Annotated in this window: 47 protein-coding genes, 1 tRNA gene and 2 pseudogenes; 6 read left to right on the top strand and 44 right to left on the bottom strand. The window is 39.6% G+C overall.

Annotated features, from left to right (window positions below):
* The 5 genes and pseudogenes from tnpA to pgk all read right to left on the bottom strand — a co-directional run.
* Positions 1 to 214: pseudogene (tnpA, locus tag PCY12_RS09435) on the bottom strand (IS200/IS605 family transposase); the annotation flags it as partial.
* Between the two features lie 265 nt (positions 215 to 479).
* A complete protein-coding gene (gene glnA / locus PCY12_RS09430; RefSeq protein ID WP_001122886.1) occupies positions 480 to 1,826 on the bottom strand; it encodes a type I glutamate--ammonia ligase in 1,347 nt (448 codons plus the stop codon).
* Positions 1,827 to 1,862: 36 nt separating this feature from the next.
* A complete protein-coding gene (glnR, locus tag PCY12_RS09425; RefSeq protein WP_000659547.1) occupies positions 1,863 to 2,219 on the bottom strand; it encodes a transcriptional repressor GlnR in 357 nt (118 codons plus the stop codon).
* A gap of 76 nt (positions 2,220 to 2,295) precedes the next feature.
* A complete protein-coding gene (locus PCY12_RS09420) occupies positions 2,296 to 2,823 on the bottom strand; it encodes an aromatic acid exporter family protein (RefSeq protein ID WP_000119914.1) in 528 nt (175 codons plus the stop codon).
* 135 nt (positions 2,824 to 2,958) lie between these two features.
* Positions 2,959 to 4,155 (bottom strand): phosphoglycerate kinase, encoded by a 1,197-nt coding sequence (gene pgk, locus PCY12_RS09415; protein WP_301352664.1) that lies wholly within the window; start codon positions 4,153 to 4,155, stop codon positions 2,959 to 2,961.
* A 239-nt stretch (positions 4,156 to 4,394) separates the two neighbouring features.
* Here pgk and PCY12_RS09410 point away from each other — a divergent pair, with 239 nt between their 5' ends.
* Complete coding sequence (locus tag PCY12_RS09410; protein WP_301352662.1) at positions 4,395 to 6,026, top strand: Na/Pi cotransporter family protein; 1,632 nt, start codon at positions 4,395 to 4,397, stop codon at positions 6,024 to 6,026.
* Between the two features lie 101 nt (positions 6,027 to 6,127).
* Here PCY12_RS09410 and PCY12_RS09405 read toward each other — a convergent pair whose 3' ends face one another.
* Together PCY12_RS09405 and pepA are read right to left on the bottom strand one after the other, a co-directional pair.
* The gene (locus PCY12_RS09405; protein ID WP_049511393.1) at positions 6,128 to 6,424 is read right to left on the bottom strand and encodes a bacteriocin immunity protein; all 297 of its coding nucleotides are present in this window, start codon (positions 6,422 to 6,424) and stop codon (positions 6,128 to 6,130) included.
* 21 nt (positions 6,425 to 6,445) lie between these two features.
* On the bottom strand, positions 6,446 to 7,510 hold the full coding sequence (gene pepA, locus PCY12_RS09400; RefSeq protein ID WP_000209170.1) for a glutamyl aminopeptidase: 1,065 nt from the start codon (positions 7,508 to 7,510) through the stop codon (positions 6,446 to 6,448).
* A 294-nt stretch (positions 7,511 to 7,804) separates the two neighbouring features.
* On the opposite strand from pepA, the gene galE reads away from it, so the two are divergent.
* Positions 7,805 to 8,803, top strand: coding sequence for a UDP-glucose 4-epimerase GalE (galE, locus tag PCY12_RS09395; RefSeq protein ID WP_301352660.1), 999 nt, complete (start codon positions 7,805 to 7,807; stop codon positions 8,801 to 8,803).
* A 77-nt stretch (positions 8,804 to 8,880) separates the two neighbouring features.
* On the opposite strand, the gene PCY12_RS09390 is transcribed toward galE, so the two are convergent.
* From PCY12_RS09390 to PCY12_RS09320, 15 genes and pseudogenes are all read right to left on the bottom strand, one after another.
* A complete protein-coding gene (locus tag PCY12_RS09390) occupies positions 8,881 to 9,090 on the bottom strand; it encodes a hypothetical protein (protein WP_301352658.1) in 210 nt (69 codons plus the stop codon).
* Between the two features lie 6 nt (positions 9,091 to 9,096).
* Complete coding sequence (yidD, locus tag PCY12_RS09385; RefSeq protein WP_301352656.1) at positions 9,097 to 9,333, bottom strand: membrane protein insertion efficiency factor YidD; 237 nt, start codon at positions 9,331 to 9,333, stop codon at positions 9,097 to 9,099.
* Positions 9,333 to 10,055: a pseudouridine synthase gene (locus tag PCY12_RS09380; protein ID WP_001222228.1), complete on the bottom strand. Its 723-nt coding sequence runs from the start codon at positions 10,053 to 10,055 to the stop codon at positions 9,333 to 9,335. The genes yidD and PCY12_RS09380 overlap by 1 nt, the downstream gene beginning before the upstream one ends.
* Entirely contained in the window at positions 10,042 to 10,611 is a 570-nt protein-coding gene (gene scpB, locus PCY12_RS09375) for an SMC-Scp complex subunit ScpB (RefSeq protein WP_301352654.1), read from the bottom strand. Before scpB ends, PCY12_RS09380 begins: the two co-directional genes overlap by 14 nt.
* 18 nt (positions 10,612 to 10,629) lie before the next feature.
* The gene (locus PCY12_RS09370; protein ID WP_301352652.1) at positions 10,630 to 11,358 is read right to left on the bottom strand and encodes a segregation/condensation protein A; all 729 of its coding nucleotides are present in this window, start codon (positions 11,356 to 11,358) and stop codon (positions 10,630 to 10,632) included.
* Entirely contained in the window at positions 11,358 to 12,092 is a 735-nt protein-coding gene (xerD, locus tag PCY12_RS09365; protein WP_301352666.1) for a site-specific tyrosine recombinase XerD, read from the bottom strand. The genes PCY12_RS09370 and xerD overlap by 1 nt, the downstream gene beginning before the upstream one ends.
* Complete coding sequence (gene cbpB / locus PCY12_RS09360; RefSeq protein ID WP_004260968.1) at positions 12,089 to 12,550, bottom strand: cyclic-di-AMP-binding protein CbpB; 462 nt, start codon at positions 12,548 to 12,550, stop codon at positions 12,089 to 12,091. The genes xerD and cbpB overlap by 4 nt, the downstream gene beginning before the upstream one ends.
* The gene (locus PCY12_RS09355; RefSeq protein WP_301352651.1) at positions 12,547 to 13,068 is read right to left on the bottom strand and encodes a metallophosphoesterase; all 522 of its coding nucleotides are present in this window, start codon (positions 13,066 to 13,068) and stop codon (positions 12,547 to 12,549) included. Before PCY12_RS09355 ends, cbpB begins: the two co-directional genes overlap by 4 nt.
* Positions 13,044 to 14,015, bottom strand: coding sequence for a nucleoside-triphosphate diphosphatase (locus PCY12_RS09350; RefSeq protein WP_000182419.1), 972 nt, complete (start codon positions 14,013 to 14,015; stop codon positions 13,044 to 13,046). The genes PCY12_RS09355 and PCY12_RS09350 overlap by 25 nt, the downstream gene beginning before the upstream one ends.
* On the bottom strand, positions 14,012 to 14,806 hold the full coding sequence (gene racE / locus PCY12_RS09345; RefSeq protein WP_301352650.1) for a glutamate racemase: 795 nt from the start codon (positions 14,804 to 14,806) through the stop codon (positions 14,012 to 14,014). The genes PCY12_RS09350 and racE overlap by 4 nt, the downstream gene beginning before the upstream one ends.
* A 197-nt stretch (positions 14,807 to 15,003) precedes the next feature.
* A complete protein-coding gene (locus PCY12_RS09340) occupies positions 15,004 to 15,252 on the bottom strand; it encodes a YneF family protein (protein WP_000364990.1) in 249 nt (82 codons plus the stop codon).
* Between the two features lie 141 nt (positions 15,253 to 15,393).
* Positions 15,394 to 15,549: pseudogene (locus tag PCY12_RS09335) on the bottom strand (alpha,alpha-phosphotrehalase); the annotation flags it as partial.
* Between the two features lie 14 nt (positions 15,550 to 15,563).
* Positions 15,564 to 16,367, bottom strand: a complete 804-nt coding sequence (locus PCY12_RS09330; RefSeq protein ID WP_173306959.1) for an ATP-binding cassette domain-containing protein — start codon at positions 16,365 to 16,367, stop codon at positions 15,564 to 15,566.
* Positions 16,368 to 16,379: 12 nt separating this feature from the next.
* The gene (locus PCY12_RS09325) at positions 16,380 to 17,273 is read right to left on the bottom strand and encodes an ABC transporter permease (RefSeq protein ID WP_001012085.1); all 894 of its coding nucleotides are present in this window, start codon (positions 17,271 to 17,273) and stop codon (positions 16,380 to 16,382) included.
* 11 nt (positions 17,274 to 17,284) lie between these two features.
* Complete coding sequence (locus tag PCY12_RS09320; RefSeq protein WP_301352649.1) at positions 17,285 to 18,262, bottom strand: ABC transporter substrate-binding protein; 978 nt, start codon at positions 18,260 to 18,262, stop codon at positions 17,285 to 17,287.
* A gap of 33 nt (positions 18,263 to 18,295) precedes the next feature.
* Here PCY12_RS09320 and PCY12_RS09315 point away from each other — a divergent pair, with 33 nt between their 5' ends.
* On the top strand, positions 18,296 to 18,469 hold the full coding sequence (locus PCY12_RS09315) for a hypothetical protein (RefSeq protein ID WP_301352647.1): 174 nt from the start codon (positions 18,296 to 18,298) through the stop codon (positions 18,467 to 18,469).
* A 398-nt stretch (positions 18,470 to 18,867) separates the two neighbouring features.
* On the opposite strand, the gene PCY12_RS09310 is transcribed toward PCY12_RS09315, so the two are convergent.
* The 5 genes from PCY12_RS09310 to PCY12_RS09290 all read right to left on the bottom strand — a co-directional run bounded on the left by PCY12_RS09310 (position 18,868) and on the right by PCY12_RS09290 (position 25,358).
* A complete protein-coding gene (locus PCY12_RS09310; RefSeq protein ID WP_042900321.1) occupies positions 18,868 to 19,794 on the bottom strand; it encodes an ATP-binding cassette domain-containing protein in 927 nt (308 codons plus the stop codon).
* 10 nt (positions 19,795 to 19,804) lie between these two features.
* Complete coding sequence (locus tag PCY12_RS09305) at positions 19,805 to 20,872, bottom strand: ABC transporter ATP-binding protein (RefSeq protein ID WP_301352645.1); 1,068 nt, start codon at positions 20,870 to 20,872, stop codon at positions 19,805 to 19,807.
* A gap of 8 nt (positions 20,873 to 20,880) precedes the next feature.
* Positions 20,881 to 21,807 carry an oligopeptide ABC transporter permease OppC gene (oppC, locus tag PCY12_RS09300; protein WP_000103703.1) on the bottom strand — a complete coding sequence of 309 codons (927 nt, stop codon included), beginning with the start codon at positions 21,805 to 21,807 and terminating at the stop codon, positions 20,881 to 20,883.
* Positions 21,807 to 23,303: an ABC transporter permease gene (locus tag PCY12_RS09295; protein ID WP_000759899.1), complete on the bottom strand. Its 1,497-nt coding sequence runs from the start codon at positions 23,301 to 23,303 to the stop codon at positions 21,807 to 21,809. Before PCY12_RS09295 ends, oppC begins: the two co-directional genes overlap by 1 nt.
* Positions 23,304 to 23,369: 66 nt before the next feature.
* Entirely contained in the window at positions 23,370 to 25,358 is a 1,989-nt protein-coding gene (locus PCY12_RS09290; RefSeq protein ID WP_301352643.1) for a peptide ABC transporter substrate-binding protein, read from the bottom strand.
* A gap of 158 nt (positions 25,359 to 25,516) precedes the next feature.
* Between PCY12_RS09290 and PCY12_RS09285 the strand changes: the two genes are divergently transcribed.
* Positions 25,517 to 25,587, top strand: a tRNA-Cys gene (locus PCY12_RS09285).
* Between the two features lie 186 nt (positions 25,588 to 25,773).
* Here PCY12_RS09285 and PCY12_RS09280 read toward each other — a convergent pair.
* The 11 genes from PCY12_RS09280 to PCY12_RS09230 all read right to left on the bottom strand — a co-directional run bounded on the left by PCY12_RS09280 (position 25,774) and on the right by PCY12_RS09230 (position 34,583).
* Entirely contained in the window at positions 25,774 to 27,105 is a 1,332-nt protein-coding gene (locus tag PCY12_RS09280; RefSeq protein ID WP_301352642.1) for a hemolysin family protein, read from the bottom strand.
* A 154-nt stretch (positions 27,106 to 27,259) separates the two neighbouring features.
* Positions 27,260 to 28,084: a DNA/RNA non-specific endonuclease gene (locus tag PCY12_RS09275; RefSeq protein WP_301352640.1), complete on the bottom strand. Its 825-nt coding sequence runs from the start codon at positions 28,082 to 28,084 to the stop codon at positions 27,260 to 27,262.
* Between the two features lie 38 nt (positions 28,085 to 28,122).
* A complete protein-coding gene (locus PCY12_RS09270; RefSeq protein WP_004241151.1) occupies positions 28,123 to 28,311 on the bottom strand; it encodes a DNA-directed RNA polymerase subunit beta in 189 nt (62 codons plus the stop codon).
* The gene (gene murA / locus PCY12_RS09265) at positions 28,304 to 29,587 is read right to left on the bottom strand and encodes a UDP-N-acetylglucosamine 1-carboxyvinyltransferase (protein ID WP_301352638.1); all 1,284 of its coding nucleotides are present in this window, start codon (positions 29,585 to 29,587) and stop codon (positions 28,304 to 28,306) included. The genes PCY12_RS09270 and murA overlap by 8 nt, the downstream gene beginning before the upstream one ends.
* Positions 29,588 to 29,610: 23 nt before the next feature.
* Positions 29,611 to 29,841, bottom strand: coding sequence for a DUF1146 family protein (locus PCY12_RS09260; RefSeq protein WP_000250395.1), 231 nt, complete (start codon positions 29,839 to 29,841; stop codon positions 29,611 to 29,613).
* A 57-nt stretch (positions 29,842 to 29,898) separates the two neighbouring features.
* Positions 29,899 to 30,936, bottom strand: coding sequence for a SepM family pheromone-processing serine protease (locus PCY12_RS09255; protein WP_301352636.1), 1,038 nt, complete (start codon positions 30,934 to 30,936; stop codon positions 29,899 to 29,901).
* On the bottom strand, positions 30,920 to 31,408 hold the full coding sequence (coaD, locus tag PCY12_RS09250) for a pantetheine-phosphate adenylyltransferase (protein ID WP_301352635.1): 489 nt from the start codon (positions 31,406 to 31,408) through the stop codon (positions 30,920 to 30,922). The genes PCY12_RS09255 and coaD overlap by 17 nt, the downstream gene beginning before the upstream one ends.
* The gene (gene rsmD, locus PCY12_RS09245; RefSeq protein ID WP_000706954.1) at positions 31,398 to 31,937 is read right to left on the bottom strand and encodes a 16S rRNA (guanine(966)-N(2))-methyltransferase RsmD; all 540 of its coding nucleotides are present in this window, start codon (positions 31,935 to 31,937) and stop codon (positions 31,398 to 31,400) included. The genes coaD and rsmD overlap by 11 nt, the downstream gene beginning before the upstream one ends.
* 64 nt (positions 31,938 to 32,001) lie before the next feature.
* Positions 32,002 to 32,994 (bottom strand): aspartate--ammonia ligase, encoded by a 993-nt coding sequence (asnA, locus tag PCY12_RS09240; RefSeq protein WP_000748005.1) that lies wholly within the window; start codon positions 32,992 to 32,994, stop codon positions 32,002 to 32,004.
* A gap of 109 nt (positions 32,995 to 33,103) precedes the next feature.
* Positions 33,104 to 33,787 carry a Bax inhibitor-1/YccA family protein gene (locus tag PCY12_RS09235; RefSeq protein ID WP_301352634.1) on the bottom strand — a complete coding sequence of 228 codons (684 nt, stop codon included), beginning with the start codon at positions 33,785 to 33,787 and terminating at the stop codon, positions 33,104 to 33,106.
* Positions 33,788 to 33,842: 55 nt separating this feature from the next.
* On the bottom strand, positions 33,843 to 34,583 hold the full coding sequence (locus tag PCY12_RS09230) for an RNA methyltransferase (protein ID WP_301352632.1): 741 nt from the start codon (positions 34,581 to 34,583) through the stop codon (positions 33,843 to 33,845).
* Between the two features lie 33 nt (positions 34,584 to 34,616).
* Here PCY12_RS09230 and PCY12_RS09225 point away from each other — a divergent pair, with 33 nt between their 5' ends.
* Both PCY12_RS09225 and yidC read left to right on the top strand, forming a co-directional pair.
* A complete protein-coding gene (locus tag PCY12_RS09225; RefSeq protein WP_001174613.1) occupies positions 34,617 to 34,895 on the top strand; it encodes an acylphosphatase in 279 nt (92 codons plus the stop codon).
* Positions 34,896 to 34,972: 77 nt separating this feature from the next.
* Complete coding sequence (gene yidC, locus PCY12_RS09220; RefSeq protein ID WP_301352631.1) at positions 34,973 to 35,899, top strand: membrane protein insertase YidC; 927 nt, start codon at positions 34,973 to 34,975, stop codon at positions 35,897 to 35,899.
* A 59-nt stretch (positions 35,900 to 35,958) separates the two neighbouring features.
* On the opposite strand, the gene PCY12_RS09215 is transcribed toward yidC, so the two are convergent.
* The 6 genes from PCY12_RS09215 to PCY12_RS09190 are packed head-to-tail and all read right to left on the bottom strand — an operon-like array spanning position 35,959 to position 41,055.
* Positions 35,959 to 37,677 carry an ABC transporter ATP-binding protein gene (locus PCY12_RS09215; protein ID WP_301352628.1) on the bottom strand — a complete coding sequence of 573 codons (1,719 nt, stop codon included), beginning with the start codon at positions 37,675 to 37,677 and terminating at the stop codon, positions 35,959 to 35,961.
* A 1-nt stretch (position 37,678) separates the two neighbouring features.
* Positions 37,679 to 38,434 carry a hypothetical protein gene (locus PCY12_RS09210; protein ID WP_301352626.1) on the bottom strand — a complete coding sequence of 252 codons (756 nt, stop codon included), beginning with the start codon at positions 38,432 to 38,434 and terminating at the stop codon, positions 37,679 to 37,681.
* 4 nt (positions 38,435 to 38,438) lie between these two features.
* Positions 38,439 to 39,311 (bottom strand): ABC transporter ATP-binding protein, encoded by an 873-nt coding sequence (locus PCY12_RS09205; RefSeq protein ID WP_301352624.1) that lies wholly within the window; start codon positions 39,309 to 39,311, stop codon positions 38,439 to 38,441.
* Positions 39,295 to 39,726 (bottom strand): Msa family membrane protein, encoded by a 432-nt coding sequence (locus PCY12_RS09200; RefSeq protein ID WP_261060058.1) that lies wholly within the window; start codon positions 39,724 to 39,726, stop codon positions 39,295 to 39,297. Before PCY12_RS09200 ends, PCY12_RS09205 begins: the two co-directional genes overlap by 17 nt.
* A gap of 9 nt (positions 39,727 to 39,735) precedes the next feature.
* Positions 39,736 to 40,314 carry a CPBP family intramembrane glutamic endopeptidase gene (locus PCY12_RS09195; RefSeq protein ID WP_261060057.1) on the bottom strand — a complete coding sequence of 193 codons (579 nt, stop codon included), beginning with the start codon at positions 40,312 to 40,314 and terminating at the stop codon, positions 39,736 to 39,738.
* 3 nt (positions 40,315 to 40,317) lie between these two features.
* Positions 40,318 to 41,055, bottom strand: a complete 738-nt coding sequence (locus PCY12_RS09190; protein WP_261060056.1) for a hypothetical protein — start codon at positions 41,053 to 41,055, stop codon at positions 40,318 to 40,320.
* Positions 41,056 to 41,994 lie beyond the last annotated feature (939 nt).

Here is a 41,994-nt window from a genome sequence, read left to right as displayed (position 1 = left end):
CTTGGTGGAATACTTACTAACATGTGTACATGGTCTGGCATTAAGTGACCCTCGATAATTTCAACTCCTTTATAACTACACAAGCGATGAAATATTTCGCCTAAACTACTTCGATATTGATTATAGACGACTCTTCGTCTATACTTAGGGTTGAACACAATGTGATAGAACAGTGCAACTTTGTGTGCGATAAACTATGAGCCTTTTGTGCCATATTTTTCTCCTTTCGCTTTACAATTGGCTTGAACACCTTTATTGTATCGCGTTCGGAGTTTTTTTGGTATAACCTTCGACGCGCACCCGCATAGCGGGTGGTTTTTTGTCTCGCACCTAGCGGAGCGAGACGGACTAATAGTCACATAATTAAAAAGCTAGAGTTCCCCAATGGGAAATCTCTAGCTTTTTTGTGGGTGAAAACTTTTTGCCCCAGACTCTTCTTAACTTAATGACATTGGCCCTGAGGCGATCTTTCTTCTCCATTAGTAAAGATCTAAATAGTTATCAATTTCCCATTGTGAAACGAAGGTTGCATAACTTGCCCATTCGATTCGTTTGGCTTCAAGGAAACTAGTATAGATATGTTCTCCAAGAGCTGCTCTGACAACCTCATCTTCTGTCAAAGCTTTCAAAGCGTTGTGAAGAGTTGATGGAAGGTCTGTAATACCAGCTTCCTTACGCTCTTCTGCTGTCATGATGTAGATATTTTCTTCGATAGGAGCTGGTGCTTCGATTTTGTTTTCAATACCATGCAAACCAACTTCCAACAGAACCGCCATAGCGATGTATGGGTTCGCCATTGGATCCACTGAACGCAACTCAAGACGAGTTCCCATACCACGTGAAGCAGGCACGCGCACAAGTGGCGAACGATTACGACCAGCCCAAGCAATGTAAACAGGCGCTTCATAACCTGGAACCAAACGTTTGTATGAGTTAACCGTTGGATTCATGATAGCAGTATAGTTGTAGGCATGCTTGATCAAACCACCAAGGAAATGATAGGCTGTTTCTGACAACTGCATTCCTTTTGGATCATTTGGATCAAAGAAGGCATTATTTCCTTCTGCATCAAACAAGGACATATTACAGTGCATACCTGATCCAGCAATACCAAATTTTGGTTTCGCCATAAAGGTTGCGTAAAGGCCATGTTTGCGAGCAATGGTTTTAACAACAAGTTTAAAGATTTGAATCTTATCACAAGCACGAAGAACTTCATCGTACTTAAAGTCAATCTCGTGTTGACCAACTGCAACCTCGTGGTGGCTGGCTTCTACTTCAAATCCCATTTTGGTCAAGACATTAACGATTTCACGACGTGTATTATCCGCAAGGTCAGTAGGCGCCAAATCAAAGTAGCCGCCCTTGTCATTTACTTCAAGTGTTGGGTCTCCATTTTCATCCAACTTAAATAGGAAGAATTCTGGTTCTGGTCCAAGGTTGAAGGACTTGAATCCCACTTCTTCCATGTGACGAAGAGCTCGTTTCAAATTGCCACGAGGGTCTCCTGCAAATGGTTCACCTTCTGTTGTATAGACATCACAGATCAAACCTGCAACACTTCCATTTTCATCTCCCCAAGGGAAGACTGTCCATGTATCCAAGTCTGGGTACAAGTACATATCTGACTCATTGATACGTACAAAACCTTCAATAGAAGATCCATCAAACATAGCCTTATTTGACAAGACCTTATCTAATTGTTCATCTGTAGCAGGAATTTCGACGTTTTTCATGGTTCCCAAAATATCTGAAAACATGAGACGAATAAAGGTAACATTTTTTTCCTTGACTTCACGACGAATATCTGCAGCTGTGATTGGCATGAGTTTTCTCCTTAATGTATGACTACTTACGGTTGCCTAACCGCGACCAAAAGGTGACTGTACTGAAGCAAAGCGCCCCTGTTGGAGGAGTTCATTGTGAAGTGCACGGCGCACCTCAGTCTGACTCACCGCTTTCTTGGATTTCGCTTCACGTTCAGCATATTTTTTCTTAATGGCAGCGATATTATAACCTTCAGAGATATAATCTTTAATTTCAAGTAGACGATCCATGTCATTCAAGGAATACATGCGACGGTTTCCTTCGTTTCGATCAGGTTTGATCAACTCTTGATCTTCATAATAACGAATCTGACGCGCCGATAGATCGGTCAACTTCATAACACTGCCGATAGGAAAAACAGCCATATTTCGGCGAAATTCTTTTTCCTTCATTTACAATTTCCTTCTTTCTGTCTATTATAGTCTAAAAAAAGACAAACGTCAATTGATAATGTTATAAAATGTAACATTATTTTTCTTTTTTCTCTAAAAAGAGCCGAATACGATCAATATCGTAATTTACAAGAATTGCGACAAAAACTCCCATGAACGTTTCTGATACACGCGCAAACACGTACAAAATTGTTTCGCCGCTCGGAATCGATAGGGTAATGATTAACATAGCTGCTACACCACCAATAACCCCTGCTTTGTTATTCATGGCTACATTTGTCATAATGGTTAACATGGTGCAGATTGGAACAACAACTAAGGTCACCCAAAAGGCTTCGTGGAAAAAACTATTTATTAGGAAGAAAACCAAGGCATAGAGGCCACCGATACTATTTCCTAGAATACGCGAAGTCCCAAAATGGACACTCTTATCAAAACTCTCCCTCAGGCTAAACACAGCTGTTAAAGCACCAATTTGAAGACCTTTCCAGCCAAAAAAGCCAAAAATCAAGAGAACTAGAAAAACAGCAATACCTGTTTTAAAGGTTCGCATACCAAGTTTGAACTGGGATTTATCGAATTTATATTTTTTAAAATAACTCATAATCTCAACTTTCTATTTCCATTTTATCATAAATCGGTGATTTTTATGAGTAATAGTTGAGAGGAAGCGTTTTTATTTTAAGTAAAAGAAAAGAGGAACTTTCATCCCTCTCTTCTTTGATTTGTTTATAAAATCTTATTTTTCTGTCAAGGCTGCAAGTCCTGGAAGAACTTTACCTTCAAGGAGTTCCATTGAAGCTCCACCACCAGTAGAGATCCATGAGAACTTGTCTGCACGGCCAAGGTTAATCGCTGCGGCAGCTGAGTCACCACCACCAATGATTGATTTAACACCTGGTTGTTTCACGATAGCGTCCATCACACCAATTGTACCAGCTTGGAAATCTGGGTTTTCAAATACACCCATAGGTCCGTTCCATACAACTGTTTTGGCACCAGTCAAAGCTTCGTCAAATTTAGCGATAGATTTTGGACCGATGTCAAGACCAAGGAAGCCTTCAGAAACTGCTTCACCTTCAGTGTCACGCACTTCAGTGTAGCCAGCAAATGCATTAGCTTCTTTTGAGTCAACTGGCAAGATCAATTTACCGTTTGCTTTTTCAAGAAGAGCTTTCGCAACATCCAATTTGTCTTCTTCTACAAGTGAGTTACCGATTTCGATACCTTGTGCTTTGTAGAATGTGTAAGTCATACCACCACCGATAAGGACTTTATCAGCTTTTTCAAGCAAGTTTTCGATAACACCGATCTTGTCTGAAACTTTTGAACCACCAAGGATAGCCACGAATGGACGTTCTGGAGTTTCAACTGCTTCTTGGATGTAGGCAATTTCGTTTTCAAGAAGGAAACCAGCAACTGCTTTTTCAACGTTTGCTGAGATACCAACGTTAGATGCGTGTGCACGGTGAGCTGTACCGAATGCATCGTTTACGAAGATACCATCTCCAAGTGATGCCCAATATTTACCAAGTTCAGGATCGTTTTTAGATTCTTTCTTGCCGTCAACATCTTCGTAACGAGTGTTTTCAACCAAAAGAACTTGTCCATCTTCAAGAGCGTTGATAGCTGCTTCCAATTCAGCACCACGAGTAACACCTGGGAACACAACGTCTTGACCAAGTTTTGCTGCCAAGTCTTCTGCTACAGGAGCAAGTGATTTACCAGCTTTATCAGCTTCTTCTTTCACACGTCCAAGGTGAGAGAAAAGAATTGCACGTCCACCTTGTTCGATGATGTACTTAATAGTTGGAAGAGCTGCTGTGATACGGTTGTCGTTAGTGATTACGCCATCTTTCAATGGTACGTTGAAGTCAACACGAACGAGGACTTTTTTACCTTTCAAGTCAACGTCTTTAACAGTAAGTTTTGCCATGTTACAAAAACCCCTTTATTTATTTTATTCGAAACTATTATATCACACTTTGGAAATATAAGGAAAGATTTCACAAGATTTTTCGATATTTAATCTTTGTGACATGCTAGAGTCTATTATTTTTACTTTTTCTGACAATTTTTCTTTCTAAAATCTTAGCTTAACACTTGTTAGATTTACTTTTATCCTTTAAAATAGAATAGGAGATATTCCGTTATTATTTTTCGGAGGAAAAAGAAATGTCCATTAATTGGCAGGAAATTTTATTTCACTTTTTAGGTGGTCTGGGACTATTCTTATATAGTATCAAGACCATGGGGGACGGTTTGCAACAAGCTGCTGGAGATCGCCTTCGTTTTTACATTGACAAATATACTAGCAATCCTTTCTTTGGAGTTCTGGTTGGTATTGGGATGACTGCTCTAATTCAGTCTAGTTCTGGTGTAACAGTTATCACAGTCGGCCTAGTCAGTGCCGGTCTCCTAACCTTACGTCAGGCTATCGGAATTGTCATGGGGGCTAATATTGGGACAACAGTCACATCCTTTCTTATTGGGTTTAAACTAGGTGACTATGCCCTGCCTATGCTCTTTATCGGTGCTGTCTGCCTCTTCTTTACAAAAAATCGGACAGTCAATAATATCGGACGCATCCTCTTTGGTGTCGGTGGTATCTTTTTCGCCCTCAATCTCATGAGCGGTGCAATGGCTCCACTCAAAGATTTACAGGTCTTTAAAGACTATATGATTGAGCTAAGTAAGAATCCTGTTTTGGGTGTCTTTGTCGGTACCGGCTTGACCTTGCTAATTCAAGCTTCCTCGGCTACCATCGGGATTTTACAAAACCTCTACGCCAGCAATCTGATTGACCTACAGGGAGCTTTGCCAGTTCTATTTGGTGATAATATCGGAACGACCATTACAGCTATTATTGCTTCTCTTGGAGCCAATATCGCCGCCAAACGTGTTGCTGGTGCCCATGTCGCCTTTAACGTGATTGGTACGGTTATCTGTATTGTCTTCCTTGTACCTTTCACTGGCTTGATTCATTGGTTTGAATCTACGCTAAATCTAGCACCGGAAATGACCATCGCCTTTGCTCACGGAACCTTTAATATTACCAATACCATTGTCCAATTTCCATTTATCGGAGCTCTGGCTTACTTTGTAACCAAGATTATTCCTGGAGAGGACGAGGTTGTCAAATACGAACCCTTATATCTTGATGAACATTTCATCAAACAAGCCCCATCTATCGCTCTCGGAAATGCTAAGAAAGAGCTCTTGCACTTAGGAAACTACGCTGCTAAAGCCTTTGACCTTTCCTATAAGTATATCATTGACTTGGATGAAAAAGTTGCTGAAAAAGGGCATAAAACCGAAGAAGCCATTAACACCATCGATGAGCAATTAACACGTTATCTCATTGCCCTTTCAAGCGAAGCTCTCAGCCAAAAAGAAAGCGAAGTGCTCACCAATATTCTTGATTCCTCTCGTGATTTGGAACGGATTGGAGACCACGCAGAGGCTCTACTCAATCTGACTGACTATCTTCAACGGAAAAATGTTGAATTTTCTGATGCCGCCTTGAAAGAATTAGAGGAAGTTTACCGTCAAACTAGTGACTTTATCAAAGATGCTCTGTATAGTGTGGAAAACAATGACATTGAAAAAGCACGCAGTCTTGTAGAACGTCATGAAGCAATCAATAAGATAGAACGTGTTCTCAGAAAAACTCACATCAAACGCCTCAATAAAGGCGAATGTTCAACACAAGCTGGGGTCAACTTTATCGACATCATCTCACACTACACCCGTGTATCAGACCACGCTATGAATCTAGCTGAAAAGGTTTTTGCAGAACAAATCTAAGAACCAAGAAGCTATCCATCATAATTGGATGGCTTTTTACTTTTTCCTAAGTAAGAATTTCTTTTCTACTATATAGAAAAATGCTTTGATTCACAATGGAATCAAAGCATTTTAAAGAGCTCTCCGTACATAAGCGCAGAAGCTGCAGTTCCTCTGTACTTGGCCTCTTCTCTTTTGATAAAACGAGCCAAGTTGAGCAACTCAGGTGCCGGATGTCTGGGATTCTTGAGCAATTCACGATTGACGAGTCCTGAGAGACGGACGGCCAGCAATTGCTCATTTGTAGTAGGCAGTTTTTTAGCAGTCTCTAGGAGAGCATCAACTAAATCCTCACTCAAATCATGTCGGGCATGATTGTAAAGATCTTTTACAAGACTTTCTAGGTTTGGTTCTACCATCCCTACCACCTCCCTTATGGTTTAATAATTTTTAATCAAATCAACTGTTGAACGATCCAATTTCTTCACCAAGGCTTGCAAGAAAGCTTGAGCTTCTAGGAAGTCATCCATAGCGTAGAGGGTTTGATGAGAGTGGATATAACGAGCGCAAACACCGATTGTTGTAGATGGGACACCACCATTTTTCAGATGGGCTGCGCCAGCGTCCGTTCCGCCTTTACCACAGTAGTATTGGTACTTGATACCAGCTTCTTCAGCTGTTGTCAAAAGGAAATCCTTCATTCCTGGGAGAAGCAAGTGACCTGGGTCGTAGAAACGAATCAAGGTTCCATCTCCAATCTTGCCTTGACCCCCATAAACATCACCAGCAGGTGAGCAGTCAACTGCTAGGAAAACTTCTGGGTCAAACTTAGTTGTGGAAGTATGAGCACCACGAAGACCAACTTCTTCTTGGACGTTAGAGCCAAGATAGAGTTCATTGCCAAGTTTTTGACCTGACAAGGCTTCAGCTAGCTCGCTCACCATGAGAACTCCATAGCGATTGTCCCAAGCTTTTGAGATGATATTTTTTTCATTGGCTGTTAAGATTGCAGAACTATCTGGTACGATGGTGTCGCCAGGACGGATGCCAAAGCTTTCTGCCTCAGCCTTATCCGCAAAACCACCATCAAAGACGATATCTGCAATAGCAGGCATGGTTGGTCCACCCTTTCCACGAGTCAAATGTGGAGGAACAGAGCCTGAAATCACAGGAATTTCACGACCATCACGAGTCAGAAGTTTGAAACGTTGGCTGCTGACTACCATAGGGTTCCAGCCACCGATTTCTACGACACGGAATGTACCGTCTGGCTTAATCTCGCTGACCATAAAACCAACTTCATCCATGTGAGAAGCGACCAAGACACGCGGTGCATCTGCAGCTTCTGAATGTTTGATACCAAAAATACCACCCAAGCCATCTGTCACCACTTCATCCACGTGCGGTGTTAACTTTTCACGAAGATAAGCACGGACAGGCGCCTCATGACCTGAGATCGCAGCTAGTTCTGTTACTTCTTTGATTTTTGAAAATAATGTTGTCATTTCAGTTCCTTCTTTCTTCCATCCATTTTACCACTTTTTATAGGAGAAGGATAGTGGGAAGGTGGATTTCTAAGTTAGTATCTTAGTCCTGCTCTATCTTAGAAAAAGATTGTATTTTCTTGCATGTGAGGTAAAATCTAAGAACTATTCCAAGATTAACCCAACTATTAATTCCCAAACAAAAAACAATTCAATACTATATTTGTTCAATTTTTTCATGAAATTTGCAGAAAATAGTTGACTTCGCCTTCTTCTTTCTTTAAAATAGTACAAAAATAGGTAAAGGAAAAAATCATGACCAAAACAATTCTTGTTACAGGTGGGGCTGGCTACATTGGCTCCCATACCGTTAAAGCTCTTTTAAATGCTGGCTATCAGGTACATGTCCTCGATAATCTCTCTACAGGAAATCGTTCAGCTGTGGATAGTCGTGCTAGCTTTAAACAACTGGATGTTTATAATGCTAGCGCCTTAAAAACTTATTTGGAAGAAAATAAGATTGATGCTGTTCTCCATTGTGCAGGTGAGATTGTTGTGAGCGAAAGTATTGAAAATCCAAGTAAATACTTCACTGCCAATGTTGCTGGTATGAACCAAGTTCTCAAAGTCTTATCTGAAGTTGGCATTCAAAAAATCATGTTCTCTTCGACTGCTTCTCTTTATGGTAATAACTGTATTGACAAGGCTGCAACTGAAGATACCCTGCTCGACCCTGTCAACCCTTATGCAGAAACAAAACTGATGGGTGAACGAATGATTTACTGGATGGCCAATCGCTACGACTGGAAATATGTTATTTTCCGTTACTTTAATGTAGCTGGGGCTGAAATGGATGCCTCAAACGGTCTGCGTGTGAAAAATCCAACTCATATCATTCCAAATATCAACAAGACCGCATTGGGACAAAATGATAGCCTAAAAATATTTGGAGATGACTACGATACACGTGATGGTTCATGTATTCGGGATTACATTCATGTCTTGGATCTTGCACAGGCTCATGTTAAAGGAATGAACTACCTATTTCAAGAAGACAGTTCTTCTCAAATCTTTAACTTAGGAACTGAAAAAGGTTATACCGTCAAAGAAATCTTTAAAACTGCTGAAGAATTACTGAATCAAAAAATACCACACGAAATTGTTGCTCGCCGTGCTGGTGACCCAGCTAGCGTCCTAGCAGACGCATCAAAAGCTAAAAAATATCTTGATTGGAAGGCTAGCTACTCTCTTGAAGATATTATTTTATCGGATTATCATTGGCGTGTTAAAGAAGGCAAAAACATTTTGGAATAAATAGCAGAAACATCAATCATAAATAAAAACACAGATAGATGGCACTTGATAAATACCAAGTATCATCTATCTGTGTTTTATATATTAGAATCCAATTTATACTCTTCGAAAATCTCTTCAAAGCACGTCAACGTCGCCTTGCCGTAGGTATGGTTACTGACTTCGTCAGTTTCATCTACAACCTCAAAACACTGTTTTGAGCTGACTTCGTCAGTTCTATCCACAACCTCAAAACACTGTTTTGAGCAGCCTGCGGCTAGTTTCCTAGTTTGTTCTTTGATTTTCATTGAATATTATTTTGCATTTCTCTTTAAAGAAAAATGGTCTGGGACTGGGTCCTTACCTGTTTTCGACCAGGGATGGCAACGCAAAATCCGAACCAAGCCCATCAAGACACCCTTAAAGCCATGTTTTTCAATAGCCTCAATCATGTAGTTTGAACAAGTCGGCTCAAAGCGACAAGAGGGGGGAAAGGCTGGCGAGATAAACCGTTGGTAAAAGCACACAGGCGCTATTAAAATTCGTTTCATTATTTCTTGGTTACAGCCATGGTGTGTAGTTGGCTGATTTCTTTTTTATTAAGACGACGCGATTCTCCTGGACGGAGTCCTGTCAAGTCTAGATGTCCAAAACGGGTCCGTGACAACTTGTCCACTTGGAGACCGACAGCTTCAAACATCTTTTTAACCTGGTGGTTACGCCCTTCATGGATGGTCAACTGCACCACAGAGCGGTTTTTGACTGGGTCCACTTTGAGAATCTCATAGACAGCCGGCTTGGTTTTCTTGCCATCAATCTCAAGTCCACGGGTCAAGGGGCGGAGATTATCCTTATTGGCCACACCTTTAACACGCGCGACATAAACCTTGTCAATCTCATTACGAGGGTGAATCATTTCATCCGTAAAATCCCCATCATTGGTCAAAATCAAGACTCCTGATGTATCCCAGTCCAAACGACCTACAGGGTATATGCGCTCCTTCACGTTGGGCAAGAGGTCGACAACCGTCTTGCGGCCCTTGTCATCTGTCACACTGGAAATCACACCACGTGGTTTGTTAAGCAGATAGTAAACCTTTTCTTCGTTGTAGATAGGCTGGCCTTCAACTTCGACCTTGTCGCCTGACTTGATAGTGGTTGCTAGTTCACGTACCACTTGGCCGTTAACCGTCACCAAACCTTGCTTGATCAGCTCTTCTGCTTTTCTCCTACTGGCCACACCTGCGTGGGCAATATACTTATTGATTCTCATCTTCTTCTATCCTTTCACCAAATAATTGGCTTTCTTGGGCTTGAATCTCAAGCTCATCAATCACTGGTAATTCTTCCAAATGATTTATCCCCATGTAATCTAGGAAATAATCCGTAGTCACATAGAGATTGGGGCGACCCAACACTTCTTTTTTCCCGTCTTCTCGTATCAAGTCAAAAGCCTGCAACTTTGCCAAGGCCCCACTCGAGTTGACTCCACGGATGGCATCAATTTCTATCCGTGTGATGGGTTGTTTGTAGGCAACGATGGACAAGGTCTCAAGGGCAGCCCGAGACAAACTCTGGTTGATAGGCGCCTTAGAGTATTCCTTCAAAATCTCTGCAAATTGAGGCTTGGTCACCAATCTATAAGCGCCCCCTGTCTCAATCAGAGCCAAACTGGAATCTGGATCCTTTTCATACTTTTGGGTTAATTTTTCTAAACTCTGTTGGATGCCTGTCGGTGGTAGAGAGAGGAGTTCAGCTAACTGGCGGACTCTAATCCCATCTTCACCCGCTACAAACAAGAGCGCTTCTATTTTTGCTAAAGTACTCATCTTTCCTCTCTATCAAGTCTAGCTTTGGGCCGCTTGACTTTCTTCCTTCTTTTCCATGAGATAAATATCTCCGAAACTTTCCTCTTGCACAAGAATCAGCTCCTGGGTTTTGATTAACTCTAGGGTTGCCAAAAAGAGGGTGATGACCTCTTGGAGATTCTGGGTTTCCTTAAACAAATCCTGCAAGCGCAATTGATCTCGTCCAGCCAAGGACTCTTTCACGATAACCATCATGTCCTCAATCTTATACTCGTCCCGCAAGATAGTCGTGTGATTCTGTGCAAACTCCTCTTTTTTCTTGGCTAGGATATTTGAAAAAGCCAAAAAGAGGTCAATGGTCGTCTTGTCATGCACAAGCTCCGCATCTTCGTAAATCAACTCTGTCGGTGCTTTAGAATAATACTGAGCCCGATCTTGGTGCTTGGCTTCCAAGTGCTCACCCAAGAGCTTAAACTTACGGTATTCTTCAATTTGAGAGAGAAGATCCTGCTCTAGGTCATCCTCCAAGTCTGTCACTTCTGCTACCTTTGGAAGTAGTTTGCGACTCTTGATCAGCATGAGCTGGCTAGCCATGACCATGTACTCGCCCGTCACTTCCAGACGCATGGCCTGCAGGGTTGAGACATAAGCTAGATACTGTTCGATGACTTCCGTAATGGGCACATCGTAGATATCCATCTGGTACTTAGAAACCAGGTGCAAGAGCAAGTCTAGGGGCCCTTCAAAATCTTTTAATTTAATATCCATTATCTATATTTTTCTAAGGTCAGGACTGTTTTTAATCCTAGTTTTTTTGCAATTTCGTACAAATCGACCTGCTTTTCAATTTGTCTTAGAATAAACTGTTCCCGCAAGGCTTGGGCTGATAAGGCCGAAAAACCTTTCTCCTTGACAAAGGATTCTAGCTGACGAAAGGCCCACTGACGAGAATAGGCTTTCCCTCCCCTTTCAAAAAGATAGGTCTGCCCCATCAAGGGTTCCAACTCTGAAAGCAAGGTTGTAGGAATGGTGACAATCCTCTGTTGGGAAGCCTTCTTGATTCGCAACACTTGAAAGTCCAGATTGATATCCTCAACCTTGAGAGCTAAAATCTCACTCGGCAAGAGCCCCATTTCTAAGATAAGAAGAGCTAGTAAACGCCCCTCTGGATAATTACTTTCCTGCCAAAAAGAGTCTAGGTTTAACAGTTCTGGTTTTGAGGTCTTCTTTTCAGCTTGTTTGGCTAATTCCAAACGATAAAAGCTATCCACTTCTCCTTTTTGATAGAGGAAGTAGAGAAATTGATTACAGGCCGAAATCTTTCGCTTCTGGGCGCTAATTTTTAGATTGGCTAGTTGGACTTGGTAAATCTTGAGACTGGTCTCAGAAATCCGCTCGCCCACAATGTCTAAAAATTGCTCCAAATCATACTTATAGGACTGCTTGGAATTGACAGACAAGCCCTGCTTTTCTTCTAAAAAGGCTGAAATCCCATCTCTCATTTGCATCGAATCTCATATTCCTTACTAAAATCATGCAAGAGGGCATTGACTGCCTTGAGGATAGACTTGCGCGTGATAATCCCTTGGAAAATACCAGACGCATCCACAACCGGCAAGAAGGACTCATCCACTAATTTGTGCAAGACCTCTGTAATGGTAAAATCAGGCGAAACAACCGCTACGTCCGTTCTCGTCATATGAACGATATCCGTATCTGCCATGATCTCTTGACTCAAGTCATGCTCCATCTGATAAGCCATAATATCTCTGAGCCCAATCGTCCCAACAAACTGTTTTTCATCTGTTACAACAGGAACACGGGTATAGGTCATCTGACTGAGCAAGAGGGTCGCGTGATCTGCATTATGGGTATCAATCAACACGGCCAGATTTTCAGCAGGGGTCAAAAAAGTTTCCTCCTGCCCCAACAAGAAAGTTTCAAACTCCTTGGCAATCATCGGCTAAACTCCTTGGACAAGCCTGGATACACCTCATGGTCTCGTGTCAAAAAGTCCACTTTGAAATAACTGTCATCAATCTCCACACGAGCATAGAGACATTCTCTGATGGTCCCACGTGGTTGACTGATAGAACCTGGATTTAGAAAAAGAGTCTTTCCTTCCATCCAAGCATTTGGCACATGCAAGTGACCATAAAGGCAGATATCGGCCTCTTCTTCCTGAGCCCAGTAGTCCAACTTTTGAAAGTGGAAATTGATGTCAAACAGGTGACCATGGGTTTGGATAATCTTGGTCGAACCAAGCTCGGTCACCAAACGTTCTGGGTAGCCGGCGTAGAAGTCCATGTTCCCTTTAACTACACGGATGCCCTCCCAAAGTGGAGAATCAGGACGCAGTTCAGAATCGCCGTTATGAAAAACGGCGTCAACTTTGCCCACATAGCGATCACGCATTTCTTCCACAATCAAGCTATCGCCATGTGAATCGCTCATTACAATGATGGTTTGCTTTGCCATGATGGAAATACCTCCAAAAGTTTCTTAACGGCTAAGGCACGGTGAGATTGACTATTTTTTTCTTCAAGGGTTAATTCAGCTGAGGACTTACCTGTCTCTCCTACAAGGAAGAGAGGGTCATAGCCGAAGCCATTTTCACCCTTAGGTTCAAAGTTAATGTAGCCTGGCCAGTCTGCTTCAACAACCAAGCTTTCCTTGTTTGGACTGGCTACGACTAGGGTTGTATGGAATTGAGCCGAGCGGTCCTTGAGTTCAAAGACCATGGCCAATTCGTGCAAGAGTTTGGCATTGTTTTCACGGTCAGTAGCTCCCACTCCTGCGAAACGAGCTGACCAGACACCTGGCAAGCCACCAAGGACATCAACTTTAAGTCCAGAATCATCTGCCAGAACCATCTTGCCCGTTAATTGAGAAATGGTTTCTGCCTTGAGGCGGGCATTTTCTTCAAAGGTCATGCCCGTTTCTGCTACTTCAGGCAGGTCAGGATAGTCATTAAGATTTTCCACATCGTAGCCTAACTTATCAAAGATAGCTCGGAACTCTTTGGTCTTGCCTTCGTTTCGAGTCGCAATCAATAAGGTTTCTCTGACCTTGCTTGTCTCAAAGAAATCATGAACATTGACCCCTTCTTTAGGCAATGCTACATGCAGGAGTTGCCCATTTTCAATCAAGAGAAAAGCTCCCTGACGTTGGATGACTTCCAGATTTCGTCCCATTTCTTGGTTGAGGATATCTACCACAAAAGACAATAAACGGTAGAGAGAACCATAGCGTAAAACAATCACAGAAATAGGAAAACCTTGTTCCTCATCTCGAAATCTTTGGGCAAACTCAAATAGAGGAAAATCCAAGTCTTCATCAGTCAATGTCCGGACACCACCAAAAATACTATATGAGCCGACATACCAGTCCTGGTCATCCTTATATTCATAAATTTTATTTGTCATAATTCTACATGCTCCACATAAATCTCTTTTTCCAACCATTCTTCACCAATTTGTGCAAAACTTTGGCTGCTGGCTGTTGTGTAAAAACGGTGATGAAGTGGTCCAGCATCGCGACCACGATTGATTTCAAAATAATTGAGTAAGACTGAAATGTCCCGTACACACTCTGCCCCACTATCGATAAGTTGAACCTTGGGCCCCATGACATTTTGAATAATAGGTCTGAGGAGTGGATAATGGGTACAACCCAAAATCAGGCTATCCACCTTTCCTACCAAGGGACGCAAGGTTTCATAAACTACTTTCTTGGTGACACTGGTTGACAGGGCACCCGACTCCACCAAGGGGGCAAACTTGGGACAGGCCAAACTCTCCACCTGTAAGTCCGGAGCCAGATCATGAATTTTCTGACGATAGATATCTGATTGTACCGTCATGGGCGTTCCAATGACTCCGATTTTCCCACCTTGGCTGGACTTGATAGCTGCCGAAGCTCCTGGCAAAATCACACCTAGGACGGGAATGTCTAGTTGAGCCTTGATTTCTTCCCAGACGACCGCAGTCGCAGTATTACAAGCAATGACAATCATTTTGACATCCTTGGTCAAGAGAAAGTTGACCAACTGCCAAGTATATTCACGAATTTGCTCAGCAGGACGGGGACCATAGGGTGCCCGCGCCGAATCTCCAATATAGACGATTTCTTCATGGGGAAGCTGGCGCATGAGCTCGCGCACAACGGTCAAGCCCCCGACACCCGAATCCAAAAAACCAATTGGTCGATTATCCATACAGTCTTCTTTCTAGTCTTTTTTCTGATTGATAGTTCATTATGATTATTGATCCTTATGAACTGAAGGACATCCTAATCAACAACTCTCTCCTAATCATAATCAAATATCAATAGAATGCAAGGAAAAAGTCCCATCCCTAAACCATAGGCAACATAGTGAGAAGTCTGGAACTTTCATCCCAGACTTTTCCTTATTTATTTTTTCTTTTTATTGTTAGCAAGGGCTGCCTTTTGTTGGCGGATGATTTGGTGGTAAACTTGTTGTACCTTAGCTTCGCTTGGTTTTTGACCATTTGCACTCAAAAGAGTACGAACTGCTTCAGCATTCAAACGTGGGTTGTCAGCGAATTCTTTTTCAATTTGCTTACGAACCAAGTACATTCCTCCAAGAGCTCCTCCTAGAAAAGCTAGCACAATCAATACAATTGCTAAAAGTAAATCCATCATTTTTCTCCTGTTTCTTTTTGAGTCTCTTTCATTATACCACAAACTAGCCACCCTGACTAGTTTGTTTTACGCTTTCAGGGAGGGAATAGACAGCAAAAAGAACCCTGATTTTATGCAAAAGAGGGCTCCTTACTGAGTTTAGTTTACATAGATAGCCAGTGTTTGATACGGTTTGAGTAGAATTTTTTCAGACACTTCTGCATCTTCATAGTTTGAAAGTAAAATCTGTCCATTTTGGTAGGCTACTCGTAAGTCTGTTTCCACTTCTGTGACATAAAAATTATTGAGCCACATCTCAGCCTTTTTCTTTATCCCAAAACCAATTCATCACTGACTAGACTTTGGCCACTATTTTTCTGGAAGAGATGCATAAGGTCTTCAACCGTCAGATGCTTTTTCTCCTCTCCCTTGACATCCACCACTATCTTGCCTTGATAGAGCATAATGAGACGATTTCCGTATTCAATCGCATGGTTCATATCGTGGGTAATCATCAAAGTAGTCAACCGATGGTGTTCCACAATCTTTTGCGTTAAGTCCATCACCATTTGACTGGTTTTTGGATCAAGTGCCGCAGTATGTTCATCCAAAAGCAAAAGTTTGGGTTTCACCAGAGCTGCCATGACTAGGGTCAAGGCCTGTCTTTGTCCTCCTGAGAGGTATTGAGTATCCACTTTCAAGCGGTTTTCAAGACCAATATTCAACTCCTTCAAGGCCTCTTGGAACTGGATTCTATCCTTCTCCTTCACGCCCCAACCAAGCCCTCTCTTCTGCCCGCGTCTCAAAGCAATAGCCATATTCTCCTCAATCGTCAAACGAGAAGCTGTTCCCATCTTAGGATCTTGAAAAACACGGGCGATATCCTTGGCTCTCTTTCTTACACTCAGATTTTTAATGGATTTGCCTGCCAATAAAAGATCCCCTTCATCCACCGATAGATTGCCTGCCAAGATATTCATCAAAGTGGATTTCCCTGCTCCATTTCCACCAATTACAGAGATAAAATCTCCCTCTTCAACCTCTAAATCTAATCCTTTGAGGACATGGTTCTCGTTGACCGTCCCTGCTTCAAATGTTTTGTGAATATTTTCAAGTGTTAACAAACTTGCCATAACTTTCTCCTCCTATTCATTTCTCAGTTTCAAACCACGAATCTTTAATCTCTTTTGCAATTCTGGTGCAAATAAAACTAAGGCGAGTAAGATTGCATTAAAGAGACGAACCAGGTTTTGATCTAGATTTGGAATTTCATAGATATTTAAAATAATCAAACGATAAACAATAGCACCAATTCCGATGGATAATAAGCGGCCTCCAATGGTCAAGTCATGTATCAAGACTTCCGCAATAATCACTGCACTCAAACCAACAACAATGGTTCCTGTCCCAGAAGTCACATCTGAAAATCCATCATTTTGGGCAAACAAGGAACCACATAAGGCAATCAAACCGTTTGAAATCATGTAACCAACAATCTTCATGGTGTCTACATTGACTCCATTAGCCTCACTCATCGGAATATTGTCTCCAGTCGAACGCAAGACCAAGCCAATCTCTGTTTTCATCAAAAGAGTCAAGACCAAACAAACAAGTAAGAGACAGGCTAAACTGAATGAGAAAACAGCTTCTTCATTTGTCAATCCCAAGCTAGCCAACTGTTTAAAGACAGTCGAAGAATCTCCCAAGGAAAGATTGGGCACGCTTCCCATGATTTTAATATTGATTGAATAAAGCCCTGTCAAGGTCACAATCCCTGTCAAGAGAGCTGGAATTTTCATCTTGGTGTGAAGCATTCCTGATACTAGACCTGCTACCATACCTGCCAGCAAAGCAAGTAAAGTCGCAATCCAAGGATTTGTCCCTGCCTGTATCTGAGATACGACGACAGCCGCCCCCAGTGGAAAGGCTCCTTCAGCAGTCATATCCGCAATATCCAAAATACGGAAAGTCAAGTAGACCCCAATAGCCATAATCGACCATAGCAAACCTTCTGATAAACTAGATAATACAAAATTCATCTCAAACCTCCTTATTCCTTGCCTTCTAACTTACTAATATCAATTCCTAGTGCATCTGCCATTTCTTGATTTGTATGCAATTCCAGCTTTTCAGGCAACTCAACTGCTATATTTTCTGGCTTCTCACCTTTTAAGACACGAACCAGCATGCGAGCTGTCTGCCGTCCCAGTTCTTCATAATTGGTTCCGTAGTTATACAAGCCACCAACCGCAATCATTTCTGTTGAACCACCGAATACTGGAACCTTATGTTTAATAGAAACCTGCTTGACTGTTTCCATGGTTGACGAAACGATATTATCCGTTGGGACAAAAACCATATCCACCTCTGCCATCAAACTCTCTGCTGCAGCCTTGACGTTGTTACTGTCCAAGATTGTTTTTTCAACAACGGTAAAGCCTTTTTCTTCCAGAAGGCGCTTAGCTTCATCCTTTTGGACAACTGAGTTTGGCTCGCTCTGAGTATAGAGGATTCCAATCGTTTTAGCTTTTGGCAACACTTTCTTTATCAAATTGATTTGAGTTGAAATGGCATCTGATGACTGGTCACTTGTCCCAGTCACATTGCCCCCAGGGTGTTCTCTTGACTCAACCAACTTGGCACTGACAGGATCTGTTACAGCTGAAAAGATAACAGGTGTCGTTTGCGTCGTATTGGCCAAGCTCTGGGCAGAAGGTGTTGCGATGGCTAGAACGACATCACTAGATTCTGCTAGTTGCTGGGAAATCGTTTTAAGATTTCGTTGTTCTCCCTGTGCATTTTGCAAATCAATCTCGATATTTTTCCCTTCAATATAGCCTTGCTTGGCCAACTCATCCACAAAACCTTCTCTAGTAGCGTCCAAAGATTGATGAGTAATAAACTGCGAAATACCGATACGAAAAACATCTTTTTTCTTATCTGCCTTCAACTGATGCAAACTAATCAGAGAGGTCAAGAGGATCCCTACAACCAAGAGGGGTGCTAGCAATTTTCGAACAACTTTCATAATGAAACTCCTTCTCAGAAAAGATAATACTCAATGAAAATCAGAGAGCAAACTAGGAAACTAGCCGCAGGTTGCTCAAAACAGTGTTTTGAGGTTGTGGATAGAACTGACGAAGTCAGTAACCATACCTACGGCAAGGCGACGTTGACGTGGTTTGAAGAGATTTTCGAAGAGTATAAAACAAAAAACCGCCTAGATAATACCTAAACGGATGCTTGAAATAATCTAACAAGTTACAACTTAGCTAGTCCATTTAGATATTCATCTATATGGACTACAATCAAAAATCTTAGCCACATAGATACAAACAAATTGCTTGAACTGTTTGCATCCATGGTGACATGTCTACAAACACTATCTAAAGTAGCTAAAGTAAAAGTTTTGATTCATCGTTACAGCTTGTCTTTTATTCATTTCTTTTTCTGCTTTCTTTTTTGATGTTTCCTATCTTACCACCTTTTTTATCAGCTGTCAAGAATATTTCAGAATTTTTTAAAATTTTTCGAAAATTCTTTCAAGCCGCTTTCAAAGTTTTTTCAAATCAGTCCAACAAAAAAAGGTTTATAATTTCCATAAAAGTTGACATGGAAATTATAAAACCATTATTAGTTTAACCCTTGTTGGTAACGTGCCAATTCGGCTTGGTTAGCCCAAACATAGTGACCTGGACGGATTTCTACCATAGACGGCTTATCAGTCTCATAGTCGTGTTGACTTGGGTCGTAAACCTTCAAGACCTTCTTGCGTTCCAAGATTGGATCTGGGATTGGTACCGCTGAAAGCAAGGCTTGAGTATATGGGTGAATTGGATTGTTAAACAATTCTTCTGTTTCTGCAACCTCTACAATAACACCCTTGTAAATAACTGCGATACGATCTGAAATAAAACGAACGACAGACAAGTCATGGGCGATAAAGAGATAGGTCAAACCAAGTTCTTTTTGGAATTTTTTGAGCAAGTTCAAGACTTGGGCACGAACAGAAACGTCCAAGGCTGAAATGGGCTCATCCGCAATAACAAAGTCTGGTTGCATAACCAAGGCACGGGCAATACCGATACGTTGACGTTGACCACCTGAAAATTCATGAGGGTAACGAGTCAAATGCTCAGCAAGAAGCCCCACTTCACGGATAATATTTTTAACTTTCTCTTTACGTTCTTCTTCATCCTTAAACAAATGGTGATTGTAAAGACCTTCAGAAATAATATAATCAACAGTCGCACGTTCATTCAAACTTGCCGCAGGGTCTTGGAAAATCATCTGGATACGACGAATCAATTCCGCAGCTTGTTCACGCGATTTCTTACCATTAATCTTTTGACCCTCAAAAATGATATCTCCATTACTTGTATCATTGAGACCGATGATAGCACGACCAATAGTTGTTTTCCCACTACCTGACTCACCTACAAGCGAGAAGGTTTCTCCCTTGTTGATAAAGAAGTTAGCATTTTTAACCGCAACAAACTTCTTACTTCCTTCACCGAAGGAAATTTCTAAATCTTTGATTTCTACTAATTTTTCAGACATTTCCTTCCTCCTAGTCTTCCAGATGGGCAAATCCCATTTTTTCACGAATCTTATCATGGAGATTTGCAATCACAGCTGGTTTTTCTACTTTTGGAGCATCCTCATGAAGAAGCCAAGTTTTAGCCCAATGTGTCTCTGATACTGAGAATTGAGGAGCTTTTTGTTCGAAGTCAATCTTCATTGCATAGTCAGAACGCAAGGCAAAGGCATCCCCTTTCAGATCAGTATAAAGTGACGGAGGTGTTCCTGGGATTGAGTAAAGATCCCCTTTATCATCAGCAAGCTGAGGTAAGCTAGACAAGAGACTCCATGTATATGGATGGCGAGGGTCATAGAAGACTTCCTCAACCGTTCCATATTCAACGATTTCTCCTGCATACATAACCGCTACCTTATCCGCAATACTTGCTACCACACCAAGGTCGTGGGTGATAAAGATTGTTGTGAAATGATACTCGTTTTGTAAAGATTTCAGCAAATCAATAATCTGTGCTTGGATAGTCACATCCAAGGCAGTCGTTGGCTCATCACAGATCAAGACATCAGGTCGGCAGGCAAGGGCAATGGCAATAACGATACGTTGACGCATTCCTCCAGAATATTGGAATGGGTATTCATCAAAACGTCTATCTGCGTCTGGAATCCCAACCTTATTCATGTAGTCAATGGCCAATTCTTTTGCTTCTTTAGCTGTTTTTCCTTGGTGTTTTACAATAACTTCTGTAATCTGACTACCAATTGTTTTAATTGGGTCCAAACTAGTCATTGGGTCCTGGAAGATCGTCGCAATCTTAGCACCACGAATTTGTTCCCAATCTTTATGAGAAGACAAGGCTGTCAAGTCCTGACCACGGTAGTCAATACTTCCTTGGGCAATGCGACCATTTTCTTCGAGCATACCTGTGAAGGTCTTTGTCAAAACAGATTTCCCTGATCCTGACTCACCTACCAAAGCCAATACTTCTCCTTCAACTAGCTCAAGGGAAACGCCGCGAATGGCTGTCAATACTTTGTCACGAACGTCAAATTCCACGACAATATCGCGAGCAGTCAAAATTACATTTTTTTCTTTTGTCATTTCTACTCCTATCTATGTGTACGTGGATCACTAGCATCCGCTAAGTTTTGACCAACTACGAAAAGGGACAAGGATACCAAGACAAGAGTTGTCAATGGAATCCAGAACAAGTAAGCATTGGTTGTTACGTTTTGTGAATAATCCGAAATCAAACGACCCAAACTTGGCACTGTAATTGGTAATCCAAGACCGAAGAAAGACAAGAAGGCTTCGTATGAGATAAAGCTTGGAAGCATTTGAGTCATGGTTGTCACAATAACAGATACCAATTGTGGCATAATGTTTTTGGCAACAATCTTCAAGGTTGGTGTTCCCAAAGTACGTGACGCCAAGTTGTATTCCAAATCACGATAACGCAAGATTTGCACACGGATCATGAAGGCAATTCCAATCCATGTTGTTACACTCATGGCAAAAATCAAATTCCAGAATCCAGCTCCGATTGAGTAAGTCAAGACAATGACAATCAAAAGAGATGGGATGTTTGAGATGACATTATAAACTTCCATCATCACGCGGTCAACTGATTTTGAAATTCCCCAAATACCACCGACAAAAACACCGATAACCAAGTTAATCACTGTCGCAATCACAGAAATGAGGATAGAGTTACGAGCTCCGAACCAGACACCGTCAAAGAGCGATTTACCGTTACTGTCTGTACCGAACCAATGCTCAGCATTTGGCTTGATATAACGAGCACTAAAGTCGTTTACCTTGCTGACATCATTGAAATCAAACTTAGAAAACATTGGGTAGATGAAACTCATCAAAATGATAGCTACCAAGATTCCCAACATAACTACAGTTGATTTTTTCTTCATAAATTGTCTAAACACTGACTTCCAGTAAGAATATGCTGGCGCATCAATAGTTTCAGAGGCAAAATCGTCACGTTTTACAAACTGAAATTTTTCTTTATCGATTGTAGACATTATTTGCCTCCTTTCTCAGTCAATTTAATACGTGGGTCAATAATCGTCATCCAAATATCTCCCAAAAGAAGTGAGAAGATAGAAATACATGTAAAGATGAAGACAAGACCTACGACCATAGAGTTATTAGATGCTTTTACAGAGTCAATCAACATTTTACCCATACCTGGGAAGGCGAAGACTGTTTCAGTAAGGGTTGCACCACCGATAACCCCGATAACAGCACCAGGAATTCCTGAAACCAGCGGAACCATGGCATTTTTAAAGATGTGTTTGTTTGAAATTTCTTTTTCAGACAAACCTTTTGCACGAGCGAAACGAACAAAGTCTTGAGATTGCAAGTCAATCATGTAACGACGAATCCAAATGGCTGTACCAGGAGCACCCAACAAACCAAGGATGACTGCTGGTAAAACATAAGAACGCCAATCTCCAGCCCCTAAGATAGGGAATGAATCTGGTAAACCAATTGAGGAACCAATCAATCGAACAATATAAACAAGGGCGATTGTTGGAAGTGCCATCAAGAAGGTCAAAGCCCCTGTTGAGAAGCTATCGATCCAAGTGTTCTTGAAACGAGCCATGGCTGAACCAAGTGGCACGGCAATCGCATAAGAAATCACCAAACCAATCAAACCAGCAATAGCAGAGCTGACAATCATAGATGGATATTGGTAATTACTTTCAGTCGCTGTATAAGGATCATCTTTCCCATAGCTAGCTACTTCACGAGAATCAGCCTGGCTAGGTGACTTGTAGGTTCTTGAGTAAATATTTACAGAAGACGTTTTCTTACCTGTTGGGAACTGAACTTGGGCAGTTTTGGTTTGTCCTTGACCTTGAGTAATAACCTGAAGAACTGGTGTATTAGCATAGGTTGGATAAGAGTCACCTAAATTGATATTCACAAAATTTTGATGCACAAATGGGAACTGACTGTTGAAGTACAAGAGATATTTATGTTTAGTACCCGAACCGACCAATGACCATCCGATAGCTGGATCATTTTCGAAACGAAGGTAGCGTTTCAAGTCTGGATTTTCAGGGTCTTGAATTTTATTTGTATGGTCAATGTCAATCAAGTTAGCATAGAAGTGAAAAACACGTTCAAAAATTGGAATTTCACGAGTAGCATAAAATTGACCACTTTCAGTAAATTCTCCCAAAGTCCAACCATGACCTAATTGATTGATGTACTTTTCATAAATAGCTTTATTGGTCGCATTTGCCTCTACTGTTACAGAAGAATCCATGCTACTTGCCTTTTCTTGCAACTCCTTAGTATCGTAATACTCAATGTAGCCCATACGCTCAAACACAGTATTTTCATAGTTATCACGTTTATCAGCCGTTGTCGCAATTTTATTATAGTTAGGGTCCTGCTTGAAAATCAATTTTCGAGGAACCAAGGTATAGATAATCGTGTAGGTCAAAGTCGTTACTAAGAAAATCGAAACCAATGACCGCAAAACACGCATAAAAATATATTTTTTCATATTATTTCCTTTAAAAATCCCAAAAGAACCTTCTCCTCATGGAGAGAAAGTTCTATTAGAAATTATTTACTTCACATGACTTGCCAATTCTTTTTGAGCTTTCTCATTTGATTCAGCTTTTTCTTTCAACCATTTTTCACGAGCTTTTTCATACTCTTCTTTGGTGATTGCTTTTTCACCAACTTCAGTGTACTTCAAGTATCCTGAATTTTCACCTTTAAGACCAGATTCAGAATATGATGAGCTAAATGGTAGAACTTTTGAAACATATGAAACGGCTGTTTCTTTAGGAGAAGCCATTACTGGAATTGTCAAAGCATTGTCAGTCAACCAAGCTTGTGCTACCGCGTATTTTTCATAACGTTTTTGAACATCTTGGTTTTCGCTGTTTGCATCATCAAGTAATTTTCCATAGTCAGCTAAAGCAAGTTTGCTTACTACTGATGCATCAGTGTTTTGGTCAATACCAAGGTAAAGGCGAGTGTTTCCTCCCTTGATGACAAACTGATCCAAGAAAGTAGAAGGATCTTGATAGTCAGGGTTCCATCCTAGCAAGGTGTGGATATCCCAATCTTGCTCTTTAGCTGTTGGAGCACTAAATGAAATTGGTAAAGCTTCTGCTTGAGTCATTTGTTGCAAGTCTACAACAACATTATCTGAACCCAATACTTTTTCAATTGATTGTTTCAATGATTGAACACGGTTTACAACCGCTGTTGATTCTTGGATAACCAAGGCATCCAAGTGGATTGGGAATTCAACACCTTCAGCTTGTAGGCTTGATTTTGCTTTAGCAAAGACGTCTTTAGCTTTTTCTTCATTGTAAAGTCCATTTTGAGAATCTGCTAGAGATACGTTTGACCAAGTAGAAGAATTCGTCTTAGCCAAGCTATCTTGTACCAATTCACCAAATATTTTCTTACCAACTTGAAGGTTATATGGTGCAAATGTATTACGGATGGCTACTGCAGCTCCATCAGTACCATTTGTTTGAGCTGAATAAGAACTGCGATCGACCGCAAAGTTCAAGGCTTGACGGAACTCCTTATTTAACAAAGCTTTTTGAGTAGATGTCTTTTGGGCATCACTTGTCTTAGCAGTGTGGTTATAAGTTGTACGGCCATAGTTCAAGCTGACAGTTGCAACACCAGCACCTGGTTCGTTAAAGTAAATGTTATCTTTGAAGTCAGCTGCATATTTTTCATATGTAGAACTTGTAGGGAAGATACGAGCCTTGCTATATTGACCATCAGAAAAACCTTTGGCAATTACATCTTGATCCTTACCGTCCCAGAAAGTGAACTTAACATTCTCAATTTTTACATTTTCTTTATCCCAGTAAGCGTCATTTTTAGCCATCTCGATAGATGATTTAGGAGTTACAGCCTTCAAGACAAATGGACCGTTATAAAGAATAGAGTTGGCATCTGTTGGAGAACCAAAACCTTCCCCTTTTGAAGCTAAGAATTCTTCATTAACTGGCATCAAAACACCACTAGTGGTCTTGTCATTCCAGAAAGTTTCTGGCTGGTTCAAGGTATACTCTAGTGTTTGGTCATCGAGTGCTTTTACTCCGACGGTTGAAAAATCGCTTGTTTCACCCTTGATATAGGCTTCTAATCCCTTAATAGAAGAGCTAACGATTGAAAGTCCTTTTGATTTCCCATCTACCGCATGTTTCAAACCAGTAACGAAGTCTTTAGCAGTGACAGGAGCATATTCTTCTCCTTCTGCAGTTACCCATTTAGCATCCTTACGGATTTTATAGGTATAAGTCAAACCATCTTTTGAAACTGTCCATGATTCAGCAATAGAAGGAACCAGATTACCATATTTATCATTAGCCAACAAACCATCTACAGCATTTGTTGTGATGAATGATGTTGAATCGATATTGCTGACAATATAATCCAAAGTTTCTGGATCTGTTTGATAAACATATTGGTAATCTTTTGCTAGTTTCGCATTATTTGAACTAGTGTTTGAACACGCAGCTAGAACTCCTGACGCTAATAAGGTAGCTCCTGCTACAGCAAGCACTTGACTTTTTTTCATTTCTTCACTCCTCGTAATAAAGTATAGGTCATCATCAATTATATCATAGATTTCAAGAAAAGTAAACGAATTTTCAGAATATTTAGGCTTATTGACACAAAAAATCTGAAAAAGCTATTGACTGAAAATCATTTTCAAGGTATAATAATAAACGTTAAGGCGGTATAGCCAAGTGGTAAGGCACGGCTCTGCAAAAGCTTGATCGTCGGTTCAAATCCGTCTACCGCCTTCTATAACTTGATTTATCAGGTTTCAAATGAACAGAAAGCCCAATTTGAAGGGCTTTTTTATTTTTCTTCTGATAAATACGGATAATTTTGAAAAACTTTTGGGGCAAAGTTCTTTCCATGACATAATTCCCTCATGAAATCAACTGAAAAAAGCTTCGTCACGCCTGGTGACAAAAGCCTCTAGTTTACTCTGTTTCTTCTTCTATTTCGACTTCTGTAATTTGAACTTTTACCTTGGTAACACGTCCATTTTTCACTTTATCATTGGTTAAGATAAGCTGTTTGTTTTGGCTGACCAATTCATAGCTGAGTTTCTCAGTCGTTGGAATGGTTCCAATTCCTGTCAAATAATAACCAGCGATGGTATCAACGTCATCACTTTCCAGTTCAACATCAAAGTAATTATTGAAATCATTGAGGGTCATAGTTCCTTGAACAATGTAGGTGTCCTCGCCAATCTGATGAACATCTATTGCTGCTTTGTCCGTTTCATCATCAATTTCACCAACAATTTCCTCTAAAAGGTCTTCCAAGGTCACCAAACCAGCCATACCACCGTATTCATCCAGCAAAATTGCCATTTGTCTTTGGGTATTACGCAATTCCTTTAGCAAGTCATCCACAAAAATGGTTTCAGGAACAAAAAGTGGATCTTGTAAAATTCTCTTCCAAACAATATTATCAAAACCGTCCACAAAACCAGCCTTAAGGAGACTCTTGGTGTGAATGATTCCAATTACATTGTCCTTATCCCCATCATAAACTGGTATACGGGAAAAGTTTTGTTTTAAAATACTTTGGATAATGCTTTGACTATCATCCTGAATATCCACCATAAAAGCATCTGTCCGAGGAACCATGACTTCTCTGGCCATTAATTCGTCCAGTGAAAAAATCCCCTGTAACATTTCAATTTCGTCAGCATCTAGTGTTTCTTCACTATTTGTCAACATGTACTCAATTTCATCACGGGTCATTTTTTCGTCAGCATCGTCAAAGGTCATAGGAGTCAAGCGACTCAAGAGATTGGTAGATGCAGACAAGAGCCAAACAAAGGGACTAACTAGTTTCCCCAGCCCAATGATAACTGGCGCTGTACGAATCGCCAAGGCATCCTTTAGATTAAGAGCGATTCTCTTAGGATACAATTCCCCAAAAACGATGGAAATATAGGTCAAAAATGCCAAGGATAGAAAAGTTGCCACGGCTTGTGCTGTTTCGCCATTCCCAAGCCAAGAGGCAATCACACGTCCTAGAGTAACAGCTAAACTCGCCCCTGATAAGATCGTAATCAGGGTAATCCCTACTTGAATGGTTGATAAAAAGTGGTTAGGATTTTCTAGTACCTTCAGCAGACGGATATAACGTCTATCTCCTTCTTCTGCCTTTTGTTCAACCCGCGCACGGTTAAGTGAAACCATGGCCATTTCTGTGGCTGAGAAAAAGGCATTTAATACCGTCAAGATAAACAATAAAACAAATTGTAGCAACAAATTCTGACTACTTGGGTCTTCCATAGTTCTTCTCCTAAAATAGTATCTTGTCACTTATTATATCACAAAAATTAGCTCAGTACATATTATTTTTTCTCAGTGTCTATTCTAGTTCTACTTAAATTGTCCAAAAAAGAACTCCTACATTCACAAGTGACATAGGAGTTTATTTTGTATTTTACTGAGTTACAGTGACTTCTCCAGTTCGGTAATCCAGTTGAAGCCCTTTTTGAACATTGGGAACTAGGACATTAAATTCCAATTCTCCATCCGAAGACTTGGCTTCAATCTGTGAAGCTGAGGGAACTAAATCCTCGTTTGAAGCGTAGTAAAGGGTTACACGGTAACGAACACGCTTGTTTTGGTCCAAGGCTTTACGCACCTTGCTTTCATAGTAGTTTTGACCAGTCGAATCCTCGGCTTGTGCCTGATTTGCCCAGGCTGTCTGAACAGCAATATTTTTAGGATTGCTTGTCGAGGCATCAAAACCATCCAAGCCACCGATTAAGGCATAGCCTAACAAGTGACCTCTATCGACCGCATGGGTATAAGTACCCTTTAGATTCTTGACCTGATGCCAACCTGGAGGAGTCCAAGAAGTCGAACCATTCCCAGTTTCTTCACGATTCTTGTACTGGCGAGTAGCCTTAGACAAGAGAGCATTAGCCACGGTTGGTACCGTTTCCTTGCCCACCGTCTTTGTTTTATTATCAGCGTAGGGCTTACTTGAAACCTTGGCATCTAGATTTGTTTTATTGCCATTGACGATAAAAGCACCTGAGCCATTCCACTCAAGACTCCCTTTTATTTGGCTTTTGACTGCGTCTGTTAAGACACTTTCTGCCAATGCTTGACCAGGCGCGTCTGGTGATTGACTTTTCTGACTTATTTTTGTCTTAGCAGCCTGATTGCCTAGTTCAGTCTGCTTGATATAATAGCTTCCCGCAGACAAAAGCAATAACACTAGCAGTCCGATTAGTGTCTGTCTTGTTTTTTTGTTCATATTTCTCCTTATCTTTATAAAAAGGCTGGTCTCCCAGCCTAATTTCCTGTAAATTTATGAATCAATTCCTGCCATTTTGCCGGAGACAGGATAGCCCATGGATCTTGACCCTTGCCCAAGATTCCATAACCTACCATTAAACCGATTCCTAGAGCTAGAGCACCTAAAAACAGTACCAAAATGACTAAAAGTAAACGCTTGATTACGTAGCTTGATTTCTTATTCATCTTCATCACTTGCCTCAATCCGCTGAATATTAGCACCTAGCTGTGCCAACTTCTCATGAAAACGGTAGTAACCTCTATCCAAGTGAACCAATTTACCAACCACGGTTTCTCCTTGTGCTACCAAACCTGTCAAAATCAAGGCTGCACTGGCACGAAGGTCAGTTGAAAGAACTTCTGCTCCCTGCAAAGGCTGTCCACCAACAATACGAGCTGTATCACGGATAATCTCCGAGTGCAAGCCCATACGGCGCATTTCTTCTAAGTGTTGGAAACGATTTTCAAAAACTGTCTCCACCATAGTTGATTCTCCTTTTGCGACGGTCATCAAGGCTGTAAATTGGGCCTGCATATCTGTTGGAAATCCTGGGTGGGGCAAGGTTTTTACATGGACAGCTTTTAGATTTTCTAGTTGAGAACGGACACGAATCCCTTCAGTCTCCTCTGTCACTTCCACTCCCATTTCAAGCAATTTGGCAATCAAGGGACGGTTGTGCTCCCAAACAGCGTCTTTAATCAAGACATCACCACCAGTCATAGCAGCAGCTACCATAAAGGTTCCTGCTTCGATACGGTCTTGGACTACATTGTGAGTCGTACCATGAAGTTTCTCAACACCGGTAATGGTAATGGTCTCTGTACCAGCACCCTTAACCTTAGCTCCCATTTCATTGAGGAGAATGGCTAGGTCCACAATCTCAGGCTCACGCGCAGCATTTTCAATCACTGTCACCCCATCAGCTAGAGTCGCTGCCATCATCAAGTTCTGCGTTGCACCAACACTTGGAAAGTCCATATAGATATGAGCTCCATGTAAGCGATCAGCCTTGGCTTCGATATAACCAGCCGTCTGACTAATCTTCGCCCCCATAGCTTCCAGACCTTTCAAATGAAGATCAATAGGACGGCTACCAATGGTACAACCACCTGGCATGGATACCTTGGCATGACCTACACGGGCAAGAATTGGTCCCAAGACAACGATAGATGCACGCATCTTGCTGACATACTTATAAGGGGCTTCCTCAGTGATGTCGCCAGTAGCATCCACCTCAACAAGATGGGCTTCCTCATCAAAGTCAACCTTGGCATTCAAACCACGAACCACCTGATTCATAATAAAGACATCCGACAAGATCGGTACATTCTGTAAGACTGTCTTTCCTTCACTTGCTAGAATAGTCGCTGCCAACAAGGGCAAGACTGCATTCTTTGCTCCTTCGATGGTTACACTTCCTACCAGACGATTATCGCCACCTTGAACCACAATTTTGTCCATACTCGTTTCCTTTACTCTTGATTTTATAATAATCCTCTAAGCGCTTCTTGCCACAACTGATACAGGCTGATAAAGAAAGAACTCAGGATGTAGCCCATGACAATGCTGAAAAAGGCTACTAGTAAACGAACTTTTCCTGTATTCTCAGTTGTCACTTTTAAAACCTTTTCCCATCTAACAAGATCCTTTAAAAGGTAAAAACTCACATAAATAAAGAGCATGTGACTGCTTAGAGTGAATAATAATTGAACCATTTGACTATTATACCATCTTCTCTGTTTGTGCGCTAGTTTGGAAACTTCCCTTAGAAATTAGGGATTGTTTTTCAAGTAATCAATTGCATCCTGTAGGGTTTTAACTGGCACAATTTTCATATCTGTCTTGATTATTTTAGCCGCTTCTAGGGCTGTTTGGTAGTTGTTTTTCGCATCAGGATGTGCTTTTTGTTCTTCTTCGCTAACAGGGTTATCTGGGGCAAAGAAAATCGCGGCACCTTCTCTAGCCGAAGCTACAACTTTCTTATCAATACCTCCAATGTCCCCCACATTCCCATCGCGGTCAATGGTTCCTGTACCGGCAACGATACGACCATTACGAAGGCCAGGGTCAGCTATTTGAGTATAGATGGCCAGACTAAACATGAGACCTGCACTTGGACCACCGATACCAGCTGTTGAAAAGCGAATTGGGACATCACTGGTCACTTCTGTACGGTCAATCAAACCGATTCCAATCCCATTTTTGCCATTTTCCAAGCTGATAATCTTTCCTTCTGCAGATTTGGTTTGCCCATCCTCTTCATAGGTGACCTTGACGGAGTCCCCTAATTTTTGAGAACTGACGTAATCAATCAAGTCTTTGGAACTATCAAAGGTCTGATCATTGACTGCTGTGACCGTATCAGAGATATTGAGAATCCCTTTAAAGGTTGAATTATCCGTCACATTCAAGACATAAACCCCAAAGTACTTGAGTTCGATATCCTTACCAGCTGTTTTTAGACCTTGATACTTGGCCATATTTTGTGATGTTTGCATGTAGAATTGATTGATCCGCATAAATTCAATATCGGAAGAGCCACCTGTAGTCTCTTGGGCACTACGAATATCTGTAAAAGGCGTCAACCACGCATAAATCATATGGGCTAAAGTAGCGTGCTGGACACCAACCGTAACGAATTGATAGGCCCCAGCTTCCTTATCTTCTGTGTCATTTACTTTAAGGACTTGGCGAATATCTTCCGAACCACCTGGAACTTCTATATAGTAGGGCAAGGGCACTACAAATGCCAAGAAAGTCACAATCAAGGCCGCAATGACATATAAGGGCCATCTAATCTTTTTTTTCATTTCTTATTTCCTCCAAAATACTCTCAGGAACATAGCAGGCAATATCCTGACCAAACTTCAAAAGCTCTCTAACGCCTGATGAACTAATATAGAGATGTTCAGGTCGACTATGTAGATAAATGGTCTCTATATTAGGAGACAGTTGATGGTTGTAGTAATCAAAACTGGCTTCATATTGCAAATCCGCTGCATTCCTCAAACCACGCACTAGACAAGTAGCCCCCAGTCTTTTTGCAACATCAACCACCAATTCATCATGAGAAGACACAACTTCAACATTTTCCAAATGTTTCAAAGCCGTTTCTAGCCCTCGTTTACGATTTTCGATAGGGAGAAATCCTTGTTTGTGAGGATTAAAAAAAATACCGACATAGAGCTTATCAAAAAGTTTGCTAGCTCGCTCAACCATATCCAGATGCCCATTTGTCATCGGATCAAATGAGCCTGTGAATAAGCCAATCTTATCTGACATAGACTGTCACCTTACTAATTCCATAAATCTTTTCCTTCCAGATACCAAGACAGGCAATTTCTTCTGGAAGTTCAACGGCCTTATCCGTCTCACACACGACCATGACATCTTCAGAAAAAAGCTCCCTCTCAGCCATTTTTTCAATATCTGCTACGATTTGTTCCTTGGCATAAGGAGGGTCTAAGAAAATGAGGTCGAATTCGCCAGATACCTGTTCCAGTGCCCTTTCTGCATCCATCTTGAGGAGTTGAAATTTCCCAACTTCCTTGGTCATCTGAATATTTTCAGCCACGATAGCCTGAGCCTTACGGTCTCGCTCCACCAAAACAGCGCTGGACATGCCACGCGATACTGCCTCGATAGATAAACCACCACTACCTGCATACAGGTCCAAGACTCGTCCCCCTTCAAAGTAGGGACCAATCATGTTAAAAATGGCTCCCCTAACCTTATCCGAAGTAGGTCTTGTCGTCTTTCCTTCTAGTGTCTTGAGGGGACGTCCCCCATAGATTCCTGATACGATTTTCATACCGTTTATTATACCAAATTATGGGCGAAAAGAGAAAGAAAACCGAACCTTGCGGTTCGATTCTCTATAAAATATTTTCGTAAGTATCGCGAACTTCTTGAGGCCAAACACTTGTTTGCACTTCTCCGATGTGTTTCTTGCGAAGTAAGAACATGGCCATCCGAGATTGTCCAATTCCCCCACCGATTGTCAATGGGAATAGGCCATTCAACAAAGCCTTGTGCCATTCCAATTCTAAACGGTCTTCATCACCGGTAATTTCTACCTGACGGCGAAGGGTTTCTTCATCTACACGAATCCCCATAGAAGACAACTCAAAGGCTCCACCTAGAGATTCATTCCAGACAAGAATATCACCATTCAGACCCTTGTAGCCATTTTCAGACTCACTTGTCCAGTCATCGTAGTCTGGTGCACGTCCATCGTGCGGTTTACCGTCTGGTAATTCACCACCGATACCAATCAAGAAAACTGCCCCAAATTCTTTACAAATAGCATTTTCACGTTCTTTCGGTGTCAAGTCTGGGTAGCGTTCTACCAACTCTTCTGTATGGATAAAAGTGATTTGTTTTGGCAAGATTGACTCGATGTCATAGCGAGCTTCAACAGCTAGCTCTGTCAGGCGAATGGCCTTATAAATCTTCTCAACTGTTTCTTTTAGATAAGCGATATTCCGTTTACCATTTGGGATAACTTTCTCCCAGTCCCACTGGTCGACATAAACAGAGTGCGTCGCATCCAGCGAATCTTCATCTGGACGAAGGGCCTTCATGTGGACGAAAAGACCTTCACCCTCACCGAAACCAAAACGAGCCAAGGTATGGCGTTTCCATTTGGCAAGGGAATGTACCACTTCATAAGTAGCATCAGGGATTTGGAGAACCTTGACCGATACGGCATTCTCCACACCTGATAAATTATCCTGCATCCCGTCGCCGACCCTGCTCAAGATAGGACCTTGAACTTCGACAACTTCTAACTTATCTTTCAAATATTGGGTAAAAGTGTTTTTGACAAAGGAAATTTCTTCTTGTTGATGGATAAAACTTTTCTTCATAAACTACTCCTCAAAAATTAGTTAAAAGCATTATACACCTATTTCCAAGAAAAGAAAAGAGAAAATATAAAAAATCAGTGCTCCTTGGAACACTGATGTCATGGACCTTCTAGTCATTGCGACCGAAGATACGTAGAATACTTAGGAAAAGATTGATAAAATCAAGATAGATACTGAGAGCCATTGACACAACCCAGCCTGTCGCTACACGGCCTTGTGATTGCTCATAGACATAGCGAATTTTTTGGTTATCCCAAGCAATCAACCCTGAGAAAACCAAAACCATGGCTACGCTAATCATATAATCAAAGAAACCGCTAGCCAAGAAAATATTAACTACCATGGCAATCAGCAAACCGATAAGAGCCGCCATCATAGCCCGACCAAGGCCACTCAAATCTTTCTTGGTAAAGATACCAACTGCCGCCATGACAAAGAAGAGAAGGGCGCTCGATACAAAGGCAGATAAAACTGTACCCGGAGTATAGAAGGCCACCACAAAACTGAGTGTAAAACCGTTTAAAACCGAGTAAAGTAAAAATACTGGAAGAGCAGCTGGACTATTTCTTGAAGCCATACTACTGGCAACGAAAACTAAGGCCAACTCCGCAAAAGTAGCAATGGTCAACCAGAGACGCCCCTGCATCAAAAAGTAAACCAACTGAGACTGAAAGACCGTCAACATAAGGCCTGACACCAAAGCAGATAGTCCGATTCCCAGACCAACAAAAGCATAAACCTTAGCGTAAAATTGATTGAGACCTGCACGGTCATGTATAATAGTGTGATTCATCCTTTTCTCCTTTTCTATGAACATCTTTCCTTGATTATAACAAAAAAAGTTAAAATTAGCTTAAATGGAAGACTAAAATACCGGCTGCAACCGCAACATTCAAACTCTCGGCCTGCCCCTTCATGCTAATATGGACCAACTGGTCTGCACTTTCAGCCATGAGGGAACTAATTCCTTGCCCCTCATTTCCCATGACTAAGACAAAATTTTCTATAGGAGGCAGTTCTCTGTAATCAACAGAATCTTTAGATAGGGTTGTTGCCAGCACTGGGATACCTGCCTCTTTGGTTTCCTTAAGAAGCGCTTGACTCGACATCCGGTAAATAGGCAGATGAAAATGACTGCCTTGCATGGAACGTAAGGTCTTGAGACTGTAGATATCTGCCGACTTATCTGAAACAATCACTCCTGTATAGCCTGCCGCATCCGCAGTCCGAATGATCGTTCCCACATTACCAGGATCTTGCACCTCTTCCAAAAACAAGAACTTGCCCTGACTCAAATCAGCTTGCCCTACTTCTTCTTTTTGAACCACCGCAACAATTCCCTGCGGAGTCTGAGAATCCGCCAAATCTAGCAAAATATCCTCTGACACCCAGACAGTTTGCGGAAAAGCAACTAACTGATCTCGGTAATTTTCTAGAGCAAAGATCTTCTCAATCGTCACTCCAGCTTGAACAGCTTCTTCAAACAAGTGCCAGCCTTCAATCAAATAGGCAGACTTGCGGTATTTTTTTTGGTGTAATTTCTTGGCATTTTTTACCACAGAATTGGCTTTTGAGGTTATAATAGTCATAGAAATATTATAACACAATCAAAGGGGTTTGGTATGCAAAAGGTTAGAATGATTGCCCAAGGTAGGGTGCAAGGAGTCGGCTTTCGTTGGGGTGTTTACAGCCTGGCGCTTGAAATTGGTGGCATCACAGGTCGAGTGTGGAATAACGACGATGGCACAGTGGAAATCTTAGCCCAAGCAGACTCATCTGCTATCATGGCAAAATTTATCCAAGAAATCCGCAAAGGACCCACACCTTTTTCAAAAGTCAGCTACTTAGATGTCAAACTGAGCAACTTTCCTCCCTACTCTGACTTTAAAATCGCAAATTAGGTCTCTAGAACTATTGTATATTTTGTAAAAAAACAGTAGAATAGAAAGGTATAATTTTTAAAGAAGGAATAAAAACAGTGAAATCTATTAAACGTTTTGCACTCTCAGCTATGGGAGTGGCTATGTTGCTAGTCTTAACTGGCTGTGTCAATGTCGATAAAGCCACAGGCCAGCCAACAGGATTTATTTGGAATACTATCGGAGCGCCTATGGCTGAAGCTATCAAGTACTTCGCCAATGACAAGGGACTTGGTTTTGGGGTTGGTATCATCATCGTAACCATTATCGTGCGCTTGATTATCTTGCCACTTGGTATCTACCAATCATGGAAGGCAACGCTTCACTCTGAAAAGATGAACGCCCTCAAGCACGTCCTTGAGCCACACCAAACTCGTCTCAAAGAAGCAACTACTCAAGAAGAAAAACTCGAAGCTCAACAAGCTCTCTTTGCAGCTCAAAAAGAGCACGGCATCAGCATGTTTGGTGGTGTAGGATGTTTCCCTATCCTCCTTCAAATGCCTTTCTTCTCTGCTATCTACTTTGCTGCCCAGCATACTGAAGGGGTTGCTCAAGCAAGCTACCTAGGAATTCCTCTAGGTTCTCCAAGTATGATTTTGGTTGCCTGCGCTGGTGTCCTTTACTATCTTCAATCGCTCCTTTCACTTCACGGAGTAGAAGATGAAATGCAAAGAGAACAAATCAAGAAAATGATTTACATGAGCCCACTCATGATCGTCGTCTTCTCCCTCTTCTCACCAGCTAGTGTCACACTTTACTGGGTTGTCGGTGGTTTCATGATGATTCTCCAACAGTTTATCGTTAACTATATCGTTCGTCCAAAACTTCGCAAAAAAGTCCGTGAAGAACTAGCCAAGAACCCACCAAAAGCACGTGCTTTCTCTACACCAAGTGGACGAAAAGACGTTACTCCTGAACAACCAACTGCTATCACAAGCAAGAAAAAACACAAAAATCGCAACGCTGGAAAACAACGTTCGAGATAAGAAAAAAGTAGTTAAGAATTTTTCTATCAGAAATTTCTTAACTACTTTTTCTAATGTCTTTAATTTAGTTCCTGTAGATAACTTTGGTAACTAGTATTTCTTAATTGTAATTCCTCATGTTTACCCTTATCTACAATTCTTCCATTCTCGTCAAAAACAAACACTATATCAGCTTCACGGATAGTTGATAATCGATGAGCAATTGTTAGTCGTGTCTTTCCTTCAGTCAATGAATTCACAGCCTTCGTAATAATTCGCTCAGTTTCTACATCCAAGCTTGCAGTAATTTCATCAAATAAATAGATATCGCTCGGAAGCATTAATGAACGTGCTATATTAAATCGCTGTTTCTGACCTTCAGATAAACCTTGACCAGAATCAGATATATGACTCTCTAAACCTTTAGGCAATTGATTCATCAAGCTAAGAAGATCTAATTCTTTTAGAACAAAATACATCCTCTCGTCCGATACCTTACTATTTTTCCCATAACTCAAATTTTCTCTTAGAGTTCCATGAAATAAGGTATTATCTTGAGAAGTATAACTAATCAAATCGCGAATATTCTCCGAAGACAAATCCCTTAATCTTTTTCCCCCAATCAATATTTCTCCAGCATCGTATTGATAAAATTTCATCAATAAAGAAAAAATAGTTGTCTTACCCGAACCGCTTGGACCTATAATCGCAACATGTTGCCCAGATGAAATATGAAAACTTAGATTATCTATTACACTTTTTTCTTGTTCTGAATAACTAAAAGAAACTGCATCAAAGGAGATAGAGAAGTCATTCACTTCTGCATAAGAGAAATTATTATCTTCTGAAGCTAAATTAAATAACTCTACTACACGTGTTCCTACCCCTTTTACTTCAGCAAAATCATCTAAAGACTGGATTAATTCAGAAGTCGGTTCCAGTAACTGCATGACATAGATAATGAAAGTAGTCAGTGTCACTATCGTCATTATTCCTTTCTGAACTTGCCATCCAGCTATTAAAATGATAATCAAGATGAAAAACATGATTACACTATTTAACAAGGCACTTTGAAAAGAGGAAATTGCTAATATTTTTCTAAAATTCTTGAACAGTTCAGAAAAAACTTTAGACATCATCTTTATTTCTTGCTTCTCACCATTCATTGACTTTATTAATCTGAATTTAGAAAATTTATGACCTAAATCTCCTGCTAATTTTCCTAATAAATTTTGATGATCTAAAAAACACATTTCTAGTTTAGCATTTATAGGAAGCGTTACAAATAATAGGCACAATATTAGTACTAGACTAACTAGCGTTAAATAGAAATTAATTGAAACTAAAAAATAAGCAGTCCCCACAATAATGAATAGATTCATAATGACCTGTGGAAAAGTTACCGAAATTAATTTTAATACCACCGACATATCATTTGTTAATCGGTTTGATAAATCTCCTGCTTGATATCTTTCAACATCTGTTATTGATAAAGATAAAATTTTCCTATGAAGACTTTCCTGCATCTTTTTCATAGCCTGATTTCCACTCATTCCCAGTAAATAAGAAGATATCGCCTGTAAAGTATAAACAAATAAAAAGAATAATAGCATCCCTATTAGCATTAGCGGATTTGATAAAATAAATGTCAAAAATGACATATCCATCATTTTCCCTATAAACTGAGGGATCAGTAATCCCATTCCTGCGCTAATAAAACTTAAGAACAAACCTATAAAGAACCTTGGTTTGTCTAAACAATGAAATAAATATTGATAAAACTGTTTTTGCTTTATCATTTTAAAATTCTACCTTTCTAAATTTCTTTAAGCTAAAATAAAATAGAATAAGTGAGTAGAATGTTGTTATTGAAATAATTCCAATATAGGCTAAGTGAAAATTCCCCTCCTCGGCTAATAAACGAAAACCATTTGGGAAAATCAAACCAATTTTACCAAATAGAGGTAAAATCCCTGTAAAAATGAGTAGAATAATGCCACTTACAATACTTGCAATATTACTGAAAAACAGCGATATCATAGTTAGTAGAAATATATAAAAAACATGATGTAAAATCGTTCCAAAAATAGAGAATATAGCCAACAAACTATCCTGACCTAAAAATTCTCCTGAAGCGAAGGGAAGATGGATAACTCTTAAATAATAAACACCAAACATTAGCAAAGAAAAAATCAAAACAAATAAAGCAAATAAAGATAGTATACTGAGTATTTTTGATAATAAAATCTTTTTCCTCTCTATATCCTTATATAAGAAAAGTCGGTGTAATTCTATATCACTTCTCACTACAGACAAAATTAGTAGAAATAAGGATAAGGTTGGTAGAGTTGAATTGAAAGAAAGATTAAAAATACCATCATACATTTCTAAAAAACTTAATTTTGCGCCAGTTTCTATTGAAGTTACATTCATAAAACTTGTTTCCATAAATGTAGAAGCTAAATATAGAATAGGAATTAGACTAAAAAGTAAAAAGAGCTTACTTTCTTTTCTATTCCATGTTGTGCTGAATACAGCCAAAAAAATATCTTTCATTTCACTACCTTTCCATAAAAATATCCTTTAACTGATTTTCTTTCATACTAATCGAAGAAATCATCTGTTTTTCACCCAAAAATTGTAAGACTTTATTTAATTCTTCTCTACTACATTGCGAAGAAAGGACTAAATACTGATCCTCTAAATAAACAGTATCTGACAGATAAGATTCCAGAATTGAACTGTTTACATCATCTATCAACTCAATCAATACATCTCTTCCAGATGGTTTAGAAAATTCATCAGCTAAACAACCAGATTCTATGTATACATAACGATCACACAGAGATTCTAATTCACTCAATTGATGACTCGATATCAACATCGATATCTTTCTATGACTAGCCCATTCTTTCAAAATAAGAATCAATTTTTGAACACCTATAGGATCCAATCCTACAAAGGGTTCATCTAAAATTAAAAAATTAGGTTCTGCAACAAGAGCTATTGCCAAAGCTGTTCTTTGCTTCATTCCAAAAGAAAAATTCTTCGGTTTTCTTTTCCTTACTTCCCATAGCTCTACTAATCTCAATGTCGGTTCAATATTTTTGTAAAGTTCCTTTTTATTATGCAATCTCAAATAAAATTTTAGATTATCTTCAACTGTCATTTCAGGATAAAATACAGGATCAATCATAATACCTACATCCTGAAGTAAACAATCTTTTGAACTCAGTTCAACTTCATTATAATAAATTTCACCTTCCGTCGGCTTCAGGGATTTGGCGATTAATTTCATGAGGGTGGATTTTCCTGCCCCATTCTTACCTATCAATCCCACAATTTCTCCCTTATTTATTTCCAAATTAACATTTTTCAATGAATAGAAATCATTTCCTGCAAATTTTTTAGATAAATTATGAATTGTTAACATTTTTCACTCCCTTTTTATTTTTCTGACTCTTTATATAGTAAGTAACAATTGATATAGAAAGATATAAAATTACCACAAAAATAATCTGAGACATCTCCAGAGGAGATTGAGCTATCTGTACCGTCATTTCATCTGATACAACGATATTTCTTTCCACAAATACTTTCCAAATGGACATTCTTTCAGACAAAATAGCAAAAATCATATAAGCCACACTTGAAATGATAGGCAAACTGATACTTTTATAAATTAAATCCTTTTTATTTTTACTATTATATAATACGTAACCATGAATAATAATCGGGAATAAATACAAAATTAAAGCAAGTATCATAACTGATAAATTTGGTAAATAAAATAATAAAAATAGTGTAGATACTGTATAATACAAGCAAAGTAACAATATTGAAATCATATTTTCTCCTTATTGAAATAATGCAGCTAATAAGTTTATAAACCAATGCGCTGCAATAGAATAATGCAATCCAAAACGCATAGTCACAAGTCCTAGTATAAAACCAATTGGACTCCGAATCAATAAATTATCTATAATGTCATAATTCAAATGTAGTAAAATCCCAAATAGTAAAGAGCATATTAGTAATGTCTGAGGTTTAGAAAAATTATTTCGTAAAATACGATATAAACAATAGCGAAACAGGAACTCTTCACAACTAGCAATAACCATTTGATACCAAAATTCTTCACCTTTAATAAAAAATAGATTGATAAGAAATAGTGAGGCTGTTAAAAAAATAAATTTATACCACGAAAATTTAATTTCACAACTAGCATATAAATTATATTTTTTAGCTATATAATTTGGTAGTATGATAAAACAAGCTGGCATCAAAACAACTAAAAGATAAAAATAAACACTGACTAGTTGTTCTTTGTCTACAAAAACTAAGCCAGTCATAGCAATACTATATAAAACAATAGATAACATCAAAATTCCTAAAGCTACTATCGCAGTAGATAATTTTGTCGTTTTATCATTCATTCTCTAAAACTCCATTTTTTTAAATTTTTTATACGATAAAATATAGAAAACTGTCATATAGACCATGCTCAACAAACACATAGCAGCTAAACTTGTAAAAGCACTTACATTTGATAGCGATATATACACATTGGGAAATAGATAACCCATCCATCCCATCTTAGAAGAAAGTATTGAAGCTAAAACAAAGAAAATTGAGATAACTATTGTTACTGCTCTATTCGTTTTTAGCGAGGTATAAGACATCATTAAAATAGATACTAAATTAGAAAAGAATATACTGAAAATGCTTAAGATTTCTTTACTTAACAATTCATCACCTGATAATAGCATATTTGATTTATTTAAAAATAAAAAGAAAATTATCAATGATGTACAGAAAGTAACTAAAGTATATAGACAGTATAAAACCGTTAAAGAAAATAATTTAGCTTGAAAAATTCTATTTTTCGGTAAATCTTTGTATAGAAACATTATTCCAGAATTAAATTCATCTCGAAAAGTAGAATAAATCATATAAGAAAAAATTAATGTTGGTAAAACAAGTTTAAATTGTGATTGAAATACAATGCTAACAAAAAAACTAAAACTTGCATTATCTCCTGCTACATAAAAAACTTCCATATCTGGACTATTTGTCAGTAGAGGAACTACTAATGGAAGTAGAGAAAAAGCAAATAAAAATTTTGTTTCTGATCTTAACCATATTGTCCTAAAAATTGTAAATAAATTTATGCTCATTTTATTATCTCCTTTAGTTATCAATCAGAAGAGACTTTATAATCTCCTCTGATTGATAACTAATCTAATTAGACTAGTTATTCTGCTTATTAAATTGTTACGCGACGATTGACTTTGTAGCTAATGCTAACAATACCGAAATTCCATGTATGACGTTTAAACAACTTTTTAAATGCTTTCATAACTTCCTCCTTTATCTTGATACAAATAGTTTAGCTGATTTCAGATATCTATGTTATAACTTTCTCTGAAATATTCATTTTTTCTGCTGAAATGCTTAGAATAGAAAATCTGCTTTCAGTTAAGATTAGATTGTCACACGACGATTGACTTTGTAGCTAATGCTAACAATACCGAAATTCCATGTATGACGTTTGAACAATGTTTTAAATACTTTCATAATTTCCTCCTTTATCTTGATACAAATAGTTTAGCTGATTTCAGATGTCTATGTTAAATCTTCCTCTGAAATGTTCATTTTTTCTGCTGAAATGCTTAGAATAGAACATTTGCTTTCAGTTAAGACTAGATTGTTACGCGACGATTGACTTTGTAGCTAATGCTAACAATACCGAAATTCCATGTATGACGTTTGAACAACTTTTTAAATACTTTCATAATTTCCTCCTTTATCTTGATACAAATAGTTTAGCTGATTTCAGATGTCTATGTTAAATCTTGCTCTGAAATGTTCATTTTTTCTGCTGAAATGCTTAGAATAGAAAATCTGCTTCCAGTTAAGACTAAATTGTCACGCGACGATTGACTTTGTAGCTAATGCTAACAATACCGAAATTCCATGTATGACGTTTGAACAACTTTTTAAATGCTTTCATAACTTCCTCCTTTATCTTGATACAAATAGTTTAGCTTATTTCAGATATCTATGTTATAACTTTCTCTGAAATATTCATTTTTTCTGCTGAAATGCTTAGAATA

The organism is Streptococcus sp. SPS1 (assembly GCF_030439915.1).
Taxonomy (GTDB): domain Bacteria; phylum Bacillota; class Bacilli; order Lactobacillales; family Streptococcaceae; genus Streptococcus.
This window is presented reverse-complemented; position numbering and strand designations above follow the sequence as displayed.

Excerpts from the sequence above, each read along its gene's own strand:
- oppC (WP_000103703.1), bottom strand. The coding sequence starts at position 21,807 with ATGTCTACAATCGATAAAGAAAAATTTCAGTTTGTAAAACGTGACGAT.
- PCY12_RS09305 (WP_301352645.1), bottom strand. The coding sequence starts at position 20,872 with ATGACAAAAGAAAAAAATGTAATTTTGACTGCTCGCGATATTGTCGTG.
- PCY12_RS09315 (WP_301352647.1), top strand. The coding sequence starts at position 18,296 with ATGAAAATCAGAGAGCAAACTAGGAAACTAGCCGCAGGTTGCTCAAAA.
- scpB (WP_301352654.1), bottom strand. The coding sequence starts at position 10,611 with ATGAGTACTTTAGCAAAAATAGAAGCGCTCTTGTTTGTAGCGGGTGAA.
- PCY12_RS09260 (WP_000250395.1), bottom strand. The coding sequence starts at position 29,841 with ATGGTTCAATTATTATTCACTCTAAGCAGTCACATGCTCTTTATTTAT.
- PCY12_RS09370 (WP_301352652.1), bottom strand. The coding sequence starts at position 11,358 with ATGGATATTAAATTAAAAGATTTTGAAGGGCCCCTAGACTTGCTCTTG.
- PCY12_RS09290 (WP_301352643.1), bottom strand. The coding sequence starts at position 25,358 with ATGAAAAAAAGTCAAGTGCTTGCTGTAGCAGGAGCTACCTTATTAGCG.
- PCY12_RS09200 (WP_261060058.1), bottom strand. The coding sequence starts at position 39,726 with ATGATTTCAATATTGTTACTTTGCTTGTATTATACAGTATCTACACTA.
- PCY12_RS09280 (WP_301352642.1), bottom strand. The coding sequence starts at position 27,105 with ATGGAAGACCCAAGTAGTCAGAATTTGTTGCTACAATTTGTTTTATTG.
- PCY12_RS09410 (WP_301352662.1), top strand. The coding sequence starts at position 4,395 with ATGTCCATTAATTGGCAGGAAATTTTATTTCACTTTTTAGGTGGTCTG.
- glnA (WP_001122886.1), bottom strand. The coding sequence starts at position 1,826 with ATGCCAATCACAGCTGCAGATATTCGTCGTGAAGTCAAGGAAAAAAAT.
- rsmD (WP_000706954.1), bottom strand. The coding sequence starts at position 31,937 with ATGAAAATCGTATCAGGAATCTATGGGGGACGTCCCCTCAAGACACTA.
- PCY12_RS09355 (WP_301352651.1), bottom strand. The coding sequence starts at position 13,068 with ATGGCAAAGCAAACCATCATTGTAATGAGCGATTCACATGGCGATAGC.
- PCY12_RS09325 (WP_001012085.1), bottom strand. The coding sequence starts at position 17,273 with ATGAATTTTGTATTATCTAGTTTATCAGAAGGTTTGCTATGGTCGATT.
- PCY12_RS09310 (WP_042900321.1), bottom strand. The coding sequence starts at position 19,794 with ATGTCTGAAAAATTAGTAGAAATCAAAGATTTAGAAATTTCCTTCGGT.
- coaD (WP_301352635.1), bottom strand. The coding sequence starts at position 31,408 with ATGTCAGATAAGATTGGCTTATTCACAGGCTCATTTGATCCGATGACA.
- galE (WP_301352660.1), top strand. The coding sequence starts at position 7,805 with ATGACCAAAACAATTCTTGTTACAGGTGGGGCTGGCTACATTGGCTCC.
- PCY12_RS09330 (WP_173306959.1), bottom strand. The coding sequence starts at position 16,367 with ATGGCAAGTTTGTTAACACTTGAAAATATTCACAAAACATTTGAAGCA.
- PCY12_RS09320 (WP_301352649.1), bottom strand. The coding sequence starts at position 18,262 with ATGAAAGTTGTTCGAAAATTGCTAGCACCCCTCTTGGTTGTAGGGATC.
- PCY12_RS09270 (WP_004241151.1), bottom strand. The coding sequence starts at position 28,311 with ATGAATAAGAAATCAAGCTACGTAATCAAGCGTTTACTTTTAGTCATT.
- PCY12_RS09230 (WP_301352632.1), bottom strand. The coding sequence starts at position 34,583 with ATGACTATTATAACCTCAAAAGCCAATTCTGTGGTAAAAAATGCCAAG.
- PCY12_RS09190 (WP_261060056.1), bottom strand. The coding sequence starts at position 41,055 with ATGAGCATAAATTTATTTACAATTTTTAGGACAATATGGTTAAGATCA.
- PCY12_RS09195 (WP_261060057.1), bottom strand. The coding sequence starts at position 40,314 with ATGAATGATAAAACGACAAAATTATCTACTGCGATAGTAGCTTTAGGA.
- PCY12_RS09235 (WP_301352634.1), bottom strand. The coding sequence starts at position 33,787 with ATGAATCACACTATTATACATGACCGTGCAGGTCTCAATCAATTTTAC.
- murA (WP_301352638.1), bottom strand. The coding sequence starts at position 29,587 with ATGGACAAAATTGTGGTTCAAGGTGGCGATAATCGTCTGGTAGGAAGT.
- PCY12_RS09210 (WP_301352626.1), bottom strand. The coding sequence starts at position 38,434 with ATGAAAGATATTTTTTTGGCTGTATTCAGCACAACATGGAATAGAAAA.
- asnA (WP_000748005.1), bottom strand. The coding sequence starts at position 32,994 with ATGAAGAAAAGTTTTATCCATCAACAAGAAGAAATTTCCTTTGTCAAA.
- PCY12_RS09340 (WP_000364990.1), bottom strand. The coding sequence starts at position 15,252 with ATGGATTTACTTTTAGCAATTGTATTGATTGTGCTAGCTTTTCTAGGA.
- racE (WP_301352650.1), bottom strand. The coding sequence starts at position 14,806 with ATGGATAATCGACCAATTGGTTTTTTGGATTCGGGTGTCGGGGGCTTG.
- PCY12_RS09225 (WP_001174613.1), top strand. The coding sequence starts at position 34,617 with ATGCAAAAGGTTAGAATGATTGCCCAAGGTAGGGTGCAAGGAGTCGGC.
- pepA (WP_000209170.1), bottom strand. The coding sequence starts at position 7,510 with ATGACAACATTATTTTCAAAAATCAAAGAAGTAACAGAACTAGCTGCG.
- PCY12_RS09205 (WP_301352624.1), bottom strand. The coding sequence starts at position 39,311 with ATGTTAACAATTCATAATTTATCTAAAAAATTTGCAGGAAATGATTTC.
- PCY12_RS09275 (WP_301352640.1), bottom strand. The coding sequence starts at position 28,084 with ATGAACAAAAAAACAAGACAGACACTAATCGGACTGCTAGTGTTATTG.
- PCY12_RS09420 (WP_000119914.1), bottom strand. The coding sequence starts at position 2,823 with ATGAGTTATTTTAAAAAATATAAATTCGATAAATCCCAGTTCAAACTT.
- xerD (WP_301352666.1), bottom strand. The coding sequence starts at position 12,092 with ATGAGAGATGGGATTTCAGCCTTTTTAGAAGAAAAGCAGGGCTTGTCT.
- cbpB (WP_004260968.1), bottom strand. The coding sequence starts at position 12,550 with ATGATTGCCAAGGAGTTTGAAACTTTCTTGTTGGGGCAGGAGGAAACT.
- yidD (WP_301352656.1), bottom strand. The coding sequence starts at position 9,333 with ATGAAACGAATTTTAATAGCGCCTGTGTGCTTTTACCAACGGTTTATC.
- PCY12_RS09405 (WP_049511393.1), bottom strand. The coding sequence starts at position 6,424 with ATGGTAGAACCAAACCTAGAAAGTCTTGTAAAAGATCTTTACAATCAT.
- PCY12_RS09295 (WP_000759899.1), bottom strand. The coding sequence starts at position 23,303 with ATGAAAAAATATATTTTTATGCGTGTTTTGCGGTCATTGGTTTCGATT.
- PCY12_RS09215 (WP_301352628.1), bottom strand. The coding sequence starts at position 37,677 with ATGATAAAGCAAAAACAGTTTTATCAATATTTATTTCATTGTTTAGAC.
- pgk (WP_301352664.1), bottom strand. The coding sequence starts at position 4,155 with ATGGCAAAACTTACTGTTAAAGACGTTGACTTGAAAGGTAAAAAAGTC.
- glnR (WP_000659547.1), bottom strand. The coding sequence starts at position 2,219 with ATGAAGGAAAAAGAATTTCGCCGAAATATGGCTGTTTTTCCTATCGGC.
- PCY12_RS09350 (WP_000182419.1), bottom strand. The coding sequence starts at position 14,015 with ATGACAAATAAAATTTATGAATATAAGGATGACCAGGACTGGTATGTC.
- PCY12_RS09380 (WP_001222228.1), bottom strand. The coding sequence starts at position 10,055 with ATGAGAATCAATAAGTATATTGCCCACGCAGGTGTGGCCAGTAGGAGA.
- PCY12_RS09255 (WP_301352636.1), bottom strand. The coding sequence starts at position 30,936 with ATGAAAAAAAAGATTAGATGGCCCTTATATGTCATTGCGGCCTTGATT.
- PCY12_RS09390 (WP_301352658.1), bottom strand. The coding sequence starts at position 9,090 with ATGAAAATCAAAGAACAAACTAGGAAACTAGCCGCAGGCTGCTCAAAA.